Raw genomic sequence first — 55,642 nt, 5'->3', positions numbered from 1 at the left:
GCCTGCACACCATCGTCTCCGGCAGCGGCGCGGTGTCGGGCGGCCAGCGTCAACGCCTCATGATCGCCCAGGCGTTGATCCGCCGGCCGCGCATCCTGTTCTTCGACGAGGCGACCAGCGCCCTGGACAACGAGACCCAGCGCACGGTGATCGAGAGCACCAAGTCCCTCAACACCACCCGCGTCGTCATCGCACACCGCCTGTCGACCGTGCTGGACGCGGACCGCGTGGTCGTCATGGAGGACGGCAAGGTCGCTCAACAGGGGCCGCCCGCACAGTTGTTGGCGGACACGGGCGGGCGGCTGCACGAGTTGGTGCGGCGGCAGATGGCGTAACGGCTCGGTGTCGGCGGGAGGGCTCGCTGTCGGTGGGACGGCTCTGTGTCGGTGGGACGGCTCTGTGTCGGTGGGACCGGTCGGTCCAGCCCCGGATGCGTCAGTCCATGCCCGGCACAAGCGCACCGGAGGGGACGCCGGCCGCCAAGTAGCCGTCGTAGAACGCCTTCCAGGGCACACCGGCACCGGAGTGCGGTCCCTCGACGCGCTCGCCACGGACCTTCGCGTCCAGGGCACCGAGGCAGACCTCCCAGCCGGCGCCGTTGCGGGACGCGGTGTCCTCGGCGCTCAGGACGTTGGTGAGCGTGAAGCGGGTGCGCTTCTCCTCGACCTCCTCCAGGTCGAAGTGCAGCTCGTCGCCGCCCCATTCGAAGGAGAGATGCCGGGGTGCGTCGACGGCGATGACGCGGCCGGTCGACTCCGGCATGTTCGGGTCGCCGCTGAAGGTGGCCGTGCCGCCGGGACGCAGCTCGAACTCGGCGCGTGAGGGGAACCATTGGGCGAGTTCGTCGGGGTCGGTCACGAACTGCCAGACGCGGTCGAGGGGTTGGTCGTAGGTGCGGCTGAACCGGACGGCGGGGCGGCCGTCGGCCAAGGTCAGATACGTGCCGGTGAGGTCGACGGACATGGCGGATCAGTCCTTCGGGGTGGGGTGCGGGGTGTCGTCCTCCGACGTCTCGTCGAGGCGTCGGCCCAACGTGTCCAGGCTGCGGTTCCACAGCTCGCGGTAGGGGGCGAGCCAGGCGTCGAGGTCGGCGATCGGGGCCGGGTCGAGGGCGTAGACACGGCGCTGCGCGTCCTGTCGTACGCGGACCAGGCCCGCGTCCCGCAGCACCCGCAGGTGCTTCGACGTGCTCGGCTGGCTCAGACCACAGGCCTCCACGATCTCGCCGACGGGCCGGGGCCGCTCCAGGAGCAGGGCGACGATGGCCCGCCGGTGCGGATCTGCGAGGGCGGTCCACAGTGAGGCGTCGGACATGCCTTCAATATGCCTCTGTGGTTATATGCCGGTCAAGGCATGCACGGCGCGATCCGCTCGGGAACGGGCGTGACCCGCTCGGGAACCGACGCGGCCCGCTCAGGCGACCGGGCGGCCGTACCCCGCGACATCCCCGTGATCCACCCCGTGCGCCGCCCAGCTGTACAGATGCAGATCAAGTCCGTCGGGGTCGTTGAACACCAGCAGCCAGCCGATCGAGGCCTCGATCACCGGGGAGTGCGGGACGCCGAGGGTGTCGAGGTGGGCGGCCCAGGCCTCGATGTCGGCGCGGTCCGGGACCGCGAAGCTGACCGGGTCGAAGCCCCGACAGCCGTGCGCCGCCTCGGAGTTGACGCGCAGGCAGAGCATCGAGTCACCGAGTCCCGGGACCTCCCCCGCCAGCCCGCGCACAACGCCGTCCGCGTCCCGGAACTCATGGGTGACCTTGAAGCCGAGGACGCGGCCGTACCACTCGCGGGAGCGGTCGAGGTCGGTGACGGGCATCTTCACGTGGTGGATTCCGGCGAGCTCCGGCATGGCACCCACACTCCTCATCGCCCTGATTCATTTCACCGCAGTACCACTGCGACGATTTCCTTCTAGACTCCTCCCCATGTCCGACCCCGTCAAGCAGAAGAGCGACCGGAAGAGCACCCCGAAGCGGCCCTACCGCTCCGCCAAGCGCGCCGAGGCGGCGGAGGCGACCCGTGCCCGCATCCGGGAGGCGGCCACGCGGCTGTTCACGGAGAAGGGGTACACGGGCACCCGGATGAAGGAGGTCGCGGCGCTGGCCGGTGTCGGCGAGCGCACGCTGTACGACGCGTTCCCCACCAAGGCCGCCCTGTTCGGGCACACCCTGGGCGTCGCGATCGCCGGTGACGAGGAGCCGGTCGCCGTCCCCGAGCGCCCCGAGACCCTGGCGATCCGGGACGAGCCCGATCCCGAGCGCGCGATCGGCCGCACCGTCGACCAGATCACCGAACTGCTGGAGCGCGCCGGTGACTTGATCATGGTGACGGTCGAGGCGGCCGGCGCCGACCCGGACATGCGGGCCTCGGCGGACGCCGGCGCAGAGGCGACGTACGGCGTGCATCTGGCCCTGGCCACGGCACTTGAGGAGCGCGGAGCCCTCCGCCCGGGCCTCGACGCACGCACCGCCGCCGACGCGCTCTACGCCCTGGCGTCACCGCACATGCATCACCTCCTGCGCAGGCACCGGGGTTGGACCCCGGACGTCTATCGGGCTTGGCTGCGACGGCTGTTGGTCACGGAGCTGCTGGCCCCTCACTGACCCGCGCCCTGCGCCAGAGCTCCGGCACATCACTCCCGAGGGTGTGCATCTGCGTCGCCAACACCCGTACCGCCGCCGCGAATCGGCCGGGGTCGCGCAGGAACTCCATGTGGATACCGGGGAATTCGACCCACGGCACCCCGATCCGCCGGGCGATCTCGATCGACGGCCGCGCGTAGTACGTACCGCGATCCTCCGCACCCGCCCCCAACACCACAGGAAACGGCGCCGACTTGAGCGCGGTCTCGTCGGGCCGGAAACCGGCGAAGCCCGGCCACTCCGTACCGAAGAGGTGGTCCTGGTTCCCGAGGAACCGCTTCCAGAGCTCGGCCGGCCAGCGGTACGTCCCCTCGCCGCGTGTCGTCTCCGCGAACCGGCGGCCGGCCGCGGGTGACCCGCCCTGCTCGTACAGTGCGGCCAGTTCGGCGAAGAAGCCGCGCCCGGGGTCGCCGTCGGGCAGGACGTTCACGGCGGGCGGTTCATGGGCGACGAGGCCCGCCACCACCTCCGGGTGCAGCGCCGCCAGCGTGAGGCCGACGATCGCACCCGCGCTGTTGCCGAACACCAGCGCCCGCCCGCCGGCCAGGCCCGCGACGAGCGCGCGGGCGTCGGCCGCCTGCACGGCGAGGCTCATCGGCGCCTGTGACCTGCCGGAACTGCGCGAGTTGCCGCGTCGGTCGTACGCGATCACCATGAAAGCGTCGGAAAGGATCTCGGCGATGCCGGTGTAGTAGCCGGCGTCTCCCCCGGCCCCGCTGATCATCAACAGCGCCGGGCCGGTACCGCGTACCTCGTAGTACAGCCCGGCCCCGTCGACCTCGAACACGCCACTGCGCATGCCTGCTCCCCGTCCTCAGCGAAACGTTGCCGTTTCGCTGAAAGTGTTCTAGTCTCGATGTGTACGAAACCGTTTCGTTTACGTTTTGGTAAACCCTGAACGACTTCCCTGGAGTGGTTCCCGATGTCCCAGAAGACTCTGACCGAAGACACCCAGTCGGGTGCCGCGGAGGCGCAGTCGGCGGCCTCCTCGAAGCGGTGGTGGATCCTCGCGATCGTCGCCGTCGCGCAGTTGATGGTGGTCCTCGACGCCACCATCGTGAACATCGCCCTGCCGTCGGCCCAGAAGGACCTCGGCTTCTCCGACGGCAACCGGCAGTGGATCGTCACCGCGTACGCCCTGGCGTTCGCCTCCCTGCTGCTGCTCGGCGGCCGGATCGCCGACCTGTTCGGCCGCAAGACCGCCTTCCTCGTCGGCGTCGTCGGATTCGCCGGCGCCTCCGCCCTCGGCGGTGCCGCCAACAGCTTCGGGATGCTGGTCACCGCACGCGCCCTCCAGGGTGTCGCGGGCGCGCTGCTCGCACCGGCCGCCCTCTCCCTGCTCAACACGACCTTCACCGACGCCCGCGAGCGCGCCAGGGCGTTCAGCGTCTACGGCGCCATCGCCGGCGCCGGTGGTGCGGTGGGTCTGCTGCTCGGCGGGGTGCTCACCGACGCCTTCGACTGGCGCTGGACGCTCTACGTGAACGTCGCCATCGCCTTCGTCGCCTTCGCGGGCGGCTGGGTCCTGCTCTCCAACCACCGCGACGCGGCGGGCTCCAAGCTGGACGTGCCGGGCACGGTGCTGGTCGCCGGTGGTCTGTTCTCCCTCGTCTACGGATTCTCCAACGCCGAGACGCACGACTGGAGTTCACCGCAGACCTGGGGCTTCCTGATCGTGGGCGTCGTCCTGCTGGCGGCCTTCGTCTGGTGGCAGAACCGCGCCGAGCACCCGCTGCTGCCGCTGCGCATCCTGCTCGACCGCAACCGGGGGGCCTCGTTCCTCGCCGTGCTGATCACCGGTGCGGGCATGTTCGGCGTGTTCCTCTTCCTCACCTACTACCTCCAGCTCAACCTGGGCTTCAGCCCCACCAAGACCGGTGTCGCGTTCCTGCCGATGATCGGCGCGCTGATGGTCATGGCGCAGATCGGCACCACGGTGCTCGTGCCGCGCCTCGGCCCGAAGGTCGTCATTCCGCTGGGCTTCGCCATCGCCATGGTCGGCATGGCCTGGCTGACCGACATCGGGGTCGGGTCGTCCTACACCACGCACGTCCTGCCGCAGCTGATCGTGATCGGCGCGGGCCTCGGCATGGTGATGCCGCCGGCGATGCAGCTCGCCACGGGCGGTGTGGCCGCCGAGGACGCGGGTGTCGCCTCGGCGACGGTCAACGCCATGCAGCAGGTGGGCGGTTCGATCGGTACGGCGCTGCTGAACACACTGGCCGCGAGTGCCGCGACGGACTACCTCGCCGGGAAGGACGCGCGCAGCAAGCTGGTCCAGGCGCAGGCGACGATCGAGAGCTACACCACCGCGTTCTGGTGGTCGGCCGGCTTCTTCGCCGCGGGCACGCTGATCGCGCTCGTGCTCTACCGTCGCGGGGTTCCGCAGCAGGACGCGGACGCCGCCCCGGTCGTCCACATGTGACCGGCCTGACCCCAGGCCGAAGTCAAGGCCGAGCCCGAGCCTGAGCCGCACAGACCGAGGGGCCGCCGTCCGCAGGGAGACGGCGGCCCCTCCTCACTTCCTTACTGACAGAAAGTCAACCTTTCTGACCGAAGTTCACCATGTCGAGTGAACCAGATCTCGTGGGCGGCGTGTCATGGATGCTCGGGGCTTCTCCGGGGTAACTACCGAGACCGAATGCGCCCCGTGCCGAGGTGGAGCGGCCATGACAGCGGAAGCGGACGAACTCGACAGTCCCACGACCAACTCCTGTGCCCTTACCCGGCCTTACGGCCCCTTCACGGTGGTCGAGGTCTCCGGCGAGATCGACATGGCGACCGCCGGCCTGGTCGTCGAGCACCTCGACGCCGCGACGGCGGTCGCGGAGCCCGACGTACTGGTCGATCTGCGGCCCGTCGAGTTCCTGGACTGTTCGGGGCTGCGCGCCCTGTGCCGGGCCGAGCGCCGGGCGAGGGAGCGCGGCGGACGGCTGCGGATCGTCTCCGACGGGCCGCGCATCGACCGCCTGCTGCGCGCCTCGGGGCTGTTCGGCCGCTTCCCGCCGCTGCGCACCCTGCCCGCCCGGGCGGAGCGGCCGGAATGACGACGAACGAAGGCAGGGGCCGGCACGGGCGACCCCACACCGCCCGGCCGACCCCTGATGCGGGACCGCACTGCTCCGCGACAGGGGCACGCGCTCCCCAGCTACGGACCCTCCCTGTTGCTCACGGAGACCGTGCGATCCCGGTCTCTCAGAACGTGAAGACGCCTCCGTATCCGTAGGAGTCCTTCACGCACTCGTTGGAGAAGACGCGCTCGTAGGAGACGCGCTTGCCCTGCCACACACCGTCGATGGTGACGACGACGGGGCGGTAGAGCTTGTTGCAGAGCACGTCGCCCCGGGCCGTCAGGGCGTCGAAGTCGCCCCCGATGCCGCGCAGTTCGGCGCAGGCCTCGGCGGCGGCCGGGTGGGTGCCGGAGGAGGTGGGCGCGCAGGTGAGGGTCACGGCGCGTTCCGGTGTGGCGAGGGCGGCGTCATCGCCGTGGCCCATGGTCAGCACCAGGGCCGACGGGGCGTAGAGCGCGGACGGGCCCGCTCCGTGTGCCGCGAGGGCCGACCCGGTCAGGGGTCCGCAGACGGCGGTGGCCGTCAGACCCAGGGTCGCTGCCCAGCGCGCGGTGTTCCGCATTGTGTGCATCCTTCCGCTAGATGCCGGTCCCGCTCGGTCGGTGCCGGACCGGCGGGCGCCACTCTGCCGAGTCCGCCGCCGAAACTCACATCCCACCCACAGGTTTCAGTAACCTTGCGTGTTGAATCAGTGGCGTGAAGTCACAGAATTCGAACGTGCGAACCCCGTAACCACGGGGTTCTTGATCGTCGGATCGGGCCGGATGGCCGGTTTACCCCCGCTCACGGATCGTCCTGAAACAGTCCCGAAACATTCCGCTTCAGCTCTCGGCGCACTCCGCCGCAGCCCCTTGCATTCGTCTTGCTCGTGAGTAATCGTCATTACATGATTACGACAGAGCAGCAGGAGAAGCTTCGCGGCTGGTTCACCGGCCGTCTGCCCGACGACCTGTTCGAGGAGTTGGTCGAGGTCACGGTCGACCGCGAGGAGGTCACCGTGATCGGCCGCATCCCCGCGCCCCGGCTCGCCGAGGGCGTCTCGGACGCCGAGCAGGAGGCCGCCGTCCAGGGCCGGGTCCAGGAGTTCCGCGAGCGCACCCGGGAGACCCGGATCGCCCTCGCCCGCGAGGCCGAGCACCGCTTCCGCAGGAAGGTCTCGTGGGGTGCGGAGTGTGCCGGGGAGCGGTCCCTGTTCACCCACGTCTCCGCACCCGTCATGACCCGGCTGCGCCAGCCCGAGCGCCAGGTCCTCGACACCCTCATCGCCGCCGGCGTGGCCCGCAGCCGCAGCGACGCGCTCGCCTGGTGCGTCCGCCTCGTCCAGCGCCACACCGACGACTGGCTCACCGAACTGCGCGACTCCCTCGAACACGTCCAGCGGGTCCGCGCCCAGGGCCCCGACACCGAACCGGAGGACGACGCCGCGAGCGACAGCGAATAGCAGCAGGGGTGGATGATTCCTCCACCCCTGGCGCGGAAGATGGATGAACCGTCCTCTGGTGCGGGTGTCACGGCCCGCCATAACGTCGGCGGACACCCTGAGGACGGCATCCGTTCACCCCGCCCACCCCGCGCGCGTGACCGGCCGTCCCCACCGCCACCGCGCCACAACGCGCTCCACCGCCGTCCCCCGCTGGAGCCCCCTTGTCCTCCTCCTCGTCCTCGCAGCCCGCCCCCTCCCCCGCCGCGCCGAGCCAGTCCCTGACCGAGGTCGAGACCTACGGCGTCGAGCGCATCCCCGACGCGGACCGCACCGCGACCCCGCTCGACCTGTTCCGGGTCGCGTTCGGCGGTGCCAACACCTTCTCCACCTGTGTGCTGGGCGCCTTCCCGATCCTGTTCGGCCTCTCCTTCTGGCAGGGCCTCGCGGCCACCCTCCTCGGAGTCGTCGTAGGCGCGCTGATCCTGTGCCCGATGGCGGTGTTCGGTCCGGTCAACGGCACGAACAACGCGGTCGCCTCCTCCGCGCACCTCGGCGTGCACGGCCGGGTCGTCGGCTCCTTCCTGTCCCTGCTCACCGCCGTCGCGTTCTTCTCCATCTCGGTGTGGAGCTCCGGCGACGCCCTGGTCGGCGGCGCGCACCGGCTCTTCGGCCTGGAGCAGAGCACGCTGTCGTACGTCGTCGCGTACGCGCTGTTCGCCGTCCTGGTCCTCGCGGTCTGCGTCTACGGCTTCCGGTTCATGCTGTTCGTCAACAAGATCGCCGTGATGTCCGCGACGCTCCTGTTCCTGCTCGGCGCGATCGCCTTCGCCGGTGACTTCGACCCGTCGTACGCCGGTGTCTTCACGTCCTCCGCGGACGCGGCGACGCAGTCGCTGTTCTGGCCGTCGTTCATCGGCGCGGCCCTGATCGTGCTCTCCAACCCGGTGTCCTTCGGCGCGTTCCTCGGCGACTGGTCGCGCTACATCCCGGCGAACACCCCGCGCCGCAAGGTGGTCGGGGCCGCGTTCCTCTCCCAGATCGCCACGCTCCTGCCGTTCGTCTTCGGCCTGGCGACGGCGAGCATCATCGCCACCAAGGCACCGAAGTACGTCGACCCGGCCGCCCCCGACTTCGTGGGCGGACTCCTCGCGATCTCACCGGGCTGGTTCTTCCTGCCGGTCTGTCTGCTGGCCCTGATCGGCGGCATGTCAACCGGCACGACCTCGCTCTACGGCACCGGGCTCGACTTCTCGTCGGTGTTCCCGCGGCTGTCGCGGGTGCAGGCGACGATGCTGGTCGGCGTACTGTCCATCGCGTTCATCTTCATCGGGCGCTTCGGCCTCGACCTCGTGCAGTCGATCTCGACCTTCGCCACGATGATCATCACCTGCACCACACCCTGGATGGTCGTGATGATGCTGGGCTTCTACACCCGGCGCGGCTGGTACGACCCGGACGCGCTCCAGGTCTTCAACCGCCGTCAGCGCGGCGGGCGTTACTGGTTCTCGCACGGCTGGAACTGGCGCGGCATGGCCGCCTGGTGGGTGGCCGCCGTGGTGGGCGTGCTGTTCACCAACATCCCGGGCCAGTTCGTCGGCCCGCTCGGCGATCTCGCCAACGGCGTCGACATCGGCCTGCCCCTGTCGCTGGCCGTGGCCGCCGTGCTGTTCCTGTCCCTGCTCCGGCTGTTCCCCGAACCCCGCGCGGTCTACGGCCCGGAGGGCGCCCGGCTGGCCCGCACCGTCGAGGTCCCGGTGCCGCCGATCACCGGCCCCGGCGCGGAGTCCACCGCCGAGGCACCCGTGCCGGCCGGCGGGGGCGGTTGATGCCGTCGGCCTGGATCGACCTGTCGGTGCCCGTCGTCGCCGGGATGCCCGTGTATCCCGGCGACCCGGCCGTCGAGATCTCCCCCGCCCTGCGCGCACCCCGGGACGGTGTCAACGTCCTTCAGCTCCACATGGGTTCGCAGTCCGGCACGCATGTCGACGCCCCGTACCACGTGGACGACGCCTGGCCCCGCCTCGACGAACTGTCCCTGGAGTTCTTCGGCGGGCATGCGGTGGTCGCCGACGTACGGGGGCTGCCGGCGCGGGCGCCGATCACTCCCGCACTGCTGGCACCCGCGCTGAACAGGCTCCGGCTGCGCCCGGGTTCACTGGTTCTGCTGGCCACGGGCTGGTCGGCGTACTGGGGCACCGACGAGTATCTCGCCCACCCGTGGCTCACCCCGGAGGCCGCCGAGGCCCTCGTCGCGGCGGGCGTCCGTACAGTGGCGGTCGACGCGCTGAGTGTCGATCCGACGCCCGAACCGGGCGACCAGACGGCCGAGTTGGCCCTGCCCGCCCATCGCGTGCTGTGCGGCGCGGGCGGGGTGATCGCCGAGAACCTCACGGGACTCGACCAGGTCATCGGCCTCCAGGACGTGGAGTTGTTCCTGTTCCCGCTGCGGCTGGCGGGGGCGGACGGCGCGCCGGTACGGGCCGTGGCGCGGGCGGTCTGATCGTTCCCGGAGGAGCGTTGTCAGACCCGGCGGTTACGTTGGGCCCATGACTCGATTCGTTGTGGTGGCAGGCGCGTGGCTCGGTGCGTGGGCGTGGGACGAGGTGGTGCCCGAGCTGCGTGCGGCAGGGCACGAGGCGTATGCGCTGACCCTGTCCGGGCTGGCGGAGAAGCAAGGTGTGGCGGCCGGACAGCAGACACATGTCCAGGACATCATCGACGAGGTCGAGCGCCTCGATCTGCGGGACGTCGTCCTGGTCGGGCACAGCTACTCCGGTGTGCCTGTGGGCCAGGCGGCGGAGCGGATCGGCGACCGGCTGACCCGGGTGGTGTTCGTCGACTCGGGCGTGCCGGTCGACGGGGAGTCGGCCCTGGACGGCTTCCCGAGCGACCCCGTCAGGAAGTCCCTCGCCGAGAACGGCGGAGTCTGGCCGCCCCCGGACCCCGCCGACTTCGCCGGCCAGGACCTCACCGGCGAGCAGATCGCCCGCATCGTCACCGACGGGACCCCGCACCCGGGTGCCAGCCTCACCGAACCGGCGGTCCTGGCCCACCCGTTGGGCGATCTCCCCGCCACCTACGTCAAGTGCCTGCTCGACGGCGACGAGTTGCCCGCCCCGGCGGACGAACTGGTCGCGAGCGGGCGCTGGGAGCTGGTCCGGATGGACACGGGCCACTGGCCGATGTTCTCCCGGCCCCTCGAACTGGCCCGCGTACTCGTCGAGTCGGCCACCCGCCCCTGACCCGCGCGCCCCTCTCCCCCACCCTCGACGAGGAATCCGCATGCCCCGCTCGACAAGTTGCTGCGTCTCTCCGACTACGTCACCCTGCACGCGCCGCTCACCGAAGGGACCCGGCATCTCCTGGACGCGGAGCGGCTCGCGCTGCTGAAGCCGACCGCGTTCGTGATCAACACCGCGCGGGGCGCCCTGATCGACCAGGACGCCCTCGAAGCCGGCGCCCTCGCCGGTGCCGGCCTGGACGTCTTCGACCCCGAACCGCCCACTCCGGCCCTGCGGTTGCTCAAGGCCCCGAACGTGGTGCTCTCGCCGCACGTCGGCGGTGTGACCCGGGAGACGGTGCTCCGGATCGCGCCGGCCGCCGTGCGGAACGCAACCGGCTGTCCGACCGGCGGACCACCGGCCGATGTCGTCAGCTGAGGCGGTCCGAGATCTTCGCCGGGCGCGGTGACGGATTTCCGGTGCCGGTGATCGACAGCGAACCGGGGCTGGCCGTCACCGAGTCGGTCAGCCAGCGCTGCGCGGTGGAGCCGTCGCGGACCTTGAGGACGATGTCGGCGCCCGGCTCGGTGTTCGTCGAGGTGAGCGCGAGCTGCGAGTTCCAGCGCGGCAGCAACTCGCCCCGCACGGTGAGGTCGTAGCGGACATCGTTGCCGCGCTTGGCCTTCGCGTCGGCGCAGGTTCCGAGGACGACGACACCCGCGTCCGCGTGCGAGTCCAGGCACAGCCCGGGGCTCGCCGCGCTGCGCAGCAACCCGTCGGTGTCGTACGACCACTCCTGGGTGTCGGCCGACGAGCACACGGCCAGCCGGGTGCCGGCGCCGGCCTTCGGGGTGCCCACGATGTCGAGGCACAGATCGGCGGCGGCGTTGTGCAGCCTCGTCCGCCCGGGTGCGGCGGGGAGTCCGGCCGTGCCGGGGGCCGCCGAAGAGGCGTGTCCTGAGCCGCTGTTGGTGGTGCCGGAGGCGACCGGCTCGGCGGCGCCGCCGTCGTGGTCCGGCCACAGACCGACGGCGAGCACGATCGCGGCGACCCCGGCGCCGACCAGACCGACACCGACCACCAACGACCGGGCGGACCGCGTCTCACGTGCCTCGCGGGCCGCGTCCACGATCCGGCGGCCGGGTGCGGGGAGCCGGGACAGCAGCCGGTGCCGTCCGGTGCCGCCGCCGGAATGCGCGCCGTGCCGGCCGCCGGACCTGGTCCGGGTGTCGCGCCCGGCCCGGCCGGGCCGGGACGCGAGGTAGGGGCGGGCTCCCCAGCCGAGCACGGCCTCGGCCAGGAGGACCCCCAACCCGCCTTCGAAATAGCTGAGTTGTTCGGCCGCGAAACGGCAGTGGCGGCACTGGGCGAGATGCTGCTGGACATCCGGCAGGAGTGCGCCGCCGCGCCGAATGGGGACGTCGAGGAGGCGGTTGTAGAAGCGGCAATCCGGGGTCGGCGCGAGTTCCCGATGGGCGCGTACACAACCTTCGCGGAATTTTTCGTGCGCCTGCTGGAGAGCGGCCGACGCGTTGTCGGTATCCATGCCGAGGAGGGCCGCCGGCACGGTTATCGACTCGGCCTCGACCTCGGTGTGCCACAGCAGACACTGGGCGAACGGCGTAAGAGTCTGGAAAGACCGCTCGGCGAGCTTGCGATTTTCGGCGGTCATGGACTTCGCGGCACGCATGCCGCGCCCCCCGGAGGGATTCTCCAGATCCGGCAGAACACTGGATATTCGCTCTTCCAGAGTCCACTCCCGGATCGTGTCGCGCACGGTCAGCAGCAGCCGGGGCCGCAGTGCCACCCCGTGTTCGCCGAACGTCAGCCGGTCGAACACCCGGTGGAAGGCGGCCGCCGCGGCCATCGCGGGCACGGTCCCCTCGGCGGCGAGACAGACGCCCGCGTAATCCTGGACCGGTCGCCAGTGCCGCGCCATGAGCAACGCGACGGAATGAGCGGCCTCGCCCTCCGGACGGCCCCGCAGCCGGGCGGCCAGGGTCTCGTCGGATTCCTCTGGGGCCCCGCCGTCCGGCGGCGGGTAAGGAGGACGAGGAGGGTGCGGGATGGACACGGAGTGGATTCCTCGGATTCGGTTCATCAACAGGTCAATGAGCCCCGGGCTTTATCCCCGCGCGGGTGTTTCACCCTTGCACAACCCATCGAACCCAACAAGGCACTTGGGTAACTTCCACATCATTGAAAGTAAGTCAGAGACGATGACAACTCGGCTCACTCGCACCGGCTTTCGACTTTCCATGCGCCCCGTGTGAACCATGCGCACACACCGGTGCGGCACGCACGCTCCCGGGGCACGGCGCACCGCGGTGCACTGGAATCGGCCCTTCTCGGAGGCCACGCGCTGGACGGCGGCTCTCCCGCGCCAAACGGCCGCCGACCTTGCTCCTCCCGCCCTGGGTCGGCGGCCCCGAGGGCGGGGGCGGCCCACCCCCGCCCTCCCGCATCAGGCCGTGGCCCGGCCGATGGCGTCGAGTTCCGCGACCGCGTCGGCGGGCAGCACCAGATCCGCGGCGGCGATGTTGTCCCGCAGATGCGCGCGCGAGGACGTACCGGGGATCAGAACGGTGGTGGCCGAACGCCGCAACAGCCAGGCCAGAGCGACCTGTTGGGGCGAGGCGGCCAGCCGGGCAGCGACGTCGGAAAGGGTCCGCGACTGCAGCGGGGCGAAGCCGCCGAGCGGGAAGTACGCGGCGAACGCGATGTTCTCCGCGGCACACCGCTCGACGAGGGCGTCGTCGTGCCGGTTGGCCAGGTTGTACAGGTTCTGCACGGTGACGACCGGGGCGATGGCCTGGGCCTCGGTCAGTTGGGCGGCGGAGACCGCGCTCAGCCCCAGGTGCCGGATCAACCCGGCTTTCCGCAGTTCGGCGAGGGCACCGAACTTCTCCCCGATCGGCTCCTCGTCGGCGGCGTCCTGTGTGCCGACCCGCAGGTTCACCACATCCAGCACGTCGAGCCCGAGGTTGCGGAGGTTGTCGTACACCTGGGCCTTGAGGTCCTCGGGGTGCCGGGACATGATCCAGCTGCCGTCGGGTCCGCGCCGGGCGCCGACCTTGGTCACGATGCGCAGGTCGTCGGCGTACGGGTGGAGGGCCTCCCTGATGATCTCGTTGACGACGACGGGGCCGTAGAAGTCGCTCGTGTCGATGTGGGTGATGCCTCGCTCGACGGCCTCACGGAGGACGGCAACCGCTTCGGCGCGGTCCTTCGGCGGGCCGAAGACATGGGGGCCGGCCAGTTGCATGGCGCCGTATCCCATGCGGGTGAGGGTGAGGTCCTCGGCGAGGGTGAGGGTGCCGCCCGAGACGGTGTCGGCCATGGTGGCGCGCCTTTCGATGGATGTCGTGGGCTGTCACCGACTCTGCGTCTGTCCCGGCCGGGCAGGCAGTACCCGGATGTTCCTGGTAGTGACAGGGACACGCACCTCCGGGATTTCGGATCTACGGTGGTGGGTGTGGACGGCAAGAACGCGCTCGGCGAGTTTCTGCGGGCCCGCCGTGAGCGGGTCCGGCCCGAGGACGTGGGCCTGAGCGGCGGCGGGCTGCGCCGGGTGCCGGGGCTGCGCCGGGAGGAGGTCGCCCTGCTGGCCGGCATCAGCTCCGACTACTACCTGCGGCTGGAGCAGGGCCGCGACCGCAACCCGTCCGTGCAGGTGCTGGAGGCGCTGGCCCGGGTGCTGCACCTGGACGCCTCCGCGACCGCCCACCTGGTCGGCCTGGGGCAGCCGGAGCGGCCTGCCGTGTCCCGCCGACGCGTCAGGCGGCCCGAGGCGGTGCCGATGAGCGTCCGCGAGCTGCTGGACACCTGGTCCGGTCACCCGGCGTATGTGCAGAACCGGTTCACGGACTGTCTCGCGGCCAACGCGCTGTGCCGGGCGCTGTCCCCGAGCTACACACCGGGTGTGAACCTGCTGCGAGCGGTGTTCCTCGACCCGGCCGAGCACCAACTGCGCCGCGACTGGGACGAGTTGACCGCCGAGGGCGTGGCCACCCTGCGCGGTCACATCGGCCCCGACGTCGACGATCCCCGACTCGTGGAGCTGGTGGGCGAACTGTCCGTCCGCAGTGATCGCTTCCGCCACCTCTGGAGCCGCCACGAGGTACGCCCCATGCTCGGCCGGACCAGCCTTCTCAGCCACCCCCTCGTCGGCGACTTCGAGCTGCGGTCGAACAAGTTCGAGATCCCCGGCACGAACGCACTGAGCATGGTCGTCTTCCACGCCGAACCGGGCAGCCGCAGCGCGGAGTTGCTGGGACTGCTGGGCAGCCTCGCCGCGTCGGAGAACGCCCCCGGCGAGCGGGGCTCCCTGGCGGCACACGAGGAGAACGCCACCCTCGACGAGGACCGGTAACCCGTCGCAGCGGTCAGATCTGCCAGGAACGCAACCGGTCCGCCGCGCCGTAGACATCCGTCTTGCCGGAGATCAGATCGCGGGCGAGGTCGACGAGGGCGCCGTAGGGCGGATCGATGCCGACGCCGCTGACGAACATGTAGGCGACCGCGGTGGCGCAGGCGAAGCGGGCGTTGGCCGAGGGCAGGGGCTTCAGCAGAGCGAGGGTGTGCAGCAGGGCGGTGGCCCGCCAGGCCGGGTCCGAGTCGACGCCGAGGCGGGGTGGATCGACGCGGTGCCGGGCGACTGCCGCCACCAATGCCGAGAAGTCGTTGATGGTGGGCTGGTCCGGCAGGACTTCCTCATGCCGCTGGAGCAGCCAGGGCACGTCGATATGGATGACGGCCATGCGTCAGGCGACCCGCCCCTCGCCCTTGCCCGACGGTTCGTCCTCGGGAAACGCGGCGGCGAACTCGTCGGCATGCGTGGCGAAGAACCGCCGGAAGGCCTCGGCCCCCTCCTGCAGCGCCCGGTGCCGAGCGATGTCGGCAGCGGCCGCCTCCCGCACCAACGCCTTCATCGACGTACCGCGCTCCTTGGCCATCCGCCGCAGATCCTCGAGCTCACGATCGCTGAACTCCACGTTGAGAGCTGGCATACCACCACGGTACCGCGAGGGTACTTACCCGTAAATACCCCCAGGTCAAGGGAGTCACGAGACGGTACCGGCCCCTCGGTTCGGACCGGCGAAGCCAGGTCCGAACCGAGGGACGCGGGGAACTGCGCGACCAGCCCCCACCGGCCGCAACTCAACGAACAACCCAATACCCTCGCCGCCGATAACTCCCCTCCCAGAACACCCGGTTCAACACCCGCACCGGCGGAGGAAAGGCCCCCAGAACCCGCCCCCGATCCCCATCCCCCACCCCGTCGACAAGCCACGGCACAAACACCGCGGCCCCACGCAACCCCTGCACCTCACGCAACCTCCCCGTGAAAGCAACCCAGTCCGCCCCGGTCAGAACCTCCCCCATCAACGGCAACGCCTCGTCCTCCTCATGCTTCAGATGATCATCAAGCGTCGCCCGCAACGCCCGCACCAGATCAGGGAGTTCGAAAGCCCGAGAGGCCAACGCACCGTCCACCGCAACCAACAGCGGATCGATGCGCGCATGCTCGGCCTCCATGTCGTCGAGAAGCGACAGATCCCGCCCCCGCCCAGCGACCCGCGCCCGGACCCGCGGCCACAGATCACTGTCCTCCGCGGTGTGATGGACGTGCAGCTGATGCTTGAAGTTCTCCCACCCCGCACGGACGGGACCGGTGTGCGCCCTGCCCTCGGCGACCGCTACGGCGAGCCGCTCCAGGTCACGCCGGAAGGCGTCGTGGGAGGCGTACATGGGCGTGAAGTCGATGGTCATCGCGCGGCTTCCTCCAGCTCGGGCTCGGACACGGGCAGCGCGTGCGGATTGGCGGACGGCCCGCGGTGTCGTCGTACGGCGAGACAGGCGAGCGCGCCGGTCAGCAGGACGGCGACGGAGACGTACACGGCGGGCCCCATCGCGTGGACGAACCCATGGCCGAACACCTGGCCGGCAAGCACCCGCACCCGCTCGGCGACATCGCGCGGAACCCCGGTCGGCGCGCCACTCCGCTGCCCGGCACCGACGTCGGACTCCGCCTTGGAGAACCCGGCGACGAAGGACTCCCGGTAGGCGGCGGGGAGTTGACCGGCCCGGGCCCGCGCCTGTTCGGTCAGGGAGGAGGCGAGCCGGGCCTGGAGCACCGCGCCGATCACCGCGCCGGCGAGCACCGAACCGACCTGGCGGAGCGCGTTGGTGACACCGGAGGCGGCGCCGGCGAGCCGGGGCGGGACGTTGCGCATGACCTCGGTGGCCATGGGGGCGAAGGTGCAGCCGACGCCCAGACCCGTGAGGAACAGCGGGCAGGCGATGGTCGGCCAACCCGTGTCTACGTCCGCCACGGCGACGACCCAGACCAGTCCGCCCGCCCAGGCGAGCAGCCCGCCCATCAGGATGAACTTGCCGCCGACCTTGTCCGCGAGCGCTCCGGCCGGCCCGGCCATGACGAACGAGCCGAGGGCGACGGGCAGCAGCACGAGCCCCGCCTTCTGGGCGCTGAAGCCGAGCACGGACTGGAGATAGATCGTCAGCGTCAGGAACATCCCGACCACACCGAACGACACGGTGACGCCGACGAAGTTGATGAGGCTGAAGTCGCGGTCCTTGAAGAGCGAGAACGGGACCAGGGGTTCGCCGTTCTGCTGTCCGCGCTCGTGGAGGAGGAACGCGGTGAACAGGGCGACCGCCGCGCCGAACAGGGTCCAGATTCCGGCGTTCCAGTCGTAGCGCTGTCCCTCTGTGAGCCCAAAGGCCAGGCAGAACAGGGCAGTTGAGGCGAGCGTGACGCCGAGCGTGTCGAAGCGGCGCCGTACCGTGCGCCGGGCGCCCGGGATGATCGTCATGGTCAGGACGAGCACCAGGGCACCGATCGGCAGGTTGACGAAGAAGATCCAGCGCCAGGACAGATGGGTGATGAGCACGCCGCCGAGGATCGGGCCGAGCGCGCCGGACACCCCCGCCACGGCGCCCCAGATGCCCATCGCGACGCCGCGCCGGTCGGCCGGGAACACCTCGGCGATGATCGAGAGGGTCTGCGGCATGAGCAGCGCCGCGCCCAGCCCCTGCACCGCGCGGAACCCGATGAGCTGCGCCGGGTCCTGGGCGAGGCCGCAGGCGAGGCTGGCCAGGGTGAACAGGGCGACTCCGGCGGCGAACAGATTGCGTTTGCCGCGCAGATCGCCGAGGCGTCCGCCGGTGATCAGCAGGACGGCCAGCGCCAGGGTGTAGGCGTTGACGATCCAGAGGATCTCGTCCAGGGACGCGTCGAGGTCCTCGCCGAGTTGCGGGATCGCGATGTTCACGATCGTGAGGTCGAGGAGGGTCATGAAGAACCCGAGCGAGAGCGTGATGAGGATCGCCCAGGGGTTGCCGTGCCACTTCTTGAACACGATGTCGGCTCCCTGCAGAGGACTTGCTTGGGACTCGCGTTCAAGAGGGCGGGACGGCCGACCGGTGTGACACCGCGCCAATTCGCCGAGACGTACGTCACATTCGGCCCGTCGGCCGTCACATTCCGGCCCCCGCCACCCCTCGCAGTGGTGAGCACGCCACCGGGGAGGCGCACATATGTCCGAGATCGCTGTCACCGAAGAGGCGACCGATGTCTTCATGGACCATCGGGAGCTGTTGTTCGGCCTCGTCTACAACATGCTGGGCAGCGTCGCCGACACCGACGACGTCCTCCAGGAGACCTGGCTGTCCTGGACGGCCCGCGCCCGCCGTGCCGCGCTCGGCACCGTCACCAACCCGCGCGCCTATCTCGTCCGCATCGCCGTCAACCACGCCCTCCAGCGCCGCACCACGATCAGCCGCCGCCGCGAGACCTACGTCGGCCCGTGGCTGCCGGAGCCCTTGGTCGGTCAGGTGGCCGACGGTGAGCCCGAGGACCCCGCACTCCGCGCCGAGTCCGTGTCCATGGCCATGCTGGTCGTCCTGGAGTCGCTGACCCCGCTGGAACGCGCGGTGTTCGTCCTCAACGAGGTGTTCGGGTACGCCCACACCGAGATCGCGGACATCATCGACCGCACCCCGGCGGCGGTACGGCAGCTCGCGCACCGGGCGCGGGCCCATGTGCACGCGCGGCGGCCGCTGTACGCGGCGCATCCCCGGGTGCGGCGGGAGGCGACCGAGCGGTTCGTGCGGGCCGCCGTCGGCGGGGACATCGCCTCGCTGATGGAGATCCTCGCGCCGGACGTCACGGTGTGGACCGACAGCGGCGGCAACCGGAAGCCGGCGGGGCTGCGCCCGGTGCACGGACGGGACAAGGCGGTCCGTCTCATCAACTCGTTCGCGGCCCGGCGCCGTCCGCAGGACCTGGAGCTGCGCTACCGGCGCGTCAACGGCGACGACGCGGCCGTGCTGTTCGAGGGCGACTCGCCGTACGCGGTGATGGTCATGGACCTCACGCCCGAGGGCGACCAGGTGTCCGGGGTGTACATCGTGACCAACCCCGAGAAGCTCACGCACGTGCACAGGAACGAGGAGGACGAGTGACCCCGGCGCGGTCGGACGTCAGCTCTGGTCCGCCGCGAACGAGGCCATCCACGCCAGCGCCGCGTTCCAGTTCACCGCCGTCTCGTTGGTCGACCACGACTGGATGTCGTCGATGTAGCAGAACTGGCCGACGCAGCCCAGGAGTTTGCTCTGCGCGTACGGGTCCTGGATGGAGGAGTTGGCGCCGCCCGCGAGCGTGCCCCTCGGCGGGTTCGGGAGGTTCGGGTCGAGTTCGTGGGCGTACCAACGGCTGTGCTGGTTGTGGGAGTTGGCCTCGCCGTAGCCGGTGACGTACGACATGTTGAGGGCGTTGCGGCCCAGGATGTAGTCCATGCTCTGGAGGGCGCCGTCGCGGTATTTGGTGGCGCCGGTGAGGTCGTAGGCGGTGGCGATGACGTGGGCGTTGTTGAGGACCTGGCTGTTGGAGCCCCAGTCGTAGAGGTTGCCGGGCGGTGCGTACGGCATGCCGTAGGGCTGCGTCCGTAGCGTGGTCAGGTAGGTGTTCGCGGCCTCGGTCACCGAGCGGCGGATCCGGTCGCGGCCGGGAAGCCGGTTGGGGACGGTCGCGAGATCGAGGCGGCCCGCTGCCGCCGTGCGGGACCAGTCGAGGCCGAGGGCGCCGAAGATGTCGGCCGTGTTCAGCGGGGAGTTGGTGACGTGGTCGGCGAACTGCCGTTCCCCGGTGGTGAGATACAGCTCCGCCGCCGCCCAGTAGAACTCGTCGGTCGCGTTGTCGTCGGGGTACGCGCCGCCGCCGGTGCCGTCGTTCGGGTCCGGGTACACCGTGGGGTGGGCGAGTGCCGCCGTCCACGCCTTCCTGGCCGCCTTCAGGGCCTTGGCCGCGAACTCCCGGTCGTAGGGCCGGTACAGGCGGGCCGCCTGCGCCGCCGTCGCCGCGAGGTTGAGCGTCGCCTGTGTGGTCGGCGCGTGCAGCTCGCGTTTCTGCGGGTCCTGGCTCGGCAGCAGCGGGAGTCCGGTCCACTGTGCGTCGTGGACCTTGTCGTGCGCCATGCCGGCCAGCGGCTGCCCGTCGGGTACCTGCATCTTCAGCAGGAACTCCAGTTCCCAGCGGGCCTCGTCGAGCACGTCCGGCACCTTGTTGCCGCTCTCCGGAATGGCGAGCGTCCCGTCGCTCAGTGATACCGGCCGACCGGTGGGGGCGAGGCGCGAGCGCTCGTAGGTGCTCAGCAACTCCCAGGTGGAGATACCGCCGTTGACGACGTACTTGCCGTGGTCGCCCGCGTCGTACCAGCCGCCGGTCACGTCAAGTGTGTAGGCACACAGGCCGGGTTGGCAGGGCACGTTCGCGTCGCCCTGGTTGGGGGCGACGTTCAGGTGACCGGCCGGGCGCGCGTAGCCGGGGCGCAGCTCGTCGCGTATCGGGATGCCGCTGCGCTGGGTGTAGTAGTACTTCAGCGAGTCGAGCCGCAATTGCTGATAGGCGGCCGTTCCGATGGCGAAGGGGTGGCTGGTCTCTCCGTCGGCCACCAGCGTGAAGCCCTCGCCGTGCCCCCGGTAGGAGCCGAAGTCGATCGACTGGACGTTCTGCGCGGAGGCCGTGTCGGTGCCGCGCGGCACGGTCCGCCCGTGCGCGACCACCGCGCCCGCCGCGTTCCTCAACTGCCAGGGCAGCGCGGCCGTGGACGTGGTCACCAGCGTCGCGTTCTTCGGCCCGTCGGGCAGATAGGCGACCTGGTTCACCCGCACACGGGGCCCGGTGTCCGGTTGGTACACCTCCGGCGGCACCCCGCCCAGCAGCGACACGTCGTCCATGCAGAAGTGCCAGGCGTCCGTACCGCCGCCGAGCTGGAAGGCGACCTGCCCCTGTGTCGTGTCGACGGGTGAAGTGAACGTGTACGCATAGGAGTTGCCCGCCCCGCTCAGCTCGGGACTGACCTCGTAGTAGGTGTCGTACGGCGCCACCGACAGCCCGACGATCGCCCGCGCCACCTGCCCATCGGGCGAACCGGACGCCGTGAAGGCGAACTTGTACGACTCGCCCTTCACCAGGGTGATGTCGTTCTGGCCGACGGCGGCGTCCCACCGGTTGGTCGTGCCGCCCGGCACATCCGCGCAGAGCCGCCCGTCGGACAGGCCGGCGGTGACGTTGCTCGTCGTCCACCAGGGTTCGGTGGTGGTGTCGAAGCCGCCGTTCCTCACCTGTTCGACCTCGTCGGCCCCGGCCGGACCGGCCGGGAGCGTGGTGAGCGCCGCCACGAGCAGGGCCGTGGCGGCGAGCAGGGTCGTGCCGCGTCGTTTCACGTCTGAGCCCCTCACGGGTGCGGGAGCGCTCCCAAGCGCTGCGGACGCAGGCCATGCTGTTCGAGACATGACATGCCGTCAACGGTCCGGACAGGCCAGATTCCCGTCCGGACCGTGAACGGGTTCCCTAACCGGCCGGTGCCTCCAACTTGCTGATCCGTACCGCCCCTTGAGCCGTCCCGGGACGGGCGCTCGTCAACGTCAGCCGCACCCGCGATCCGCGCACGGCGCCGAAGGTGACGACGGTCGGGGCGTCCGAGGCCGTCGCCCAGTCGACCGCGGTCCCCTCGACCGGCACCCACGCCCGGCCGTCCCACACCGCGGCCGTCACCGCGGCGGGGAGGCTGTGCGTCGCGTCCACCGTGAACGACACCTCCACCCGGTCGAAGGACCGCGTCCTCCCCCAGTCCACCGTCACCCAGTCCTTCGCGCGGGCACCGCTGAAGGCGGGGAGCAGGGCCGTCGCCGACTTGGCGAAGGCGTTGGACCAGCCGGTGGCCGGGTCGCCGTCGAGCACGGCGGACGGGAGTGTGTCGGGGCGGCCCGAGTAACTGGCTTCGGCGTAGGGGTAGTTGGGCGGGCTCGGATAGTCGGCCGCGAAGTCAGGTGCCGAGGTCCGCACCGGGTCACGGCCGGGCGTCGTCCGTACGGTGACCGTGCCGCTCCGCAGCCCTTCCGCCCGCGCCGTCACCCTGAGCGTGCCCACCTCCGTGCCGGACCGCACGATCGCAAGTGCCTTGCCGTGGAAGGCGGTTCGGGTGCTCGCCTGGTAGCGCTCGGCGCTCTCCTCCCGCCCGTTGTCCAGTCCGGCCAGGGACCCGCCCTTCACCGCGAAGGCGATCAGATCCTCGGCGTCGGGCAGGACGACCCCGTGGGCGTCGACGACCTCCGCGGTCACGAAGACCAGCGAACGGCCGTCTGCCGCAAGGGACTTGCGGTCGGCCGTGAGGCGCACGGCGTGTGCGGGACCCGCCGTACGCAGCACGTCCGAGGCGACCACCTTGTCGCCGCTGCTCGCGACCGCCTTCAACTCCCCCGGCTCGTACGGGACTTTCCACATCAGGTGGAGCTTGCCCGCGCTGCCGTTCGGGCTGGTGTAACTGCCGGGGTAGGGGCCGGAGGTGAAGGTCTTGTCGTCGCCGGTGGGCTCGGTGGTCTCCAGGTACGTACGGCCGTCGGTGGTCGTCTTGGTGTCGAACTCCCTTGTCCCCAGGGACTTTCCGTTGAGGAACAGCTCGACGGTGCCGACGTTGGCGTAGGCCCACACCTCCACCGTGTCGCCCGGCTGGTGGTTCCAGCTCATCGGCACCAGATGGACCATCGGCTCGCTGATCCACTGGCTGCGGAAGAGGTGGTACAGGTCCTTCGGGAAGCCGGCCGTGTCCACCGCGCCGAAGAAGGACGCCTTGACCGGGAAGACGTCGTACGGCGTGGGCTCCCCGATGTAGTCGATGCCCGACCACAGGAACTGTCCGGCGAACCACTTCCGGTCCCGGTCCTTCTTGTGTCCGTACTCGCCGCTCATCGTCCAGGAGGCGAGGTTGTTGTCGTACGAGGAGGTGTCGCGCCTGCCCGGGGTGTGGTTCTCGCCGGTGTTCAGATGCTCCGGCTCCTGGTAGGCGCCGCGTGTCGAGGTCTCCGAGGAGGACTCCGACTCGAAGAGGAACAGCTTCGGATAGGCCGCGTGCAGGGCGTCGACCGACTTGGCGGTGTTGTAGTTGAGGCCCAGTCCGTCGAGCTTGGCGAGCATGAGGTCGGCGGCGGAACCCTTGGCGGGTACGCCGTGGTACTTGTTCGAGCCGATGACGACGGGGCGGGTGTCGTCCGCGGCCTTGATCGCGCCGATGACGCGGTCCGCCATCGCGAGGCCTGCGGTGGCGGTGGAGTCGGGGATCTCGTTGCCGATGGACCACAGCACCACGGCGGGCGAGTTGCGGGCGGCGAGGACCATCTCGGTGGCGTCCCTCTCGCACCAGTCGTCGAAGAACCGGTGGTAGTCGTAGGTCGTCTTGCCGGTGTGCCAGCAGTCGAAGGCCTCGACCATCATCACGATGCCCAACTCCTCGCAGGCCTCGATGATTTGGGGCGAGGGCGGGTTGTGCGAGGTACGGAAGGCGTTGACGCCCATCGACTTCATGATGGTCAACTGCCTGCGTACGGCGTCGATGCTGATCGCGGAGCCGAGGGCGCCCTGGTCGTGGTGGAGGTCGACACCCTTGATCTTGGTGGAGGTGCCGTTGAGGGAGAACCCCTCGTCCGGGTCGAAGCGGTAGGTGCGGAGGCCGAAGGGCGTGCGGTAGGTGTCGACGGTCCTGCCGTCCACACGGAGTTCGGTCTCCAGGGCGTAGCGGTGGTCCGGGGTCTCGATGTCCCACAACTTGGGCTTGGGGACAACGAGTTCATGGGTCTCGGTGGCGCGGTCCGCGACGGTCACCGTGGAAACGGCACGGCCCACCGTCCGGCCGCCGGGGTCGACGACCCGCGATCCGACCTCGACCTCGCTCGCTCCACCCGACTCGTTCACCACGGACGTCCGCACCCGTACGACAGCGCGCTCGGCGGTGATGTCGGGGGTCGTGACGTACGTGCCCCAGCGCTCGACGTGCACCGGCTCGGTGACGACGAGGCGGGCCTCGCGGTAGATGCCGCTGCCCGAGTACCAGCGGCTGCTCGGGAGCTGGTTCCGGACCTTCACCGCGAGAACGTTCTCCGTGACGCCGTCGGTGTGCGCCAGGTCGGTGAGGTCGAGGGCGAAGCCGGTGTAGCCGTAGGGGTGGCGGCCCACCTCGGTGCCGTTGCAGTAGACGTACGCGTCCATGTAGACGCCGTCGAACTCGACCGAGATCCGCTTGCCCGCGCAAGCCGGCGGCAGGGTGAAGGCGATCCGGTACCAGCCGAGGCCGCCGGGGAAGAACCCGGTGCCGCTGGTCGTGCCGTACGCCGTGGTGGGGGTCTGCTCGATGCTCCAGTCGTGCGGGGTCGCGACCTGGCGCCAGGCCGAGTCGTCGTAGTCGGGTGCGGCAGCGTCGGCGTAGGCGCCGGTGGGGTCGGTGATTCCGCCCGGGTTGACCAGCGCGAAGCGCCAGCCGTCCCGGAGCGGGACCGTGCGGCGGCCGGAAGCGCCTGCCCCGATGGCTCGGGCGGGCGGGGCGGCCAGGAGTGACGCGGCCGTCGGCGCGGCCGTAGAGGCGATCAAAACCGATCTGCGAGTGACCGTCATGGCGGCTCTCCCTCAGTAGGGCCCAGAAGTACTCACAACTGATCGTGACCGAACAGATTCTGACGGGGTGCCATGCGGGGGCGTCAAGGGTGCGGAGGCGGACAGCCGTCCTGGGTGCCGCTTCGGCCGGATTTCCCCCTTGTCCGTCGTGACCTCCGGCCCTGGGGGTTCTCGTCCGCGCGGGACCGTGACGCACTAGGCTGGAACGCAAGTGACGTGTTTGTTCACTGTGAGTGCGCGCAATGGAGTGGCGACGATGAGACCGGTCTACCCGTTCGACGATGCCGCGACGGCGCGGGTTGTCATCGACGACGCGGGCACGCTGGTGGAGTGGAACGACGGGGCCCGGCGGCTCCTCGGCCACACCGCCGACGAGGTCGTGGGCCGCCCGGCCGTGCGGCTGCTGGCCGACGCCGCCGAGGCGCGGCCCGAGATCACGGGTGCCCGCTGGGACGGCACGGTCGCGTTGCGCCACCGCGACGGCCACGCCGTGACCGTGTGGCTGCTGGCCCACCACCGGCGCCCCCGGGACGGCGGCCCGGGCAACTGGCTCGTCGTGACGCCCCTGGAGGGCGGGGGCCCGCGCGCCGCCGAGGACCCCCTCGCCACCGCCGCGCTGACCCAGTCGCCGTGTGCCATCGCGGTCTACGACGAGCGGCTGCGGCTCAGCCGGGTCAACGACGCGATGGGCGAGGTCATCGGTCTGCCCGAGGAGCGCATCCAGGGGCTGCGGATCACCGAGATCGGCGGCAAGACGCAGAGCGTGGAGCTGGAGCAGTACATGCTGCGCGTGCTCACCTCCGGCACCGCCCAGGACTTCCAGATCTACATGCGCACCGGCGGCGAGGACGTCGCACACGCCTGGCTGGCCCGGATGGCGCCGATCACCGATGCCGAGGGGCGGGTGCGGGGCGTGTGTCTGGCCGCGCACGACTTCACCGAGAACTACCTGGCGCGGGAGCGGCTGCAACTCGTCAACGAGGCGAGCGTCCGTATCGGCACCACCCTCGACGTCACCCGTACGGCCCAAGAGCTCGCGGATGTCTGTGTGCCGGCGCTCGCCGACTTCGTCAGCATCGACCTGCTGGACCCGCAGGAGCACGGCGGCGAACTCCCGACGGCGATCACCGCGCCGGTCAGACTGCGCCGGGCCGCCCACCAGTCGGTGCAGCAGGGCAGCCCCGAGGCCGTCGCCAAGCAGGGCCAGCTCAATGTGTACCCCGAGCACTCCCCGCAGGCCGACGCGCTGGTCGCGGGCCGCACGCTGCTCGCCTCCGGCCGGGCCCTCGAACGCTGGCTCGCCTGGGACCGGACCCGCGCCAGGCGCGTCCAGGAGTACGGCATCCACTCCTCGATGGCCGTACCGATCCAGGCCCGCGGGGTGACCCTCGGCGTGGCCGTCCTCACCCGGTACCGGCGCATCGACCCGTTCGCCGACGACGACGTCCTGCTGGCCGAGGAGGTCACGGCCCGCGCCGCCGTCTGTATCGACAACGCCCGCCGCTTCTCCCGCGAACGCGAGACCGCGCTCGCCCTCCAGCGCAGCCTGCTCCCCCGCAAACTGCCGCGCACGGCAGCCCTGGAGGCCGCCTCGCGCTATCTGCCGGCGGCGCGCGCGGGGGTCGGCGGCGACTGGTTCGACGTGATCCCGCTGTCCGGGATGCGGGTCGCCATGGTCGTCGGTGACGTCGTGGGCCACGGCATCCAGGCCTCCGCGACGATGGGCCGGCTGCGCACGGCCGTCCGCACCCTCGCCGACATCGACCTGGCCCCGGACGAACTGCTGACCCACCTCGACGACCTCGTCGTACGGCTGTCCGCGGAGGCCGGCGGCGAGGGCAGCCCGGGCGAGGTGGGCGCGACCTGCCTGTACGCGGTGTACGACCCGGTGTCCCGGCGCTGCACGCTGGCCCGCGCCGGGCATCCGCCGCCGGTCATGATCCGGCCGGGCGGTCCGCCCGAGCCCGTCGACCTGCCCGCGGGGCCGCCGCTCGGCCTCGGCGGACTGCCTTTCGAATCAGCCGAGTTCGAGCTGCCCGAGGGCACCGTGCTCGCGCTGTACACCGACGGGCTGATCGAGAACCGCGACCGGGACCTCGACGACAGTCAACGGCTGCTGTTCGACGCCCTGTACGCCCCCTCGGACTCCCTGGACGAGACCTGCGACCGCATCCTGCACGCCGTGCTCCCGCCGGGCGGCGCCGCCGACGACGTGGCGCTGCTGCTGGCGCGCACCCAGGGGCTGCCCGCCGAGCAGGTCGCGACCTGGGACATCCCGGCCGACCCCTCGCTCGTCGCGCCGATCCGCAAACGGGTCGTCGAGCAGCTCGACGAGTGGAATCTGAGCGAGGCCGGGTTCACGGCCGAACTGGTGGTGAGCGAGCTGGTCACCAACGCCATCCGCTACGGCGCGCACCCCATCCGGCTCCGGCTGATCCATGACGCGTCCACGCTGATCTGCGAGGTCTCCGACACCAACCACACGGCCCCGCACCTGCGCCGCGCCAAGACCTGGGACGAGGGCGGGCGCGGACTGCTGCTGGTCGCGCAGCTCACCCAGCGCTGGGGCAGCCGGCACACGACCGACGGCAAGACGATCTGGGCCGAGCTGTCCCTCTTCGACGAGGGCTGAGCGTCAGGACAGGCCAGGACAGGCCACGACGGGCCACGACAGGCGCCGCCAGGTCAGACCAGCCAGGGCCTGACCTGGCGGCGCGCCTCGTGCAGCCGGGACTTGAGGGTGCCGAGCGGGATGCCGATCCGCTCGGCGATCTCGGCGTACTCCAGCTTGCAGATGTCCCGGTACACCAGCGGCGCGACCAGATGCGGGGACTCCCGCTCAAGGCGCTCCAGCGCCTCCAGGAGGTCGATCTTCGACCCGGCGATCACACTCGTCGTGCGCGGGTCGACATGCTGGCTCACGTCGATCTCGGCCGGCTGCTCGGCGGCGCGCCGCTTCAGCTCGCGGTACTTCTGCCGGGCGCCGTTGGCGACCACCGTGTAGAGCCAGGTGCTGAAGAGGCTGCGGCCCTCGAACGTGCCGATCTTCCGGGCGACCTGCATCAGTACGTCCTGCGCCGCTTCCTCGGCGTCCTCACGGCACGGCAGGAAGCGCCCGCACCGCCGCAGGACCTCGGGTCCGATCGACCGCAGCAGCTCGTCCAGGGCCGCCGTGTCACCGGCCGCGGCCCGTCGCGCCAGTTCCTCGGTCCGCGCCGTGTCCTGCACTGGATCCACTCCTCCGCCTCGATCTACGAGCAGGCATGATAGTCCTATGCACTTCGTCGAACAGATCGGCCGCTACCGACTCGAACGCCGCCTGGGTACCGGCGCGTTCGGCACGGTCTGGCTCGCGCACGACGACGTGCTCGAAGCCCCGGTGGCCGTGAAGGTCCTCGCCGACAACTGGGCGCACCGCCTCGACATCGTCGACCGCTTCCTGTCCGAGGCCCGGCTGCTGCGCAGGGCCGACTCGAACCGGGTGGTGCAGGTCTACGACATCGGTGAACTGCCGGACGGACGGCCGTACTTCGTCATGGAGTACGCCGACGCCGGCACCCTCGCCGATCTGCTCACCGCCGGTCCGCTGCCCGTCCCCGAGGTGCTGCGGCTGACCGCGCTGGCCGCCCGGGGCGCCGCCGCGCTGCACAAGGCGGGCATCGTCCACCGGGACATCAAGCCGACCAACGTGCTGCTGCGCACCACCCCGGACGGCACCGGCCGGGTCCTGCTCGCCGACCTGGGCCTGGCCAAGAGCCTGGCGAACGCCTCGGGGCTCACCCTGGCCGCGGGTTCGGCGGGCTATCAGCCGCCGGAGCAGGCCCAGCCCGGCTCGGGCATCGACGAGCGCGCCGATGTGTACAGCCTGGGCGCGGTCGGCTACGAACTGCTCACCGGCACGGTTCCGGGGGCGCCCGGGCAGGTCGTACGGCCGGACCGGCTGAGACCTGACGTGTCGCCCGAGGTGCAGCGGGCCCTGTTGCGCGCGCTGGAGCCGGACCGGGAGCGGCGCTGGCCGACGGCGCGGGCGTTCGCGGAGGAGCTGGAGCGACTGGGCGGAGCCCCGGCCCCCGCACGCGTCAAGGCCGCCCCCGCGCACAAGCCGCACAGCCGGCACCGGAGCGTCGCGCTGATGGCGGGGCTGTTCGTCGTGGTGGCCGCCGGTGCGGGTGCCCTGGTGCTCAACCTGCCGTCGTCGTCCGGGAGTTCGCAACTGAAGGTCAAGGACAGCACGGGTCGGGTGGCGGTGGAGGTGCCTGCCACCTGGGGCCGTCAACTGCGCGACTCGGGCTGGAATCCGCAGGCACTCGGCCTGCAGTCCGGGCAGGAGCCGGGGCTGGCCGTCGCCGACGACCTGGCGAAGTGGCCGGACCTCTCGGCGGACGTGAACGGCGTGTTCATCGGCCTGAGCGAGCACGGCAGCGTGACGACCGAGGTGGACGCCATCGCCCACTCCGGCTGTCACTACGACGGCAGCCACGCCTATTCGAGCGCGAACTGGCGCGGCACGATCCGCACCTGGAGCGACTGCTCGGGCGCCACCGGCACCCTCTCGGAGACCGCGCTGCGCCTGGTCGGCGGCACCGCGCAGCCCCAGGTCTACGTCCAGATCCGGCAGCACAGCGGTGACGCGACCACCCGCATACTCCGCTCGCTGCGGGTCACCTGATCACGGTCGGCGTTTCGGAATTACTGTCGGAGTCGCCGCCGAAAAAATCCGGCGGTCCCGCGAACCTTTCGGCGCACACGCGCATCGGACCACTGTGACGGCGCGCGAGGCGCTGTGCGGTGAACTTCCAGGAGTGTCGAAGATGGCGAACACGTCCCAGTCCCTGCGCCGGGCCGCCCTGCTCGTGAGCGCGGTCGCCGTACTGGGCCTGACGACGGCCTGTGGCGACGGCAGCGGCACGGTGAGCAGCCCGCAGACCCAGTCGGGTACGGCCGCGCCGGCGGGCGGTGACCCCTCGGCCGACGGGTCGGGCACGCCGGTCTCCCCGTCGAGCGGCAGTGACACCGCCACCGGTTCGGACTCGACCTCGACCTCCTCGGGTTCCTCCACGTCGTCCTCGTCGAGTTCCGGCGGGAGCGGGGTCACCGGCAGCAGCCGGTGCCACACCTCCGAGCTGCGGGCGGACGTGGGCGACAACGACCCGGGTGCCGGGCAGGAGAACTTCCCGATCATCCTCACCAACTTCTCCGGCCGTACCTGCACGGTCCGCGGCTTTCCCGGCGCCGCGTTCGTGAACGCGTCCGGCACGCAGTTGGGGGCGAACCCCGTGCGCGAGTCGGGCGGCACGGTCACCACCGTCACGCTGAAGCCGGGCCAGAGCGCCTGGGCCGGCCTGACCTTCTCCAACCCCGAGATCAGCGGCGCGAAGACGGCCACCCCCGTCACGCTGGTGGTGACGCCGCCCGACGAGAAGGACCCGCTGAAGGTGACGTGGACGAACGGCACGGTGCCGGTGTCGGGGAACTCGTCCTCGGTACGACTGACAGTCTTCAGCGCGGGTACGGGCGCCTGAGCACGGGTTGCGCGCCGCGGCCTGGTTACATGGGGCGGGCACCACGTCCCGCGTCCCGGAGGACCGTCCCCTGAACACCCCGCTCGCCGAAGCCCTGTCCGTCGTCCTGCTCGTCGCCGTCCTCGTGTGGGCCGTCGTCCGGCCCTTCGGGTGGCCGGAGGCGGTCATGGCGGTCCCGGCCGCCGGGGTCGCCGTGGCCACCGGGGCGATCTCGCTCGACCACGCGCGGGCGGAGGCCGAGCAGCTCGGGCCGGTGGTGGGGTTCCTCGCCGCGGTGCTCGTGCTGGCCCACTTCTGCGATGTGGAGGGCCTGTTCCGGGCCTGCGGGGCGTGGATGGCCGAGTGGGCGAAGGGCAGTCCGAGCCGGCTGCTGACGGCGGTGTTCGCGCTGGCCTCGGTGATCACGGCGGTCCTGAGTCTGGACGCCACCATCGTGCTGCTGACACCGGTCGTGTTCGCGACGGCGTCCCGGATGGGGGTGCGCCCCAAGCCGCACGTCTACGCGTGCACGCATCTGTCGAACACCGCCTCGCTGCTGCTGCCGGTCTCGAATCTCACCAACCTCCTCGCGTTCGCGGCGAGCGGCCTGAGCTTCACCCGGTTCGCCGGGCTGATGGCGCTGCCCTGGCTGGTCGCGATCGGCGCCGAGTATCTGGTGTTCCGCAAGTTCTTCGCCCGCGACCTCGCGGCGGCGGCACCCTCCCCCACCTCCGGTGACAAGCCCGAGCTGCCGGTGTTCGCGCTGGCGACGGTGGCCTGCACCCTCGCCGGGTTCGTGCTGACCTCGGCGGTCGGCATCGATCCCGCGTGGGCCGCGCTGGCGGGGGCACTCGTCCTCGCCGGCCGGGCGCTGCTACGGCGGCAGGCGACCCCCCTCACGGTCGTGCGGGCCGCCGCCCCGTCCTTCCTGGCGTTCGTGCTGGCGCTCGGGATCGTGGTGCGGGCGGTGGTGGACAACGGGCTGTCGGACGCGCTCGGGCACCTGCTGCCCGGCGGCACCGGGATCGCGGCACTGCTCGGGATCGCCGCACTGGCCGCCGTACTCGCGAATCTCATCAACAATCTGCCGGCCGTGCTGGTCCTGCTGCCGCTGACCGCGCAGTCCGGGCCCGGGGCCGTGCTCGCCGTGCTGCTCGGAGTGAACATCGGGCCGAACCTGACCTACGCCGGTTCGCTCGCGACGCTGCTGTGGCGGCGGATCGTGCATCAGCACGAACACGGCGTGGATCTCAAGGAGTTCACGAAGCTGGGGCTGCTCGCCGTGCCGTCGGCGCTCGTCCCCGCGACGGTGGCACTGTGGGTGTCGCTCCAGGTTCTCTGACACCGAGGGAGACCGAATGCGTGTGATCGCCTGGCTGGTCGAGGGCACCTGGCCCGCCTGCGTGGACGCCGTACGGACGCATGCGCCGGACGACGCCGAGGTGGTGCTGCTCCATGTGAGCGGGCCGGATGTGCCCGAGGTCGCGCACGGGGCGTTCGCCGGGCTGCTCGGCCGGGGTGGTCCTCGGCGCGATCCCGGGACCCGGCTGGAGGATCTCGGCAGTACGTCGGCGGCGGAGCTGCTGGACGCGGCGGCCGAGCGGCTCGGGCGGCCCTGCACCCGGGTGGAGCGGGCCGGGCGGGTCGAGCGTGAGGTGGTGGCCGCCGCCGGGGACGCGGATCTGCTGGTGCTGGCCCGTGACGGCGACCGGGCCCGGCTGGGCCCGCACAGTCTCGGGCCCGCCGTACGGTTCGCCGTCGATCACGCGCCCTGTCCGGTGCTGCTGGTGTGGCCGGAGGCGGCGCCGGGCATCTCGACCCTGCCGCCGCCACCGCCGCACCGTCCGCACTGAGGGTCAGCGGCCGTATCCGCCCCCGTACCCACCGCCGTATCCGCCCCCGTAACCGCCGCCTCCTCCCCAGCCGCCCCCGCCGCCGCCCGAGCAGTACGACGGGTAGTAGTCGCAGTAGTCGAGGGTCGGTGCGGCCGTCGTCGGCGTGGACTGCGGGGTCGACGCGCTCGGGGTGGGAGTGGGGGTGATCGTCGGGGTCGGCGTCGCCTTCGGGGGAGCCTTCTTGGTCGTGGGGGTCGGCGAGTCGGTGGTGTCGGTGTCCCAGTTGACGACCTGCATCTGCGGGTCGGCCTTCGAGGTGTCGAACACCCAGCGCTGGGCGGTGCCGTCCGCCCGCGTCTTCAGCACGAGCGCGCCGCCGCCGTCGGTGGAGGCGGGCGTCAGCGCCAGGTCCTGGTTCCAGCGCGGGACGAGGATGCCCTGGAGCGTGAAGTCGTAGCGGATGTTCTTCGCGGTCGCCGACGACGTGCTCGTGCAGGGCGCGAGCTGCACCTCGAAGGCGAGGTGCGAGTCGAGGCACAGGCCGGGGTCGGCGGTGCTGCGCAGTTGTCCGTCGGTCTCGTACGACCACTGCTGGCCGGCCGCCGAGGAGCAGGTCTGCAGTACGGCCTCGACGCCCTGGAGGGGCTTGTTGCCGGCGACGCCGATGCACAGGCCGGACTCGACGTTGTGCAGCCGGCCGCTGAGCGTGCCCTGGGTGGTGGCGTCGCTCTTGCCGACCCAGGAGGGGTTGGCGGACTCCTTGCCCGTGCCGGAGGCGCCGGCGGCCTGGTTCTCGGTGGTGGTCTTGTCGCCGCCGAAGCCGCCTGTGGACCACAGGACGAGCGGGAGGACGACCAGTCCGCTCACGGTCAGCACGGCCACGGCGAGGTTGCGGCGGCGGACCCGGCGGCGCGCCTTGTGGGCCGTTCGGAGTTCACCGCGCCGCGGGCCGGACCGCACCACGAGTTCGGTCGAGGCGGACGAGACCTCGGCGGGCAGCGCGCGGCTGCCGGCCCTGACCTCCATGTAGGCCCGCGCGCCCCAGCCGAGCACCGCCTCGGCCAGCGCGATGCCGAGTCCGGCGTTGAACTGGTTCAACTGGTCGGCGGTGTAGCGGCAGTGCTTGCAGACGGAGAGATGCATGGCGAGGTCCGGGTCGACCTCCGCGCCACCGCGCCGGAAGGTGACGTCGAGCAGCCGGATGTAGCGCATGCACTCGTCGTCCTGGGCGAGTTCGCGGTGGACCTGGAGGCACTCCTCGCGCAACCGGCCGCGGGCGCGCCCGAGTTCGATGTCGGCGCCCTCCTCGTCGATACCCAGCAGTCCGGCGGGCACCGAGAAGGGTTCGGACTCGACGTCGATGTGCCACAGCAGCGTGCGGGCCGACTGGGGCAGCCGCTGGAACGCCCGGGATATCAGCCGCCGTTCGGGCACCGGCAGCAGTCGGGCCGCGACGCGGTCGATGTCGCCGTTCGACCAGCGCAGATCGGGGTGGAGCATTTCCTGCCGGTGGTCGGCGACCCATTCCGTGGCGATACGGCGGACGGTGACCAGCACCTGGGGGCGCCAGGCCGCGGTCGGTCCGGACTGCCGCAGGGATTCCCCGAAGAGCCGGGTGAAAGCGGCCGTGGTGAGCATTCCGGCGTGGTGCGGTCCGTCGGTGCACAGCCGCGCATAGGCGAAGGCCGCTTCCCAGTGCCGGTCCAGCAGTTCACCCACGGGTTGCAGCGCGGGCGTCGTCCCCGTCCACTTCTTCAGCTCGGCGCTGAGCTGTTCGTCGGTCACTTCGAAGTGGTGAGCGGAAGTCGGGGAATTCGAGGGACCTGGGTCCGTCACGGCTGCATTCCTCCAGGTGAAACGCGGAATCAGGCACATACCGGCGGGTATGCGACCTCGCCGACGGGGTGACAGAGTCCACCCGTCCGATTGATGGCATCCCGAACGTCCGCCTGGGGCAGCTCTTTTGAAGCAAGGGGGGTGACGTACGGGAGCGGCCTCGAGCGCACGGAGGGGAATCATCTATGTGCCCGCGCGCCGACAGGCACACCTTTGCACAGGTCAGCGAGGCGGAACAAGGTCTGCCTCAGTTTTGTGCTTTGCGTTCAGGCCCACGCGATTTGACGATTCGTCAATCGGGTCCGTTATGGGATTGCCACCGTATCCACACGGGAAATCCAGAAACCATTGGCCGGACCGGGCCGTCGCACCGGGCACTCCAGCCTCAGCGGCGGTCCTTCTTCCGGTTTTCCCAGGTCATGTTCCGACCGCCCGACCCTTTGCCGGGCGAGACGGCAGGCCCGGAGGAGTTGGCGACTTCCACGACCGAACCGAGGACGCAGTTCGCGGCCAACCAATAAACTCGATCACGGACTCCGGCACACCGGCGGCGACAACACGTCACGGAAACCGGCTTCCGCCTCGCGCGCGGATTGTTCGGGTACGACGACATCGACCGGCTCTGTGCGGAGTTCACCGGGCGACAGGAGCGGGGCCGTACGGCACATGGTCCGCACCGCACGGCCCGAACTGACGCACCGTCAGGAGTGGCCGCTGATCGCGTGCGGCGCGTACGGCTGCTCCAGTTCCTCCAACTCCTTGTCGCTCAGCTCCAGCTCGACGGCGGCGACCGCGTCCTCGATGTGCTGCGGCTTGGCCGCGCCGACGATCGGCGCCGCCACCGTGCTCTGGTGCAGCAGCCAGGCGAGGGCGACCTGGGCACGCGGGACGCCCCGGTCGCCGGCGATGCGGGTGACCGCCTCGACGATGGCGCGGTCGCCGTCCTGGTAGAGGCGGTTGCCGAAGTTGTCGGTGCTGCTGCGCTCGGTGGTGGTGCCCCAGTCCCTGGTGAGGCGGCCCCGCGCCAGCGGGCTCCACGGCAGCACGCCGACGCCCTGGTCCGCGCACAGGGGCAGCATCTCGCGCTCCTCCTCGCGGTAGAGGAGGTTGTAGTGGTTCTGCATCGACACGAACTTGGTCCAGCCGTGCCGTTCGGCGGTGTGCTGGTGCTTGGCGAACTGCCACGCGTACATCGAACTCGCGCCGATGTAGCGCACCTTGCCCGCCTTCACCAGGTCGTGCAGCGCCTCCATCGTCTCCTCGACGGGGGTGTGCGGGTCGGCACGGTGGATCTGGTAGAGGTCGACGTAGTCGGTGCCGAGACGTTCGAGGCTGTGGTCGATCTCGGACATGATCGCCTTGCGGGAGAGTCCGGCGCCGTTGGGTCCGGGACGGGTCCGGCCGTGCACCTTGGTGGCGAGCACGACCTCGTCGCGGCGGGCGAAGTCGCGCAGCGCCCGGCCGGTGATCTCCTCGCTGGTGCCGTCGGAGTAGACGTTCGCCGTGTCGAGGAAGTTGATCCCGGCCTCCAGCGCCTGCCGGATCAGCGGGCGCGACGCCTCCTCGTCGAGGGTCCACTCGTGGGTGCCGCGGTCCGGGAGGCCGTAGGTCATGCAGCCCAGGGAGATCCGCGAGACGTCCAGGCCGGTCGAACCGAGCTTCACGTACTGCATCGTTGCTGCTCCTGCCTTCGAGTTCGGTACCGCTTCGGAGCGTACGACCTCGTGGGCACTCGAAGTCGGGCATGTGCGCGCACCCTTGACGGGTGCCGCGGCCGGGCGCTTTGATCCTGGACGTGCCCGCGCGTGCGGCGCGGTACGCAGAGGTGCGCCCAGCCGGTAGCGGACAGGTTCCAAGCCCGGCCACAGTCGCCAGGACCGCGACGCCATCCGGTCCGAGGCGGGGTCGTACCCGCGATTCATGGAGCGGACATGCCCGCCAAGGGTGTCTCCCGCGTCGGAGGTCCCGGGACGGCCGCGATCCCGGGCCGCGCCGTCGCGACCACAGCGGCACGGACCTCGTACGGAACCTCGACGGACATCTCACGCCGGGGGCTGCTGCTCGGGGCGGCCGCGGCCGCCGTGACGAGCGGGTGTGCGGCCGGCGGCTCCGACGGGGTCGGCGCGGACGGCCGGGTGACCGTGGAGCTGTGGCACGGGCAGTCCGACACGGGCCGCAAGGCGGTGCAGGCGCTGGTCGCCGAGTTCAACCGGACCCATCCGAAGATCCGCGTGGACGCGGGCGGGGGTGGGGTGTTGGCCGACGCGATGCTCCAGAAGGTGACCGCCGCGCTCGCCGCCGGTTCCTATCCGGACATCGCCTACATCTTCGGTTCGGACCTGGCGAGCGTGGCGCGCAGCCCGCGGGTCGTCGACCTGACGTCCGCGATGCGGGCCGGTCCGACACCGTGGGACACGTTCTGGAAGCCGGTGCGGGACGCGGTCACCGTCAACGGGCGGGTGCGGGCCGCGCCCGCGGTGCTGGACTCGCTGGCCGTCGTCTACAACCGGAAGCTGTTCCGGCGGGCCGGGCTCGACTACCCGAAGCCCGGCTGGAGTTGGGACCAATTCACCGACGCGGCAAGGGAGTTGACCGACCACGACCGGGGTGTCTTCGGCACCGGCTGGCCCGCCGTGGGCGACGAGGACACGGTGTGGCGGCTGTGGCCGATGCTCTGGGATCTGGGCGGCGAGGTCGTCGCGCCGGACGGCAGGCACATCGGCTTCGCCGACCAGGGCGTCCGGGCCCTGCGCACGCTCGACCGGCTCGGCCGCGACAGGAGCGTGTACCTGGACACCAAACCCGGCAGCGAGCAGCTCTACCAGGTGTTCCTCAACGGCCGTATGGGCATGGTGGCCACCGGCCCCTGGGAACTCCCCGACATCGTCACCGCGAGGATCGACTACGGGGTCGTGCCGCTGCCCACGTACAGCGGGCACGCGGTGACCATCTCCGGGCCCGACACCTGGACGGTGTTCGACAACGGTGCGGCACGGTCCCGGGCGGCCGTGGAGTTCGTGCAATGGATGAACTCGCCTGTCCACGACGTCCGTTGGGACATCTCGGCGGGCGGTCTGCCGCTGAGCACGGGCACCGCCGCGCGGCCGGAGTGGCGGGAGCACAGCGCCCGTACGGTCGGTCTCGACGTCTTCACCGACACCCTGCGCTCGGCCCGCGTCCGGCCCGTCCACGCCGCGTATCCGCAGATCTCGCAGGCGTTGGGCGAGGCGATCGTCTCCGTGCTGCTCGGCCGGGACTCTCCCGAGCGGGCGCTCCGTTCCTGCGCCGACAAGGCCGACGCGGCCCTGCTGATCCCCAGGTGACTTCCCCCTTCCGGGAGACCCCGATGTCCACACTGCCCCGCGCCCTCACCCTTCCCGCGCAGCACGCGGCCACCGCCCGGGCCGCGCGCCGGCGCGCCCGTCAAGAGCGGTCCACCGCCTGGGCGTTCATCGCTCCGTCCGTCGTGGTGATCCTCGGGCTGAGTGTCGTGCCCGTCGTCTGGTCGCTGCTGCTGTCGTTCCGCGCCGACGACCTGGTCACACCCGGCCGCTGGGTCGGCCTCGACAACTACCGGGCCCTGGCCCAGGACCCCAACTTCCGTACGGCGGTGGGCAACACGCTGCTGTACGCGGCCCTGTACGTGCCGCTCAGCCTGGTCGGCGGACTGGCACTCGCGCTGGCGCTGAATCGCCGTATCCGGCTGATCAGCCTGTACCGCACGCTGGTGTTCATCCCGTTCGTGGTGTCGGCGACCGCGCAAGGGGTGCTGTTCTCGTTCATCCTCGACCCGGAGTTCGGTGTCGCGAACGCGCTGCTGCACCAACTCGGCGTCTCCGCGCAGGGGTTCCTCGCCGACCCGGACCAGGCGCTGTATCTGCTGGTGCTGATCTCGCTGTGGAGCGGGGTCGGCTTCTGTGTCGTCGTCTATCTGGCCGCGCTCCAGGACGTGCCGCCCGAACTCGTCGAGGCGGCCCGCATCGACGGCGCGAACCGCGCTCAGGTGCTGCGCCATGTGACGCTGCCGGCGCTCACCCCGGTCACCGTCTTCCTGCTGCTGTGGCAGTTCATCACCTCGCTCCAGGTGTTCGACCTCATCTATGTGACGACGAAGGGCGGGCCGCTCGGTTCGACCACGGTGATCGTCTACTTCGTCTGGCAGCAGGCCTTCCAAATGTTCACGGCGGGCTACGGCGCCGCGTCGGCGTACGTCCTCGCCGTGGCGCTGCTGGTGGCCGGCGGCGCGCTGCGGGTCGTACGGCGGCGGCAGGGCCGTACAGAAGGAGGGGTCCGATGACTGCGCGGCGGGCAGGGCGGGTGAGTGCGTGGCATCTGGTGCTTGCGCCGCTGGCGTTGTGCTTCGCGCTGCCGTTCATGTGGCTGCTGCTCAGTTCGGTGATGTCGGACGCGGAGATCAACCGCTTCCCACCCGCCTTGTGGCCCAAGGGAGTTGACCTCGGCGGCTACCGCTATGTGCTGGGCAACGCGATGTTCCCGCGCTGGTTCGCCAACTCGCTGATCGTCGCGTCGGTGGCGGTGGTGTCGAATCTGCTGCTGGGTTCGCTCGGCGGGTACGCGTTCGCGCGGATGCGGTTCGCCGGGTCGCGGCTGCTGCTGGGGCTGATGCTGGCGACGATGGTCGTGCCGTTCCAGCTGACGATGATCCCGACGTTCCTGGTGATGAAGTGGTTCGGGCTGATCGACTCGCTGGGCGCGCTGATCCTGCCGTCGCTGGTGACGCCGTTCGCGGTGTTCCTGTTCCGGCAGTTCTTCCTCGCGCTGCCGAGGGAGATGGAGGAGGCCGCCTGGATCGACGGGTGTTCGCGGCTGCGGGTGCTGTTCTCGATCGTCATGCCGCTGGCCCGCCCGGCGCTCGCCACGGTCGCCGTCCTCACCTTCCTGTCCACCTGGAACGACCTGTCCTGGCCGCTGATCGCCATCGACCACGACACCAACTACACCCTCCAGTTGGGCCTGACGACCTTTCAGGGACAGCACCACACCAAGTGGTCGGCGGTGATGGCGGGCAACGTCGTCACGGTGGTGCCGGTGCTGGTGGCGTTCCTGCTGGCACAGAAGACGTTCATCCAGTCGCTGACGTCGAGCGGCCTCAAGGGATGAGCCACTCACGGTACTTGACCCATCATCAGAGGAGCCCGATGACCGACGTCAGGATCGCCTTCGTGGGCGCCGGCAGTGTGGTGTTCACGCAGGGCCTGCTGGCCGACCTGTTCTCCTTCCCCGAACTCGCCCACGCGCAGATCGCGTTGCACGACATCGACCCGCGGCGGCTCGCGACCGCGGAGGGCGCCGCCCGGCACATCGCCCAAGTACGCGGCGCACGACCGGAGATCACCGCGCACCTCGACCGCCGGGCGGCCCTCGCGGACGCCGACTTCGTCGTCAACATCGTCCAGGTCGGCATGAACGAGGCCACCCGCACCGACTTCGCGGTTCCGGCCCGCTACGGGCTGCGCCAGACGATCGCCGACACCCTCGGCATCGGCGGCATCTTCCGCGCGCTGCGCACCTTCCCGGTCCTGCGGTCACTGGCCGAGGACATGGCCGAACTCTGCCCGGACGCCCACCTGTTGAACTACACCAACCCGATGGCCATGAACCTCCTCTACCTGAGCCGCGTAGCCCCCGCCCTCAGGGCGACCGGCCTGTGCCACTCGGTGTACTGGACGATGCACGACCTCTGCCAGCTCGTCGGCGTCCCCTTCGAGAAGGTCTCGTACCTCGCGGCGGGCGTCAACCACCAGTCCTGGGTGCTGCGTTGGGAGCGGGCGGGGCAGAGCCTGTACCCGCTCCTCGACGAGGCGATCGCGAAGGACCCCGAACTGCCGCGCCGGGTCCGCGTGGACATGTATCGCAGGCTCGGCCACTACCCCACCGAGACCAGCGAGCACTCCGCCGAGTACGTGCCCTGGTATCTGCCCCACCCCGAGGAGATCGAGCGGCTACGGCTGCCGGTCGGCGCGTACCTGGAGATCATCGAGGAGAACACGGCGAGCTACGAACGCACCCGCGAGGCCCTGGCGGCCGGCACCCCGCTCCCCGTCGAGGGCACGCTGGAGTACGCCCCGCAGATCATCCACAGCATCGTCACGGGCACGCCCCGCACGGTCTACGGCAACGTCCCCAACCGGGGCCTGATCGACAACCTCCCCGCCGACTCGGTCGTCGAAGTCCCGTGCCTGGTCGACGCGTTGGGCATCCAGCCGACCCGGGTCGGCGCCCTGCCCCCGCAGTGCGCGGCCCTCAACAGCGCGTACGTCTCGGTCACCGACCTGGTGGTCCGCGCGGCCACGGACGGCGACCCGCGCCACATCCGCCACGCGGCGATGACCGACCCGGCCACGGCGGCGGCCCTGCCGGTCGAGCGGATCTGGGACCTGTGCGACGACCTCGTACGGGCGCACGGGGAGCTGTTGCAGCCGGAGCTGCGAGCACCACTGGGACACTGACGGGCGTCCCAGCGACGACGGGCGACCGCTCCTTGGCCACCGGACGCGGAACCGGCACCACCAGCAATGTCGCGCCGCGCCACGCAATGGCATCCGGCGTCGCACGGACCGTCCACACCCCGGAGCCACTGGCGACACCGCACCACTCACGGCGCCCGACGTGGGAGAGACCGCCCTCGACCACCGGGCGCGGAACCGGCACCACCAGCAACGCCGCGCCGCTCCTGAGCGTCCGGCGTTGGTGTGACCGCCCCCGGCCGACCGGCGTGGGAGCGGTCGGGCCGTTGCCGTGGACCCGCATTCTCGGCGCAGACGACCGGCGTCCGGCCGGTCGTGGCCGTACGGGAGGAACGCGGTGCCGAGACGTTGGACCAGACTGAGGATCCTGCTGGGGACGGCCGTGCTGCCGCTGGCCCTGGTGTCGCCCGCGTGGGGTGGCACGGACCCGGCGCCGCCCGCGCCCGAGCCGCCGTCGACGCTGTGCGCGCCCGCGGGCGTCCTGCACGGCGCGCACGGGCAGCGGGCCGCCGTCAGTCTCTGCGCGGGAAGCGGTACTCCCACCATGGCGGTATCGGCTCCGGCGAGCTGCCGACGGCACGCGCCGGTCGCCCGGTACGCGTGCCGCAGTTCGGGCACCTGGACCGCGCTGCGCGCGGGCGCGCCAGTCGCGTCCGGCACGCTGCCGGGGTCGGGCCAGTATCCGGGGCCGGGGACCTACGACTTCACGGCGACCGTGCGCGTCTGGTCGATGCCCGAGGGCGTCGATGTGCAGGGCACCGTGCACGCCACGCTCACGCTGACCGCGCCCGTGCCGAAGGCGACGCACGGCATCGACGTCGACCGGAGCACCCTGCGGCCCGACTCGGTGACGACCCTGACGTACACGGTCCGCCGGTACAGCGACCAGGGCGACGGCAGCGCTCGGTTCGGACTCATCGCGCAGGAGGGCACGGGGGCCGAGCTGACCACGTCCGACCCGCGCTGCGTCAATCCGCTGATCGGCCGCTACCCGGCACAGGACCGGCTCCCACACGCCCTGGACTGCGCGCTCACCGATCTCCAGCCGGGGCACCCGGACACGGTGGTGGTCCGGGTCACCCTCAAATCCCGTTGTTCCACGGTGGTTTCGAAGCTGGGCTACTGGATGCCGCAGGGCCAGGCGCTGTACACCGGCGGCATGCTGGCGGGGCCGACCGTGACCTGCGGCTAGAGCAGGTCGAGGGCCCGCTCCCAGCCGAACTCCGGGCGCCTGCCGCTCTCTTGGACCTCGCCGGCGTACGGCTCGCCGAACCGCACGCCCATCTCGCGCAGCCGGGCCAGGCTCGCCCGGTACGCGGGATGGGCGGCCAACGCCTCGCCCACACAAGGGAGTACGGCGGTCGGGACACCGAGGCCGTACGCCTCGCAGAGGGTGCCGAGCGCGAGGGTGTCCGCCGTACCGGCCGCCCATTTGTTGATCGTGTTGAAGGTGGCGGGCGCGACGACCACGGCGTCCGGGGGCGGAAAGGGTCGCGGGTCGCCGGGAGTTCGCCACGCCGAACGGATCGGCCGCCCGGTCCGTGCCTCGACGGCGGCCGTGTCGAAGAAGCCGCCCATCGCGACCGGGGTCGCGAAGACCCCGACCTCCCAGTCCCGTTCCTGCGCGGCGGCGATCAGCCTGCCGACGTCGGCGGCGATGCCGGCGGCGCAGACGACGACGTAGAGGAAGGGTTTCGAGTCCTGTTCGGTCACCCCGGGAGCCTACTGAAGCGGAGGGGAACCTACTGGAGCGGGAAGGACAGGCCGCGCTCCGCCTCCGGTCGCGCCCCGAAGAGGCGCCGTTCGCTCTCCTCGATGGCCAGGTCGTTGATGCTCGCCTCGCGCCGGGTCATCAGGCCGTGCTCGTCGAACTCCCACAGCTCGTTGCCGTACGACCGCCACCACTGCCCGGCCTCGTCCCGGCACTCGTACTGGAAGCGGACCGCGATGCGGTCGCCGTCGAAGGCCCACAGATCCTTGCGCAGCGCGTACTCGTGCTCGCGGGCCCACTTCGCGGTGAGGAACGCGACGATCTCGGCGCGGCCGGTGACGAAGGTGTCGCGGTTGCGCCAGACGGAGTCCTCGGAGTAGGCGAGCGCCACGCGCTGCGGGTCACGGGTGTTCCAGGCGTCCTCGGCGGCCTGGACCTTCCGCGCCGCGGTCTCGCGGGTGAAGGGCGGGAGGGGAGGGCGGTCGGCCATGGTCGTCTCCAGAGCGGCGAAGTGCGGAGAACGTGCGTTCTCCTGGCGACTGCTACCGTAGAGAACGCACGTTCTCAGGTCAAGGAGGGGTCGTTCGATGGACAGCGCAGCAGCCCGGGAGCAGGCGCTGGACGCCGCCGAGAAGCTGTTCTACGGGCGCGGGGTTCAGTCCGTCGGCATGGACGCCGTGCGCACCGCCTCCGGGCTCTCCCTCAAGCGGCTCTATCAACTCTTCCCCGCGAAGGAGGAGTTGGTGGAGGCGTATCTCGAACGGCGTGACCTGCGCTGGCGCGGACACCTCGCCGAACACGTCGAGCGGCACGATGATCCGCGGGAGCGGATTCCGGCCGTCTTCGACTGGCTGGAGGGGTGGTTCGGCGAGGCCGACTTCCGCGGCTGCGCCTGGATCAACTCGTACGGCGAACTGGGCTCGACCTCGGAGCGGGTGGTGGCCCAAGTTCGGGCGCACAAGCGGGCGTTCCGCGAGTACCTCACCGCTCTCGTGACGGACGCGGGGCTGCCCGCCGCACTGGCCGGGCAGCTGTTCCTGCTGGCCGAGGGCGCCATGGTCACGGCGGGCATCACGGGGAGTGCGGAACCGGCGACGGAGGCGCGCGCGGCGGCGGTGTCGCTGCTGCGGGCCGGGTGAGGTGGGCCGGGTGAGGTGGACCGGTTGAGGTGGGGGCACTCGGGGTGGTGGGTCCATCGGCTCCGGCGTTCGGCCGACTCGGCTCAGCCGACCGACCACCCTCACTCCTTCAGCCCCTCAAACCATCGACCACTCCGCCCCTCAACCCATGGGCCCGCCAGCCCCTCAGCCCCTCAGCCCCTCAGCCCACCGTGTCCGACACAGTGATCGCGCTCACCGGGCAGGCCCGTGCCGCCTCCCTGAGCATCGGGGCGTCGCCGCCGTCCTCCTTGCCCGGCAGCAGCGTGCTGTAGCCGTCGTCGTCCTGGGTGAAGACGCTCGGGGCGGCCAGGGCGCACTGGCCCGCCCCGATGCAGATGTCCTTGTCGATGTGGATTTCCGTGTGCATGGAGCGCAGCCTCTTACCAGGTCACGGGGAGTTCCAGCATCCCCTGGATCGTGTCGCCGGGTTTGAAGGGGATCTCCTCCGCGGGAACGGCCAGCCGCAGCGTGGGCAGCCGGTCGAAGAGGCTGTGCAGGGCGATCTCCAGTTCGGCGCGGGCCAGGTTCTGGCCGAGGCACTGGTGGATGCCGAAGCCGAACGAGACGTGGTGGCGGGTGGGCCGGTGCCAGTCCAGGGTGTCCGGGGCGGTGTAGACGTTCTCGTCGCGGTTGATGACGGCGGTCGAGAAGACCACGCCCTCGCCGGCCCGGATCGTCGTGCCGTCCAGCTCGATGTCCTCGACGGCGAGCCGCATCAGCCCGTCGACGATGGACAGCGACCGCATCAGTTCCTCGACCGCGTCCGGCAACAGCCCCGGATCGTCCCGGAGTTCGGCCAGCCGTTCGGGATGGCGCAGCAGGGTGAAGGTGCCCAGGGAGATCATGTTGGCGGTCGTCTCGTGGCCCGCGACGAGGAGGATGACCGCGAAGGAGATCAACTCGGCGCGGTCCAGGGTCCCTTCGTTCAGCTGCTCCCGGACCATGTCGTCCAGCAGCCCCTCGCCCGGATCCCGCTGTTTGCGGTCGATCAACTCGCCGAGATACGCGTCGAGTTGATCGCGCGCGTCCTGGCTGTCCTCGGCCCTGGGGCCGCGCAGCAGACGTCGGGACTGGGCCTCGAAGAACTCGTGGTCGGCGTACGGCACGCCGAGCAGCGCGCAGATCACCATCGACGGCACGGGGAGCGCGAACGCGGACACCAGGTCGGCCGTCGGGCCCCGGGCGATCATCGCGTCGAGCAGCTCGTCCACGATCCGCTGGATGCCGGGCCGCATCGCCGTGGCGCGCTTGACGGTGAAGCCGGGGATCATCATCCGCCGCTGGGTGCGGTGCTTGGGGTCGTTCTCACCCAGCAGGGCGACCCTCCGGTCGCGGACCGCAGCGAACCGTCCGTTGATCACGGGGAAGTCGGGGTGGGTGCGGTCCGTGGACAGGCGCTGGTCGGCCAGCAGCGCGCGGGCGGCGGTGTGTCCGGTCACGAGCCACGCCGTGCGGCCGTCGTAGAGCGTGATGCGGGTCAGCGGGCGGACGGCGCGCAGCGGGTCGTAGCCGGTGGGCGGGTGGTAGGGGCAGGTGCGGTCCTGCGGGAAGGCGACGGGTTCGGTCAGGTCGGCCGGGCCGGTCAGTTCCGTCAGTTCCGTCAGTTCCGTCATGGAAGACCTCGCAGACGAAGAGTGCGTCTTACCGATCTTCATTAGATGCCCGAGGCACCTATGAGGCCACCCGATGTTCGGCCAGATCGGTGGTGCCTACAATCTGGCCGAACCTGGCGGTCCGCTTCGCTCGGTCCCAAGATCGGCGCGAGTCCGTTCAGCTCGCGAAGGCCCGGGCCACGGCGAGGCTGTCCTCGTACACATGGTGTCGGACGATCAGTCCGTCCCGGACCGTGAGATGGAGGGCGAACCTGGCCCGATAGGGCCGTCCGGTGGGCCTCGCGGTCAGCCGGATCTCGCCGAGCACCACCGCGTCGGCGCCGTCGACCAGGATGCGCTCGATCTCCGTGCCGGCCCGTCCGGGCACATGGTGGGCGGCGAGGTCCCGGTAGTGGTCGGCCGCGTCGGCGCGGGTGGCGCGGTGCCGGATCCACGGGGTGGCGGCGCGGCCGTGCTCGTCCTCGGGCCAGTTCAGCTTCCAGTCGGCGTGCTCGGCGTACAGCTCCGCGACGCGCTCGGGCTCGGCGTGGCCGATCCGGTACAGCAGGTCCTCCACGACGGTGCGGGTGGTCGGAGTCGACGACATGGGTACCCCTTCTCGGCCGGTGGTCGTGCGAGGTTCCGACTGTGCCGCGGGAGCCGTTCCGGTGCGATTACCTCCGAGGTCATCACCCGGTGGAAGGGACGTGGCCGAAGAGAGTCGCGGCATGGATGAATCACGCACCGGCTGGTGTTGAATCTCGGTGCTAGACAGCCGTAGAACGCGAGATGGGACGAATGCCATGCCTCTTGAGGGCGAGTACGAACCCAGCCCGTCGCAGTGGGTGCGCGACCAGGTCGAGCTGTACGAGGGCTCCGGCGGCACCAAGGGGACCACGTTGGCGGACACGGGTCTGCCCGTGATCCTGCTGACGACGGTGGGCGCCAAGAGCGGGAAGATCCGCAAGACCCCGCTGATGCGGGTCGAGCACGACGGGGCCTATGCCGTGGTCGCCTCCAAGGGCGGCGCCCCCGAGCACCCGGTCTGGTACTTCAACGTGCAGGCCGAACCGCATGTCGAGTTGCAGGACGGACCGCAGAAGTGGGACCTGACGGCCCGCGAGGTCACCGGCGACGAGAAGGCCGCGTGGTGGGAGCGGGCGGTCGCCGCGTATCCCCCGTACGCCGAGTACCAGACGAAGACGGACCGGCAGATCCCCGTGTTCGTGCTCGAACCGGCCGACGGAAGCTGAGTCCGGGAGCCGCGTCCACCAGGCCGGTTCCGCCCCGGAGACTTTTCCGGTTCCGGGGCGCATGAACCGGTGACCGTCGGGCAACCGACGTTCAGGCCCCGCCGCGCTCCCCCGTCGCGGCGGGGCTTTCGGCTGCCCGTGCCACCGTCCGGTCGGTGATGTCCAGGAAGATCTCGCCGGTCTCGGACACCGCACGGCCCAGGGACTCCTTGATGCGCATGGAGACCTCCTCGACCCGTTCGCTGTCCATGCCGGGAACGAGGTCGATCCGGGCGGCGACCATCGTCGAGTCGAGCCCCATCCGCATCGTGAACAGCGCTTCCACACTGTCGATCTCGGGTTCGGCGGCCAGCAACGAGCGGATCCTGTCGCTCAGTTCGGGGTCCACGGCCTCGCCGATGAGCTGGTCGCGGGCGTCGCGGCCCAGACGGTAGGCGACATAGCCCAGCAGCACCCCGATCGCGAGCGAGGCGGACGCCTCCCACACCACCTGCCCGGTGATCATGTGCAGGGCCATGCCGATCATGGCGAGGGTCACGCCGAGCACGGCCGTGCCGTCCTCGGCGACGACGGTCCGCAGCGCGGGGTCGCGCAGGGCTTCCTTGCCGCCGCCCTGGGCACGCACCTGGTGCAGGGCCCGCAGCAGGGAGATCCCTTCGACGACCAGGGACACGGCGAGCACGACCAGGCCCACGACATAGCCGGTGGACGTCTCCTCCGCGCCGTTGCGCAGCGCCTCGACGCCCTGGAACACGGAGAAGCAGGCACCCATCACGAAGATCCCCACGGCGGCGAGCAGCGACCAGAAGAAGCGCTCCTTGCCGTAGCCGAAGGGGTGCCGTTGGTCGGCGGGGCGGCGGCTGCGGCGCAGCGCGGCGAGGAGGAAGACCTCGTTGAGGCTGTCGGCCACCGAGTGCGCGGCCTCCGAGAGCAGCGCGGGCGACCCGGCGACCAGACCGCCGACGGCCTTGGCGGCCGCGATGACCAGGTTGGCGGCGAGCGCGATGAGAACGGTGACCCGGGTCTTACGGTCCGTGGCGCCGTCCGTCTCACTCTCTGTGGCGCCGTCTGTGTCACTGTCGTTCGCTGGGTCGGCAGTTGTGTCGCTCATCTACGCCGACTGCCCCTGAAAGTGCTGCTCACACCCTCTACCGAAGCCCCGGTTTCGGTGACACCGTCGGGGTGCCGACCGGCTCGTCCGCAGAAGGAGACCCCCGTGACCAAGGCCAAGAAGAAGAAGCTCCCCCTCGTCTACCAGCCCGTCGGCCTCGTGCTGGGCCTGGTGAGCGGTGCGCTGGCGGGCCGTGCCTTCCGCGCCGCGTGGAAGGCGGTACGGCACGAGGACAACGCCCCCGACCCGCTGGACCGGGACCGCGGCTGGGCCGAGATCCTGTTCGCCGCCGCGCTCCAGGGCGCCCTCTTCGCGGTGGCGCGCAGCGCGGCGGACCGCACCGGCGCGAAGGCCATCGAACACTCGACGGGGATCTGGCCGGTGAAGGACAAGGGCGGCCGGGAGTAGACCGGTTGGGGTCAGGGCCGCCGGGAGTCGACCAATGGGGCCGGGGCGACCGGGAGTTGAGCCTCGTCAGCTCTGGTCGGCGGCCGTGGGCGGCACCGGGCGGATCGTGAAGGAGTGGCCGCCCGGGTCCGCGTACACGCGCTCCTGGTACGGACCCGGCATGTCCTTGGTCTCCAACGCGCGTCCGCCGAGGCCGATGATCCGGCGCTCCGCCTCGTCCAGGTCCTCCACCAGGAAGTCCAGGTGGACCTGTTGGTTGTTCTCGGCGCGCGGCCAGCTCGCCGGTGTGGCGCTGACGTCCCGGCGGAACGCCAGCCGGGTCCCGTCCGCACCCCTGATCTCGACCTGGTCGAGGGTGATGTCGGTCTGCTCGCCGTCCAGCAACTCCGTGTAGAACACGGCGAGCTTCTCCGGCTCGACCGCGTCGAGCACCACGAAGCCTGCGGTCACGAGTGCCATGTGTCCTCCGAAGATCCAGGCGCGCAAGGGGCGAATCCAGTTGCCACGCACCCAACGGGTTTCCAGATTCGGCGAGTTGATGCCGACAACTGGCGTCGATCAACGAACGTGCAACAACCGCGCGGCTCTCCTGGTTCGGGTGTGACGCGGGGTGCGAGAGTGGGGCGGATGAAGCCCCGTACAGCCGTAGTGACCCTCGCCCTCTGCACCGCGCTCGCTCCGATCAGCGGATGCGGCGGCGGAAGCGGGAGCGGCACCGCCGATGAGTCGTCGCCCTCCTCGGGAGCACCGGCCACCGGCACCGCGAGCCGAACTCCCGCTCCGGGCAAGGGTTCCAAGGACCCCGACGACCTCAACGGCGACGGGCACCGCGACCTCGTGGTGCCGATCGTCGTCGGCGGCGGCGAGAGCGCCACCGACGAACGGGTCGTCGTGGTCTACGGATCGGCCAAGGGCCTCGACCCGTCGACGCGCAGGGTCTACGGCCGTGCCGACCTGGGCCTGCCCGCGCCGGGCAAGCAGCTCTTGGCGCCGGCGGACTCGGTGTCCGGCGCGGACGTCACGACCGCCGATCTGGACGGCGACGGTTTCCCCGACTTCGTCACGTCCGTCCAGGGCTCGATGGTGTCGGACGGCAACGTCAGCGCCCCGCGCACCGTCCCGTACGTCACCTGGGGCGGATCCACCGCGGCGGCCTCCGCCACACCGGTCCAACTGCCCCAGAGCGCGAGCAAGTTGGGCGTCCGGTCTCTGGTGCGCGGCGACTTCGACGGGGACGGGCACCACGACCTCGCCGGCCTCGCCTACAACCACTCGTCCATGGTGGTGCTGTACGGCCCGTTCACCCGCTCGGGCACGCCCGCCCGCACCGACACGAGCCTTCCCTGGGCCGACGGCGAACTGATCGCCGACACCATCGACCCGTCCGGCACTCCTCGCGCGACCTCACTGCTCCTGCACGCGGTGAACGACGGCGAACAGTCCGGCAACACCCTCTACACGGCCCGGCCCCGTGCTCAACTGTCCGCCTCGACGAGGCAGTTGAGGAAAGGGAACGCCCACGCGTTCGGTGACTTCGACGGCGACGGGCAGCGCGATGTGGCCGTGGGCGACGACGGCGGCCGTAACGACGAGCCTGGCTACGAGACCGAGCCGGCCGAGGTCGACGGGTCCCTCGCCGTGTATCCCGGCGACGGCGGCGCACCGGTGACGTACCGCCTGCCCGAGGCGCCCCGGTCCGCGCGCACCGACTATGGGCCGGGCGGCTATACGGCCGCCGACCCGGACGGCGACGGCCGGGACGCTGTCCTGGTCGCCACGTACGCGGGCGCCACGCTCATCGACGGCACCCGACGGACCGCCGTCCTGCGCAACGGGCCCGCCACGGCGGACGGCAGGAAGATCCCGGCGAAGTGGCGCCACGCCCGGCCCGTGGGGGCAGCCGACTTCGACGGGGACGGCAAGGACGAACTGGTTCTGAACTGGGGCGCCGACCCCAGGTTCGGGTTCTACGGCGAGCGCCCCACGCGCTGGTGGATCACCGGCGGCACGACGCGCGCCAACAAGGCCACCTTCACGACGACGGCCTTCGCCCCGCGCTCCTCGTAGGCAGGGCCTGGATCTCGGCGAGGCGCGCCGCCGCCGCGCTCAGCAGCAGATCCAGGGCCGCCGGGTACGAACTGTGCCGCATGGTGGCCACGAGATGGCGGGCCGTCGCCGCGATGTGCGGATACCTGTCGGCGGGCAGCTGCGCGTACGTCGCCTTCCACACAGCCGCCTCGGCATCGCGGGCGGGTTTCGGCAGCGCCGTGTTCGCGGAGTCGAGGGCGCTGAACGCGAGGGCCTGGTCGACGTAGGAGTGGTAGATCCGCACCGCGTCGGCGTCGGGGAACCCGGCCCGGCGCAGCACCCCGAGGATCGTCTCCACGGCCTGGATCTCGTACACCCGCCCGGTGACCCGGTACGCGCTGAGCACCGCCGCCCTCGGATGCGCGAGCGCGCCCGCGTGCATGCGCAGGCCGAGGTCCCGCAGGTCGGCCCGCCAGTCGCCGCTGGGGCGCCAGGTGCGCAGCGTCCGGCCGATCAGCTCGTCGGCGACGGCCAGCATCAGGTCGTCGGTGTGCCGGAAGTAGCGGTACAGGGAGCTGGGGTCGGCGCCGAGCGCGCGGCCGAGGCGGCGCACGGAGAGGGCGTCGGCGCCGTGCTCCTCGATGAGTCTGAGGGCGGTCTCGACGATCAGCTCCTCGGACAGGACGACGCCCTGTTTGGTGGGGCGTCTGCGCCGCCGGTCGGCGGCCGGGACGACTCGCTCGCTCATACGACGACCTCCTCGCTGCTGGGGTCCGGGTCCGGGTGCCCGCACCTTACGACAACACCGTTGACCTGTTAAGTGCGCGGGCAGTTTCATGTGCGTTCACCGGGGCCGTTCGGGCCCCCCGGTGCGAGCGGAGAGCACGCCATGATCGACACGCCACCCCCGTCGGGGCCCGCACTGCGCAAGTCCCTCGGTCTGCTGGACGGCGTCGCCATCGCCGCGTCCAGCACCGCCGCGACCACCAGCATCGGCATCGGTCTCGGCGTGACCGCCGGGGTGGTCGGGCTGCATCTGCCGGCCATCATGCTGCTGGCGTTCCTGCCGATCCTGGGCATCGCGGGCGCCTACACCCGGCTGAACAAGGTCGAGCCGAACGCGGGCAACGGCTATGTGTGGGTGGGCCGTTCACTCACTCCGTGGCTCGGCTTCCTGGTCGGCTGGGTGAACATCGTCGCGACGATCGCGTTCCTGGCGTACACCACGGCGGTCACCGGCTCGGCCATGATCCAGCTCGCCGGGGAGGCCGGACTGCATCGGCTGGCCGGGCTCACCCTCGACCCCGGCTCTACAGCTCAGACGACGGCGGTCGGCATCGTCGTCCTGGTCGCCGTCACCCTGACCGCGGTCACCGGCGTCCGCACCGTCGCCCGCCTCCAGACCGGCCTGCTGATCTTCGAGTACGTCGTCCTGCTCGGCTTCTGCGGCTACGGCATCGTCACCGGCCCGCACGCCTTCAGCCTGAGCTGGTTCGACCCCTTCGCGATCCCCTCGGCAGCCGCGCTCGCGCAGGGACTGCTCCTGTCGGTGTTCTGCTACTGGGGATTCGAGGCCGCGTTCACCGTGAACGAGGAGGTGCGCGACCCGCGCGACGCGTCCCGGGCGGGCATCATCACCCTGGTGACGATGCTGGGCCTGTTCCTGCTCGGCTCGATCGCCTTCCAACGCGTCCTGTCCGAGGGCGAGTTGGCGGGCCACGGCGCCCAGGGCCTGGCGTACTTCGGCGACCGCCTCGCCTCCCAGCCGCTGGCCGCGCTGCCGCTGGTGGCCCTGATGTTCTCGGCGGTCGCCTCCCTCCAGGCCGGCGTGATCCCCACCGCCCGCGGCATGTTCGCCATGAGCCGCGACCGCACGCTCGGCCCGGTCTGGTCGAAGGTCAGCTCCCGCTACGGCACCCCGGCCCTCGGCACCCTGCTGATCGGCGCGCTGGCCACGGCGGTTGCCGCACTCGCCCTGGTGATACCCCGCCTCGCCGACATGATCATGGCGACGGTGAACGCCGTGGGCATCGTCGTCGCCCTCTCCTACGCACTGACCGCCCTCGCCGCCGCCGTACGCTTCCGCTCCCTCCTCCGCGAGGACTGGCGGCAGGGGGTGCGGGCGGTGGTGCTGCCCACGCTGAGCGCCATCTCCCTGCTGGGACTGGGCGGTTACCTCTGCTGGTCCTTCTACACGTCCACCGATCACCTCGAAGTCAGCGCGGACAACGGCTGGTTCCTGCTGCTCACCCCGCTGGCGATGATCGCGTCGGGTTTCGTGGCCGCCGCCTGGGCGAAGTGGGTGCGCAGGTCGCCCTACTTCCGGTCCGGGCACGGCACCGACGCCGACGCCCCGCAGTTGCTCGCGACCTCTCGATGACCCCCACCAGGAAACGGACCATGCACGCAGACCTCCTCTTCACCAACGGCCCTGTCCTCACCCCCGAGGGCCGCACCGCGACCGCCGTGGCCGTCACCGGCGACCGGATCACCGCCGTAGGACATGCCGAGGTGCACGAGCTCGCCGGGCCGCGCACCCAAGTCGTCGATCTGGCGGGGCGGTTGCTGCTGCCCGGGTTCCAGGACGCGCATGTGCATCCGGTGCCGGCGGGGCTTGAGCTGACCCAGTGCGACCTGACGACGGCCAGGACGGCACAGGACACGGTCGCCGCCGTACGGGCCTATGCGGACGCGCATCCGGAGCGGGAGTGGATCACCGGGGGCGGGTGGTCGATGGAGGCGTTCGAGGGCGGTACGCCGACGAAGGAGCTGCTGGACTCGGCCGTGCCGGACCGGCCGGTGTATCTGCCCAACCGGGACCATCACGGTGCCTGGGTCAACAGCCGGGCCCTGGAGCTGGCGGGCATCACCCGGGACACGCCCGATCCGGTGGACGGGCGGATCGAGCGGGACGCGTCGGGCGAACCGGCCGGGACGCTCCAGGAGGGGGCGATGCAGTTGGTCGGCCGGCTCACACCGCCGGTCACGCGGGCCGACCGGCTCGCCGCGCTGCTGCACGCCCAACGGCATCTGCACTCACTCGGGATCACGGCCTGGCAGGACGCGCTCGTCGGGGAGTTCCTGGGGATGGACGATCCCTCGGACGTGTATCTCGCCGCCGCCCGGGACGGCTCGCTCACCGCACGTGTGGTCGGCGCGCTGTGGTGGGACCGGGCGCGTGGTGCCGAGCAGATCCCCGAACTCATGGAGCGGCGGGCCGCGTTGAGCCACGGCCGGTTCAACGCGGGCAGTGTGAAACTGATGCTGGACGGCGTCGCCGAGACCGGCACCGCCGCACTCCTGGACCCGTACCTCGACAACTGCGGCTGCGCCACGGCCAATCGGGGCACCAGCTTCATCGACCCGGACCAACTGCCCAAGTACATCACCGAGTTGGACGCGCTCGGCTTCCAGTGCCACTTCCACGCGCTGGGCGACCGGGCCGTACGGGACGCGCTGGACGCGGTCGAGGCCGCGCGGGCGGCGAACGGGCCGAGTGACACCCGGCCGCATCTGGCACACCTGCAGGTGGTGCACCCGGACGACGTGCCGCGGTTCGCGCGGCTCGGCGCGGTGGCGAACATCCAGCCGCTGTGGGCGGCGCACGAACCGCAGATGGACGAGCTGACGATTCCGTTCCTCGGACCGGAACGGGCCCTGTGGCAGTACCCGTTCGGGGCGCTGCTGCGGTCCGGGGCCACGCTCGCGGCGGGCAGCGACTGGCCGGTGAGCAGTCCCGATCCGCTGCTCGGCATCCATGTCGCGGTCAACCGGGTCGTACCGGGCGGCGCCGGACCGGTGTTCCTGCCGGACGAGCGGCTCGGGCTCGCGGAGGCGGTCACGGCGTACACGGCGGGGTCGGCGTACGCGAACCACCTGGACGACTCCGGCCGTGTCGCGGCGGGTGCGTCGGCGGATCTGGTGGTCCTGGACCGTGATCCGTTCGCCGCTCCGCCGGAGGAGATCGCGGAGGCACGGGTAGCGCTTACATACGTCGGAGGTGTGGGAGTGTACGCAGCTCAGGAGGCGTGAGCAGTAACGGGGATCACGATCGGGGCAGGGTGTAGATCATTTGGGCTCTGGGCAGCCTCGTAGCGCTTCTGGGTCCAACTTTCGTACCACGAAGCGTAGTTCGAGGGCGCGGGCGGTCGAACGGACCGCCCGCTCGCAGTGGGGGACTCCTTGTTCCGTCTCCCGAAAGGAAGCGCATGCCTCAGGACGTCACCTTCGACCTCCCCTTCGACACTCCCGTCAGTGAGCATCTCGAGTACGCCCGCGCCCGTCATCTGCGCTGGATCTGGGACATGGGACTGGTGCGCAGCCAGGCCGGGTTCGAGGAGTACCGGTCGTGGGACCTCCCGCAGGCCGCGGCCCGCACCTATCCGCACGCGTCGGCCGCGGACATGGTCGTCCTGATGAACTGGTTCTCGCTGGCCTTCCTCTTCGACGACCAGTTCGACGCGAACCGGCCCGACCGTGCCGACCGGATACTGGAGGTGGCGCGGGAGTTGATCGTCACGCCCTTGCGTCCGGCGGGCAGCAGGCCCCGGGTCGTCTGCCCGATCACGGTGGCCTGGGCCGAGGTCTGGAACCACCTTTCGGATGGCATGTCCCTGACGTGGCGGACCCGGTTCGCGGCGTCCTGGGGCCGTTTCCTGGTCGCCCACTGCGAGGAGGTCGACCTCGCCGCCCGGGGCATCGCGGGCACCCTGGACCTCGACGAGTACACGGAGTTCCGCCGCCGCACGGTCGGCATCCACCACAGCATCGACGCCGGGGAACGCAGCCGGGGCTTCGAGGTCCCGGCCCAGGTGCAGGCACACCCGCTGATGGAACGCATGCGTGACCTCGCCGCCGACACCATCGGCTTCATGAACGACATCCACTCCTTCGAACGCGAACGCCGCCGGGGCGACGGCCACAACCTCATAGCCGTCCTCCACCGCGAACGCCACTGCTCATGGGAGGCGGCGGCCGAGGAGGCCTACCGCATGACGAACGCCCGCCTCACCGAGTACCTCGAACTGGAGGCCCAAGTCCCCCAGATGTGCGACGAGTTGTCCCTGGACGAAAACGAACGCCGCCGAGTCAACCAGGGCGTGGAAGCCATCCAGCACTGGATCAACGGCAACTACGAGTGGGCACTGGTGTCGGGCCGCTACGCGGCGAAGGAGGAGGCTTCGTCGGACGACTTGTTGGCGGTGTAACAGAGGGGACACAAGCTGCTCGACAAGGGGTCGGGCAGCTTTTTTAGAGACACGGGGAACTGCGCGACCAGCCCCCACCAACCCGCACCCGAAGTACTACCGACTCACAAGGCGAACTCAACCGGCAGCGCATCCAATCGCGACTCCCACGTGGACGCCGTAGAAGTCAGCTCCCCCGCCGAGCCACCCAACCGCAACCCCGGCAACCGATGCAGCAACACATCAACCCCGACCTCAAGAATCGCCTGCCCGATACTCTGCCCCGGGCACTCGTGCGGCCCCGAACTGAACGCCAGATGCGACTCGTTGCCCTGCATGGACATCCCCGCGTCCGGCCGAACCTCCGGATCGACATTCCCCGCACCGAGCCCGAGAACGAGCAGATCCCCCTCCCCGATCCGATGCCCCCCGAGTTCGAGATCCGCCGTGGCGAACCGCCCCGGCAGGACGGCCAACGGAGGGGTGTCCCACATGACTTCCTCAACCACCGCCGAGACGGTCAACTGCCCACTCACCAGCCCGGAAAGCCGAGAGGTATCGGTGAGGATCCGCTGCAACACCCGCGCCAACAGGTTGCTCGTGGTGGTGTGCGCGGCGATCAGCACCAGCCGCAGATGCATGACGACCTCTTCCGCGTCGAGCCCCGCCGGATGCCCGATGAGCGCGGTGGTGAAGTCCGAGCCCGGCTCGGCCCGTTTGCGCTCGGCGAGTTCGCCGAGGATCTCGATGATGCGGTCGTTGTGCAGCAGCGCGTCCTCACCGCCCTTGAGAACCTGGGCACTTGACTCGACGAGCCGGTTCCCGTCCGCCGCGGGAAGCCCGAGGATGCGGGTGAGGACGAGCATCGGAAGGTACTCGGCGTAGTCCGCCACCAGATCGGCGCGGCCGTCGCCCGCGAACGCGTCGATCTGCTTGTTGGCGAAGAAGGTCGCATGCCGCCGGACACCCCGGCCGGAGGCGGCGAGCAGTCCGTCGGTCACCGCGCCGCGCAGCCTGCGGTGCGGTTCGCCGTCCTGGGAGACGCAGTCCGGGCGCCAGCCGAGCATCGGCATCAGCGGCGACGTGTCGGCGACCCGGCCCTCCCGCCAGTCCCGCCAGATCCGCGCGTCCCGGGTGAACTGGCGGGGGTTGTCCAGCACCCGCCGGTTGTCGCGGTACCCGAGGACCAGCCAGGCGGGGACGTC

General features: G+C 70.8%; 52 protein-coding genes and 1 pseudogene (2 of these 53 only partly in view). 28 read left to right on the top strand and 25 right to left on the bottom strand.

Translation table 11 applies throughout. The features are described 5' to 3' along the window. A protein-coding gene (locus ACIRRY_RS05240; protein ID WP_403968077.1) for an NHLP bacteriocin export ABC transporter permease/ATPase subunit crosses the window boundary here: on the top strand, window positions 1-335 show its final stretch. The gene continues 2,482 nt to the left of window position 1, outside the view; the window shows 335 of its 2,817 coding nt (coding positions 2,483-2,817); its start codon lies beyond the left edge, outside the window; it ends in the stop codon at window positions 333-335. A gap of 100 nt (window positions 336-435) precedes the next feature. On the opposite strand, the gene ACIRRY_RS05235 is transcribed toward ACIRRY_RS05240, so the two are convergent. The 3 genes from ACIRRY_RS05235 to ACIRRY_RS05225 form a co-directional block, all read right to left on the bottom strand. Further along, window positions 436-963 (bottom strand): SRPBCC family protein, encoded by a 528-nt coding sequence (locus ACIRRY_RS05235; protein WP_403968075.1) that lies wholly within the window; start codon window positions 961-963, stop codon window positions 436-438. Between the two features lie 6 nt (window positions 964-969). Beyond that, entirely contained in the window at window positions 970-1,314 is a 345-nt protein-coding gene (locus tag ACIRRY_RS05230) for an ArsR/SmtB family transcription factor (protein WP_403968073.1), read from the bottom strand. Window positions 1,315-1,413: 99 nt separating this feature from the next. Next, window positions 1,414-1,851 carry a VOC family protein gene (locus tag ACIRRY_RS05225; protein WP_403968071.1) on the bottom strand — a complete coding sequence of 146 codons (438 nt, stop codon included), beginning with the start codon at window positions 1,849-1,851 and terminating at the stop codon, window positions 1,414-1,416. 76 nt (window positions 1,852-1,927) lie between these two features. Here ACIRRY_RS05225 and ACIRRY_RS05220 point away from each other — a divergent pair, with 76 nt between their 5' ends. Further along, window positions 1,928-2,605: a TetR/AcrR family transcriptional regulator gene (locus ACIRRY_RS05220; RefSeq protein WP_403968069.1), complete on the top strand. Its 678-nt coding sequence runs from the start codon at window positions 1,928-1,930 to the stop codon at window positions 2,603-2,605. Here the strand turns inward: ACIRRY_RS05220 and ACIRRY_RS05215 are convergent. Further along, the gene (locus ACIRRY_RS05215) at window positions 2,580-3,443 is read right to left on the bottom strand and encodes an alpha/beta hydrolase (protein ID WP_403968067.1); all 864 of its coding nucleotides are present in this window, start codon (window positions 3,441-3,443) and stop codon (window positions 2,580-2,582) included. The genes ACIRRY_RS05220 and ACIRRY_RS05215 overlap by 26 nt on opposite strands. Window positions 3,444-3,566: 123 nt before the next feature. On the opposite strand from ACIRRY_RS05215, the gene ACIRRY_RS05210 reads away from it, so the two are divergent. Further along, window positions 3,567-5,069, top strand: a complete 1,503-nt coding sequence (locus ACIRRY_RS05210; RefSeq protein ID WP_403968065.1) for an MFS transporter — start codon at window positions 3,567-3,569, stop codon at window positions 5,067-5,069. 244 nt (window positions 5,070-5,313) lie between these two features. Continuing rightward, window positions 5,314-5,691 carry an STAS domain-containing protein gene (locus tag ACIRRY_RS05205; RefSeq protein ID WP_403968063.1) on the top strand — a complete coding sequence of 126 codons (378 nt, stop codon included), beginning with the start codon at window positions 5,314-5,316 and terminating at the stop codon, window positions 5,689-5,691. 148 nt (window positions 5,692-5,839) lie between these two features. Here the strand turns inward: ACIRRY_RS05205 and ACIRRY_RS05200 are convergent, their stop codons facing one another. Continuing rightward, window positions 5,840-6,277 carry a protease inhibitor gene (locus ACIRRY_RS05200; RefSeq protein ID WP_403968061.1) on the bottom strand — a complete coding sequence of 146 codons (438 nt, stop codon included), beginning with the start codon at window positions 6,275-6,277 and terminating at the stop codon, window positions 5,840-5,842. Between the two features lie 324 nt (window positions 6,278-6,601). Between ACIRRY_RS05200 and ACIRRY_RS05195 the strand changes: the two genes are divergently transcribed. The 5 genes and pseudogenes from ACIRRY_RS05195 to ACIRRY_RS05175 form a co-directional block, all read left to right on the top strand. Beyond that, a complete protein-coding gene (locus tag ACIRRY_RS05195; protein WP_403968059.1) occupies window positions 6,602-7,156 on the top strand; it encodes a hypothetical protein in 555 nt (184 codons plus the stop codon). 203 nt (window positions 7,157-7,359) lie between these two features. Continuing rightward, on the top strand, window positions 7,360-8,964 hold the full coding sequence (locus ACIRRY_RS05190) for a purine-cytosine permease family protein (RefSeq protein WP_403968057.1): 1,605 nt from the start codon (window positions 7,360-7,362) through the stop codon (window positions 8,962-8,964). After that, complete coding sequence (locus ACIRRY_RS05185; protein WP_403968055.1) at window positions 8,964-9,638, top strand: cyclase family protein; 675 nt, start codon at window positions 8,964-8,966, stop codon at window positions 9,636-9,638. The genes ACIRRY_RS05190 and ACIRRY_RS05185 overlap by 1 nt, the downstream gene beginning before the upstream one ends. A gap of 46 nt (window positions 9,639-9,684) precedes the next feature. Further along, the gene (locus ACIRRY_RS05180; protein ID WP_403968053.1) at window positions 9,685-10,380 is read left to right on the top strand and encodes an alpha/beta fold hydrolase; all 696 of its coding nucleotides are present in this window, start codon (window positions 9,685-9,687) and stop codon (window positions 10,378-10,380) included. Between the two features lie 39 nt (window positions 10,381-10,419). Beyond that, window positions 10,420-10,797: pseudogene (locus ACIRRY_RS05175) on the top strand (2-hydroxyacid dehydrogenase); the annotation flags it as partial. On the opposite strand, the gene ACIRRY_RS05170 reads toward ACIRRY_RS05175, so the two are convergent. Continuing rightward, a complete protein-coding gene (locus tag ACIRRY_RS05170; protein WP_403968051.1) occupies window positions 10,790-12,433 on the bottom strand; it encodes an RICIN domain-containing protein in 1,644 nt (547 codons plus the stop codon). The pseudogene ACIRRY_RS05175 and the gene ACIRRY_RS05170 overlap by 8 nt on opposite strands. A gap of 390 nt (window positions 12,434-12,823) precedes the next feature. Next, a complete protein-coding gene (locus ACIRRY_RS05165; RefSeq protein WP_403968049.1) occupies window positions 12,824-13,699 on the bottom strand; it encodes an oxidoreductase in 876 nt (291 codons plus the stop codon). Between the two features lie 135 nt (window positions 13,700-13,834). Here ACIRRY_RS05165 and ACIRRY_RS05160 point away from each other — a divergent pair, with 135 nt between their 5' ends. Then, window positions 13,835-14,731, top strand: a complete 897-nt coding sequence (locus ACIRRY_RS05160; RefSeq protein ID WP_403968048.1) for a helix-turn-helix transcriptional regulator — start codon at window positions 13,835-13,837, stop codon at window positions 14,729-14,731. 13 nt (window positions 14,732-14,744) lie between these two features. Here the strand turns inward: ACIRRY_RS05160 and ACIRRY_RS05155 are convergent, their stop codons facing one another. The 4 genes from ACIRRY_RS05155 to ACIRRY_RS05140 form a co-directional block, all read right to left on the bottom strand. After that, window positions 14,745-15,119 carry a toxin Doc gene (locus ACIRRY_RS05155; protein ID WP_403968046.1) on the bottom strand — a complete coding sequence of 125 codons (375 nt, stop codon included), beginning with the start codon at window positions 15,117-15,119 and terminating at the stop codon, window positions 14,745-14,747. A gap of 3 nt (window positions 15,120-15,122) precedes the next feature. Then, the gene (locus tag ACIRRY_RS05150; protein WP_403968045.1) at window positions 15,123-15,368 is read right to left on the bottom strand and encodes a hypothetical protein; all 246 of its coding nucleotides are present in this window, start codon (window positions 15,366-15,368) and stop codon (window positions 15,123-15,125) included. 151 nt (window positions 15,369-15,519) lie between these two features. Next, entirely contained in the window at window positions 15,520-16,131 is a 612-nt protein-coding gene (locus tag ACIRRY_RS05145) for a hemerythrin domain-containing protein (protein WP_403968043.1), read from the bottom strand. Continuing rightward, window positions 16,128-17,741 (bottom strand): DHA2 family efflux MFS transporter permease subunit, encoded by a 1,614-nt coding sequence (locus ACIRRY_RS05140; protein WP_403968041.1) that lies wholly within the window; start codon window positions 17,739-17,741, stop codon window positions 16,128-16,130. Before ACIRRY_RS05140 ends, ACIRRY_RS05145 begins: the two co-directional genes overlap by 4 nt. Before the next feature lie 178 nt (window positions 17,742-17,919). Here ACIRRY_RS05140 and sigJ point away from each other — a divergent pair, with 178 nt between their 5' ends. Next, entirely contained in the window at window positions 17,920-18,846 is a 927-nt protein-coding gene (gene sigJ / locus ACIRRY_RS05135) for an RNA polymerase sigma factor SigJ (RefSeq protein ID WP_403968039.1), read from the top strand. Between the two features lie 18 nt (window positions 18,847-18,864). Here the strand turns inward: sigJ and ACIRRY_RS05130 are convergent, their stop codons facing one another. Beyond that, entirely contained in the window at window positions 18,865-21,108 is a 2,244-nt protein-coding gene (locus tag ACIRRY_RS05130) for a glycoside hydrolase family 9 protein (RefSeq protein WP_403968037.1), read from the bottom strand. A gap of 127 nt (window positions 21,109-21,235) precedes the next feature. After that, a complete protein-coding gene (locus ACIRRY_RS05125) occupies window positions 21,236-24,328 on the bottom strand; it encodes a glycoside hydrolase family 2 TIM barrel-domain containing protein (RefSeq protein ID WP_403968036.1) in 3,093 nt (1,030 codons plus the stop codon). Window positions 24,329-24,584: 256 nt separating this feature from the next. Between ACIRRY_RS05125 and ACIRRY_RS05120 the strand changes: the two genes are divergently transcribed. Then, entirely contained in the window at window positions 24,585-26,960 is a 2,376-nt protein-coding gene (locus tag ACIRRY_RS05120) for a SpoIIE family protein phosphatase (protein ID WP_403968034.1), read from the top strand. Between the two features lie 53 nt (window positions 26,961-27,013). On the opposite strand, the gene ACIRRY_RS05115 is transcribed toward ACIRRY_RS05120, so the two are convergent. Continuing rightward, the gene (locus ACIRRY_RS05115; protein ID WP_403968032.1) at window positions 27,014-27,556 is read right to left on the bottom strand and encodes an RNA polymerase sigma factor; all 543 of its coding nucleotides are present in this window, start codon (window positions 27,554-27,556) and stop codon (window positions 27,014-27,016) included. Between the two features lie 46 nt (window positions 27,557-27,602). Between ACIRRY_RS05115 and ACIRRY_RS05110 the strand changes: the two genes are divergently transcribed. The 4 genes from ACIRRY_RS05110 (at window position 27,603) to ACIRRY_RS05095 (ending at window position 31,682) form a co-directional block, all read left to right on the top strand. Continuing rightward, window positions 27,603-28,997 (top strand): serine/threonine-protein kinase, encoded by a 1,395-nt coding sequence (locus ACIRRY_RS05110; RefSeq protein ID WP_403968030.1) that lies wholly within the window; start codon window positions 27,603-27,605, stop codon window positions 28,995-28,997. Between the two features lie 142 nt (window positions 28,998-29,139). Next, window positions 29,140-29,850 (top strand): DUF4232 domain-containing protein, encoded by a 711-nt coding sequence (locus ACIRRY_RS05105; RefSeq protein ID WP_403968028.1) that lies wholly within the window; start codon window positions 29,140-29,142, stop codon window positions 29,848-29,850. Between the two features lie 7 nt (window positions 29,851-29,857). Then, window positions 29,858-31,171 (top strand): SLC13 family permease, encoded by a 1,314-nt coding sequence (locus ACIRRY_RS05100; RefSeq protein ID WP_403968026.1) that lies wholly within the window; start codon window positions 29,858-29,860, stop codon window positions 31,169-31,171. A 16-nt stretch (window positions 31,172-31,187) separates the two neighbouring features. Then, entirely contained in the window at window positions 31,188-31,682 is a 495-nt protein-coding gene (locus ACIRRY_RS05095) for a universal stress protein (protein WP_403968024.1), read from the top strand. A gap of 3 nt (window positions 31,683-31,685) precedes the next feature. On the opposite strand, the gene ACIRRY_RS05090 is transcribed toward ACIRRY_RS05095, so the two are convergent. Together ACIRRY_RS05090 and ACIRRY_RS05085 are read right to left on the bottom strand one after the other, a co-directional pair. After that, window positions 31,686-33,500, bottom strand: a complete 1,815-nt coding sequence (locus ACIRRY_RS05090; RefSeq protein WP_403968022.1) for a ricin-type beta-trefoil lectin domain protein — start codon at window positions 33,498-33,500, stop codon at window positions 31,686-31,688. Window positions 33,501-34,201: 701 nt separating this feature from the next. Next, window positions 34,202-35,173 carry an aldo/keto reductase gene (locus ACIRRY_RS05085; protein ID WP_403968020.1) on the bottom strand — a complete coding sequence of 324 codons (972 nt, stop codon included), beginning with the start codon at window positions 35,171-35,173 and terminating at the stop codon, window positions 34,202-34,204. Between the two features lie 258 nt (window positions 35,174-35,431). Between ACIRRY_RS05085 and ACIRRY_RS05080 the strand changes: the two genes are divergently transcribed. The 5 genes from ACIRRY_RS05080 (at window position 35,432) to ACIRRY_RS05060 (ending at window position 41,180) form a co-directional block, all read left to right on the top strand. Further along, window positions 35,432-36,823 carry an ABC transporter substrate-binding protein gene (locus ACIRRY_RS05080; protein WP_403968019.1) on the top strand — a complete coding sequence of 464 codons (1,392 nt, stop codon included), beginning with the start codon at window positions 35,432-35,434 and terminating at the stop codon, window positions 36,821-36,823. A gap of 23 nt (window positions 36,824-36,846) precedes the next feature. Then, the gene (locus ACIRRY_RS05075; protein ID WP_403968017.1) at window positions 36,847-37,797 is read left to right on the top strand and encodes a carbohydrate ABC transporter permease; all 951 of its coding nucleotides are present in this window, start codon (window positions 36,847-36,849) and stop codon (window positions 37,795-37,797) included. Then, on the top strand, window positions 37,794-38,621 hold the full coding sequence (locus ACIRRY_RS05070) for a carbohydrate ABC transporter permease (RefSeq protein WP_403968015.1): 828 nt from the start codon (window positions 37,794-37,796) through the stop codon (window positions 38,619-38,621). Before ACIRRY_RS05075 ends, ACIRRY_RS05070 begins: the two co-directional genes overlap by 4 nt. Window positions 38,622-38,659: 38 nt before the next feature. Continuing rightward, on the top strand, window positions 38,660-39,970 hold the full coding sequence (locus ACIRRY_RS05065) for an alpha-glucosidase/alpha-galactosidase (protein ID WP_403968013.1): 1,311 nt from the start codon (window positions 38,660-38,662) through the stop codon (window positions 39,968-39,970). Window positions 39,971-40,325: 355 nt separating this feature from the next. Continuing rightward, a complete protein-coding gene (locus tag ACIRRY_RS05060; RefSeq protein ID WP_403968011.1) occupies window positions 40,326-41,180 on the top strand; it encodes a hypothetical protein in 855 nt (284 codons plus the stop codon). Here ACIRRY_RS05060 and ACIRRY_RS05055 read toward each other — a convergent pair. Further along, a complete protein-coding gene (locus ACIRRY_RS05055) occupies window positions 41,177-41,701 on the bottom strand; it encodes a flavoprotein (protein ID WP_403968009.1) in 525 nt (174 codons plus the stop codon). The genes ACIRRY_RS05060 and ACIRRY_RS05055 overlap by 4 nt on opposite strands. A 29-nt stretch (window positions 41,702-41,730) precedes the next feature. Further along, window positions 41,731-42,189, bottom strand: a complete 459-nt coding sequence (locus ACIRRY_RS05050) for a DUF1348 family protein (RefSeq protein ID WP_403968007.1) — start codon at window positions 42,187-42,189, stop codon at window positions 41,731-41,733. 97 nt (window positions 42,190-42,286) lie between these two features. Between ACIRRY_RS05050 and ACIRRY_RS05045 the strand changes: the two genes are divergently transcribed. Further along, entirely contained in the window at window positions 42,287-42,838 is a 552-nt protein-coding gene (locus ACIRRY_RS05045) for a TetR/AcrR family transcriptional regulator (protein ID WP_403968005.1), read from the top strand. A 181-nt stretch (window positions 42,839-43,019) separates the two neighbouring features. On the opposite strand, the gene ACIRRY_RS05040 is transcribed toward ACIRRY_RS05045, so the two are convergent. The 3 genes from ACIRRY_RS05040 to ACIRRY_RS05030 form a co-directional block, all read right to left on the bottom strand. Beyond that, a complete protein-coding gene (locus ACIRRY_RS05040; RefSeq protein WP_403968003.1) occupies window positions 43,020-43,226 on the bottom strand; it encodes a ferredoxin in 207 nt (68 codons plus the stop codon). A gap of 13 nt (window positions 43,227-43,239) precedes the next feature. Continuing rightward, a complete protein-coding gene (locus ACIRRY_RS05035; protein ID WP_403968001.1) occupies window positions 43,240-44,472 on the bottom strand; it encodes a cytochrome P450 in 1,233 nt (410 codons plus the stop codon). Between the two features lie 157 nt (window positions 44,473-44,629). Beyond that, a complete protein-coding gene (locus tag ACIRRY_RS05030; RefSeq protein ID WP_403967999.1) occupies window positions 44,630-45,058 on the bottom strand; it encodes a nuclear transport factor 2 family protein in 429 nt (142 codons plus the stop codon). 196 nt (window positions 45,059-45,254) lie between these two features. Here ACIRRY_RS05030 and ACIRRY_RS05025 point away from each other — a divergent pair, with 196 nt between their 5' ends. After that, window positions 45,255-45,704 carry a nitroreductase family deazaflavin-dependent oxidoreductase gene (locus ACIRRY_RS05025; protein ID WP_403967997.1) on the top strand — a complete coding sequence of 150 codons (450 nt, stop codon included), beginning with the start codon at window positions 45,255-45,257 and terminating at the stop codon, window positions 45,702-45,704. 91 nt (window positions 45,705-45,795) lie between these two features. Here the strand turns inward: ACIRRY_RS05025 and ACIRRY_RS05020 are convergent, their stop codons facing one another. Further along, window positions 45,796-46,815, bottom strand: a complete 1,020-nt coding sequence (locus ACIRRY_RS05020) for a cation diffusion facilitator family transporter (protein WP_403967995.1) — start codon at window positions 46,813-46,815, stop codon at window positions 45,796-45,798. A 105-nt stretch (window positions 46,816-46,920) separates the two neighbouring features. Here ACIRRY_RS05020 and ACIRRY_RS05015 point away from each other — a divergent pair, with 105 nt between their 5' ends. Beyond that, window positions 46,921-47,223 carry a DUF4235 domain-containing protein gene (locus ACIRRY_RS05015; RefSeq protein WP_403967993.1) on the top strand — a complete coding sequence of 101 codons (303 nt, stop codon included), beginning with the start codon at window positions 46,921-46,923 and terminating at the stop codon, window positions 47,221-47,223. A gap of 66 nt (window positions 47,224-47,289) precedes the next feature. On the opposite strand, the gene ACIRRY_RS05010 is transcribed toward ACIRRY_RS05015, so the two are convergent. Beyond that, window positions 47,290-47,682, bottom strand: coding sequence for a VOC family protein (locus tag ACIRRY_RS05010; RefSeq protein ID WP_403967991.1), 393 nt, complete (start codon window positions 47,680-47,682; stop codon window positions 47,290-47,292). 168 nt (window positions 47,683-47,850) lie between these two features. Between ACIRRY_RS05010 and ACIRRY_RS05005 the strand changes: the two genes are divergently transcribed. Beyond that, window positions 47,851-49,290, top strand: coding sequence for an FG-GAP repeat domain-containing protein (locus tag ACIRRY_RS05005; RefSeq protein WP_403967989.1), 1,440 nt, complete (start codon window positions 47,851-47,853; stop codon window positions 49,288-49,290). Here the strand turns inward: ACIRRY_RS05005 and ACIRRY_RS05000 are convergent. Next, complete coding sequence (locus tag ACIRRY_RS05000; protein ID WP_403967987.1) at window positions 49,256-49,999, bottom strand: TetR/AcrR family transcriptional regulator; 744 nt, start codon at window positions 49,997-49,999, stop codon at window positions 49,256-49,258. The genes ACIRRY_RS05005 and ACIRRY_RS05000 overlap by 35 nt on opposite strands. Window positions 50,000-50,140: 141 nt before the next feature. Here ACIRRY_RS05000 and ACIRRY_RS04995 point away from each other — a divergent pair, with 141 nt between their 5' ends. From ACIRRY_RS04995 to ACIRRY_RS04985, 3 genes are all read left to right on the top strand, one after another. Then, window positions 50,141-51,631: an APC family permease gene (locus ACIRRY_RS04995; protein WP_403967985.1), complete on the top strand. Its 1,491-nt coding sequence runs from the start codon at window positions 50,141-50,143 to the stop codon at window positions 51,629-51,631. A 20-nt stretch (window positions 51,632-51,651) separates the two neighbouring features. After that, on the top strand, window positions 51,652-53,283 hold the full coding sequence (locus ACIRRY_RS04990) for an amidohydrolase (protein WP_403967983.1): 1,632 nt from the start codon (window positions 51,652-51,654) through the stop codon (window positions 53,281-53,283). Window positions 53,284-53,459: 176 nt separating this feature from the next. Further along, entirely contained in the window at window positions 53,460-54,458 is a 999-nt protein-coding gene (locus tag ACIRRY_RS04985) for a terpene cyclase (RefSeq protein ID WP_403967981.1), read from the top strand. A gap of 104 nt (window positions 54,459-54,562) precedes the next feature. On the opposite strand, the gene ACIRRY_RS04980 is transcribed toward ACIRRY_RS04985, so the two are convergent. Further along, on the bottom strand, window positions 54,563-55,642 hold the 3' portion of the coding sequence (locus tag ACIRRY_RS04980) for a cytochrome P450 (protein ID WP_403967979.1). The gene runs 174 nt beyond the window's last position; the window shows 1,080 of its 1,254 coding nt (coding positions 175-1,254); the start codon falls outside the window, past its right edge; the stop codon is at window positions 54,563-54,565.

It is taken from the genome of Streptomyces sp. NPDC101776 (assembly GCF_044766845.1).
Taxonomy (GTDB): domain Bacteria; phylum Actinomycetota; class Actinomycetes; order Streptomycetales; family Streptomycetaceae; genus Streptomyces.
This window is presented reverse-complemented; position numbering and strand designations above follow the sequence as displayed.

Excerpts from the sequence above, each read along its gene's own strand:
- ACIRRY_RS05235 (WP_403968075.1), bottom strand. The coding sequence starts at position 963 with ATGTCCGTCGACCTCACCGGCACGTATCTGACCTTGGCCGACGGCCGC.
- ACIRRY_RS05230 (WP_403968073.1), bottom strand. The coding sequence starts at position 1,314 with ATGTCCGACGCCTCACTGTGGACCGCCCTCGCAGATCCGCACCGGCGG.
- ACIRRY_RS05225 (WP_403968071.1), bottom strand. The coding sequence starts at position 1,851 with ATGCCGGAGCTCGCCGGAATCCACCACGTGAAGATGCCCGTCACCGAC.
- ACIRRY_RS05220 (WP_403968069.1), top strand. The coding sequence starts at position 1,928 with ATGTCCGACCCCGTCAAGCAGAAGAGCGACCGGAAGAGCACCCCGAAG.
- ACIRRY_RS05215 (WP_403968067.1), bottom strand. The coding sequence starts at position 3,443 with ATGCGCAGTGGCGTGTTCGAGGTCGACGGGGCCGGGCTGTACTACGAG.
- ACIRRY_RS05210 (WP_403968065.1), top strand. The coding sequence starts at position 3,567 with ATGTCCCAGAAGACTCTGACCGAAGACACCCAGTCGGGTGCCGCGGAG.
- ACIRRY_RS05205 (WP_403968063.1), top strand. The coding sequence starts at position 5,314 with ATGACAGCGGAAGCGGACGAACTCGACAGTCCCACGACCAACTCCTGT.
- ACIRRY_RS05200 (WP_403968061.1), bottom strand. The coding sequence starts at position 6,277 with ATGCGGAACACCGCGCGCTGGGCAGCGACCCTGGGTCTGACGGCCACC.
- ACIRRY_RS05195 (WP_403968059.1), top strand. The coding sequence starts at position 6,602 with ATGATTACGACAGAGCAGCAGGAGAAGCTTCGCGGCTGGTTCACCGGC.
- ACIRRY_RS05185 (WP_403968055.1), top strand. The coding sequence starts at position 8,964 with ATGCCGTCGGCCTGGATCGACCTGTCGGTGCCCGTCGTCGCCGGGATG.
- ACIRRY_RS05180 (WP_403968053.1), top strand. The coding sequence starts at position 9,685 with ATGACTCGATTCGTTGTGGTGGCAGGCGCGTGGCTCGGTGCGTGGGCG.
- ACIRRY_RS05165 (WP_403968049.1), bottom strand. The coding sequence starts at position 13,699 with ATGGCCGACACCGTCTCGGGCGGCACCCTCACCCTCGCCGAGGACCTC.
- ACIRRY_RS05155 (WP_403968046.1), bottom strand. The coding sequence starts at position 15,119 with ATGGCCGTCATCCATATCGACGTGCCCTGGCTGCTCCAGCGGCATGAG.
- ACIRRY_RS05150 (WP_403968045.1), bottom strand. The coding sequence starts at position 15,368 with ATGCCAGCTCTCAACGTGGAGTTCAGCGATCGTGAGCTCGAGGATCTG.
- ACIRRY_RS05145 (WP_403968043.1), bottom strand. The coding sequence starts at position 16,131 with ATGACCATCGACTTCACGCCCATGTACGCCTCCCACGACGCCTTCCGG.
- sigJ (WP_403968039.1), top strand. The coding sequence starts at position 17,920 with ATGTCCGAGATCGCTGTCACCGAAGAGGCGACCGATGTCTTCATGGAC.
- ACIRRY_RS05125 (WP_403968036.1), bottom strand. The coding sequence starts at position 24,328 with ATGACGGTCACTCGCAGATCGGTTTTGATCGCCTCTACGGCCGCGCCG.
- ACIRRY_RS05120 (WP_403968034.1), top strand. The coding sequence starts at position 24,585 with ATGAGACCGGTCTACCCGTTCGACGATGCCGCGACGGCGCGGGTTGTC.
- ACIRRY_RS05110 (WP_403968030.1), top strand. The coding sequence starts at position 27,603 with ATGCACTTCGTCGAACAGATCGGCCGCTACCGACTCGAACGCCGCCTG.
- ACIRRY_RS05105 (WP_403968028.1), top strand. The coding sequence starts at position 29,140 with ATGGCGAACACGTCCCAGTCCCTGCGCCGGGCCGCCCTGCTCGTGAGC.
- ACIRRY_RS05095 (WP_403968024.1), top strand. The coding sequence starts at position 31,188 with ATGCGTGTGATCGCCTGGCTGGTCGAGGGCACCTGGCCCGCCTGCGTG.
- ACIRRY_RS05085 (WP_403968020.1), bottom strand. The coding sequence starts at position 35,173 with ATGCAGTACGTGAAGCTCGGTTCGACCGGCCTGGACGTCTCGCGGATC.
- ACIRRY_RS05080 (WP_403968019.1), top strand. The coding sequence starts at position 35,432 with ATGCCCGCCAAGGGTGTCTCCCGCGTCGGAGGTCCCGGGACGGCCGCG.
- ACIRRY_RS05075 (WP_403968017.1), top strand. The coding sequence starts at position 36,847 with ATGTCCACACTGCCCCGCGCCCTCACCCTTCCCGCGCAGCACGCGGCC.
- ACIRRY_RS05070 (WP_403968015.1), top strand. The coding sequence starts at position 37,794 with ATGACTGCGCGGCGGGCAGGGCGGGTGAGTGCGTGGCATCTGGTGCTT.
- ACIRRY_RS05065 (WP_403968013.1), top strand. The coding sequence starts at position 38,660 with ATGACCGACGTCAGGATCGCCTTCGTGGGCGCCGGCAGTGTGGTGTTC.
- ACIRRY_RS05050 (WP_403968007.1), bottom strand. The coding sequence starts at position 42,189 with ATGGCCGACCGCCCTCCCCTCCCGCCCTTCACCCGCGAGACCGCGGCG.
- ACIRRY_RS05045 (WP_403968005.1), top strand. The coding sequence starts at position 42,287 with ATGGACAGCGCAGCAGCCCGGGAGCAGGCGCTGGACGCCGCCGAGAAG.
- ACIRRY_RS05040 (WP_403968003.1), bottom strand. The coding sequence starts at position 43,226 with ATGCACACGGAAATCCACATCGACAAGGACATCTGCATCGGGGCGGGC.
- ACIRRY_RS05035 (WP_403968001.1), bottom strand. The coding sequence starts at position 44,472 with ATGACGGAACTGACGGAACTGACGGAACTGACCGGCCCGGCCGACCTG.
- ACIRRY_RS05030 (WP_403967999.1), bottom strand. The coding sequence starts at position 45,058 with ATGTCGTCGACTCCGACCACCCGCACCGTCGTGGAGGACCTGCTGTAC.
- ACIRRY_RS05025 (WP_403967997.1), top strand. The coding sequence starts at position 45,255 with ATGCCTCTTGAGGGCGAGTACGAACCCAGCCCGTCGCAGTGGGTGCGC.
- ACIRRY_RS05020 (WP_403967995.1), bottom strand. The coding sequence starts at position 46,815 with ATGAGCGACACAACTGCCGACCCAGCGAACGACAGTGACACAGACGGC.
- ACIRRY_RS05010 (WP_403967991.1), bottom strand. The coding sequence starts at position 47,682 with ATGGCACTCGTGACCGCAGGCTTCGTGGTGCTCGACGCGGTCGAGCCG.
- ACIRRY_RS05005 (WP_403967989.1), top strand. The coding sequence starts at position 47,851 with ATGAAGCCCCGTACAGCCGTAGTGACCCTCGCCCTCTGCACCGCGCTC.
- ACIRRY_RS05000 (WP_403967987.1), bottom strand. The coding sequence starts at position 49,999 with ATGAGCGAGCGAGTCGTCCCGGCCGCCGACCGGCGGCGCAGACGCCCC.
- ACIRRY_RS04995 (WP_403967985.1), top strand. The coding sequence starts at position 50,141 with ATGATCGACACGCCACCCCCGTCGGGGCCCGCACTGCGCAAGTCCCTC.
- ACIRRY_RS04990 (WP_403967983.1), top strand. The coding sequence starts at position 51,652 with ATGCACGCAGACCTCCTCTTCACCAACGGCCCTGTCCTCACCCCCGAG.
- ACIRRY_RS04985 (WP_403967981.1), top strand. The coding sequence starts at position 53,460 with ATGCCTCAGGACGTCACCTTCGACCTCCCCTTCGACACTCCCGTCAGT.